Genomic DNA, 55,149 nt, shown 5'->3' with positions numbered 1-55,149 from the left:
TGTCTACTTTTTTGCTTAATTCCATTAATGGTTTTGATATTTTTCTGGCGAATATTATTGATATTATTATCGATATTATTAATATTATTATCGAGGTTATTATCAACACTATTTTTATCTTTTCTGATGCTAGAAATGCTTCTTTTGTCGATACTTCTGATATAAATGCCCATTTTATTTCTTTGTATTTAAATGGCGCATATGCCACTATTACTTTTTCACCTTTGTAATTTTTCCCTATTTCCCATCCTGTTTCCCCTGATAATGCCTTTTCTACATAATCTGTTTCTACTTTTTGTTTTAATATCGTTTCTTCTCCTGGTAGATTGTTTTTCATTATTTTATCTTCACTTACTATATATGTCTTTCCTGTTTCTCCCATTCCACTTTTGTCAAGAAGAATCTTATTTATTTTATCTATAGGAATTCGGAATATGAGATATCCATATAATCCGAAATCTTTATCTTCTACTTTTACGCCGGCAAAAAGGCCAATTCCACCTAAATATTTTCCTATTTCAGAAAAATGTACATTATTATCATTTTTTTCTTTTAATAATTTATAAAGTCTGGATAATATAGTGTTTTCATTATTTAGATCTGTAGCAAAATCATTATACTTACTAACAGAATATACAACAATTCCTTTTGGAGATATGAGTAACATATCTGCATAATCTTTTATGTGTATAAACTCTCTGAAATCCATTTGCAACTCTGAATGCAAAACACTATAATCATAAAATATACTCATTATATTATCTTCAAAATTTTCTTTTTTGAAATTTTCATCATAGTAATAATCATATAATTGTGATTTGTCTTTATAAGGGTTATTATCAATATAAATTTTTCTTAATGTTGTTAGTATAGTATTCATATTCATAGAAGATTGGAAATCTTCCATTAAATTGGAGGAGGTAAAGAAAGCGTCCTTTATTTTTTCAAAGTTTTTGATATAAGTTAGATCTGATTCAGTTTCTTTTAATAAATTATAAATAAAATTCATCTTCAAATTTCTTGCTACGATTAGTTTTTCTAAAAAACTTGTTTTTAATGAATTCTGAGAATTTGATATGCTAATTGTGAAAAAAGACATTAATACAATCAATAATGTCACTACAAATAAAAGAAGAATCTTTCCTTTCAATTTCATTTTTTTACCTCCAGTATTTTTTTTCAAATTATTATATCACATGATATATTAATTTTCAAAAAAATGATTATATTGATTTTAATAATTTAAAAGAGGATTTTTGCTATATTAAAGTATTTTTAGAGAATACAGCCTATATGATATAATATATATAAGTATAAGTATATGAAAATCAGGTGGAATTATGAAAATAAAACATATTTTTAAGGATCCGATAAATAAACTACTTTTATTAATTTTTATTTTCTTGCTCATTATAGGATTGCTATTATATATATCAGAATTTGGGAAAAATCCTGATATTAATTCCTTATTTGATGCATTCTGGTGGTTAATTGTAACTATAGCAACAGTTGGATATGGAGATATAGTCCCAAGAACAATTATAGGAAAAATTATAGGAATAATAATTATAATGCTTGGAGTTACACTATTCTCGCTTATTTCCGGTAGTATAGCATCATTGTTGGTTGAATGGCGAATAAAAGAAAGGAAGGGGTTGGGAAAAGTGAAATTTAAAAATCATATTGTTATACTGGGATGGAATAATCATCTTGAAAAAACACTTGAGGCTATGAATAAATTCATAAATTTGGAAGATTATCATATAGTTCTGGTAAATCAAGCTGATGAAGAAGATTACGAAAATTTTAGATCCAGATTTGCTGACTTAAATATAAAATTTATACATGGTGATTTTACTAAAGAAAATGTTTTAAAAAGGGCAAATATTTCACAGGCAAAACATATTATTATATTATCAGATACTTATGGTGGAAAAAGTCTAGAAGAATGTGATGAAAGAACATTAATAAGTATCTTATTAATAAGAACACTTAATGATACTGCAAAAATATATGCAGAAGTTGTAAAGGAAGAGAAAGCCAAGTATGTTTTAAGAGCAGGAGCTGATGATATAATTTTAGGAAGTGAATTTAATTCTGTATTATTGTCTTCAGCATTATTATCTCCTGCTTATCATATGTTATTAAGGGAAATAGCATCATTAGAAAATATGAGAGTAAAATTAATTTCTATTCCAAAAATATTTATAGGCAAAAATTTTAAAGAATTTTTTGATTATATAAAAAAAGAAGAACATGCTATAACTATAGGATTGGTGAGTATGAAAAAAGAATTTACTATAAATGATTTTTTATCTTCAGATAGTTCTATAGACAATTTTATAAGGCAGAAATTTGAAGAAGCCGAAGAAGATTTTTTTGATGAAGAAAAGAAAAATGATTATGATTTAAAGTTAAACCCTGATGATTCATATATAATTTCTGAAAATGATACTTATGCATTTATAATAAAGTAGGTGAAAAAATGGAAGAATTTTTGAAAAATATATCTTTATTTAAGGAATTAACCGATGAACAATTAAATGAAATTTCTAAAATTTTAAAACCTATTAATTTTAAAGCAGGGGAAGTTATAATTTCCGAGGGTGAAAAAGGAGATACCATGTATATTTTCAAAAAAGGTAAGGTTCAAATCACTCATCAATTAACCCTAAAAATTGGTTCTCACCATTGGGAAGAGAGTGAAAAATCTATGGCTATTTTAGATGATGAAAAAATCAGTTTTTTTGGAGAAATGTCGCTTGTAACTGGTTCTCTTCGTTCTGCTACAATCAAGGCTATTAGTGAATGTGAATTATATGAAATATCAAAAAAGGATTTTGAAAATCTGGCGGAAAAAAGACCAGATATTGGATATAAAATAATGAAAAAAATAGCATCTACACTAAGCTATAGAATAGAAAATTTAAATGAAAATATATTAAAATTAACAACTGCTTTGAGTATAGCTTTATCAAAAAAGAAGAAATAAAAACCAAGATGTTAAAATAGTAGTTCTATTTTAACATCTTTCTGAAAATATAATTAACTACAACCTGAATAGCTTTTTCATTGAATCCTCCTTCTGGAATAATAATATCCGCATACTTTTTTGTTGGTTCAACGTATGCGTCATGCATGGGTTTTACAGTATTTGTATATTGATTTATTATAGAATCTAGATTTCTTCCTCTTTCTTTTATATCTCTCTCAAGTCGCCTTATAAATCTTATATCATTTTCTGTATCAACATATATAGCAAGATCATAAAGATTTCTCAATTCTTCGTAATATAAAGCAAAAATACCCTCAACGATTATTATCGGTTTTGGTTCAAAGCTCATTGTACCAACCCTGGTAAATTGTGAAAAATCATACTCTGGTAAATCAATAATTTTACCATTTTTTAAATCATTAATATGCTTAAACATCAATTCATTTTCAATCATATTTGGATGATCATAATTATGTAATTTTCTTTGTTCAAGAGTTTCATGGCTTAAATCTCTATAATAATTATCCATTGGCAATATTTCACAATTTTGTGTTCCCAGAGTTTCTCTTATTTTATATGCAACAGTTGTTTTTCCCGATCCTGTGCCGCCAGCAATGCCAATAACATACATAAATAACACTCCCTACTTATTTAGATTTTTTGAAATTAAATTTAAATCCTAAAATTATATATATAATTGAAAAAACAATTATTGTTATTAATTCAATATCACTAATATTTGTATTATGTTTTAATAAAGTGTTTTCTCCAATTTTTAGTGAAAGCGAATATTCTAAAGCGTATAAAGTAAAAAATCCGGCAATAGCTGAAGAAATAAGTATTGTCAAAATAGATACAACGTTATCGAAACTTTTAGTAATTAGTATTGATACTATTATTCCAAATATTACAACAAAAATCCAGGGTATATATACTTTATCTATGTTTTTTAAAATGTTTAAATTTTCAAAAAATCCAGGATAAAAATTTGAAATAACGCCATAGATTTCTATTCCAACAATACCGCCTAATATAAAACCTGCAATTTGTGCAGAAGATTTAAAGAAAGTATAAGTTAAAATACCAATTATAACAGAGAAAATCAAAAAAGAAATTTCCTGTTTTACTTTTATCTGATTCAACAATTTATTAACAAAATCGAATTGTTGTAAGTATGGAATTATAAACACATAACTGCTTAAAAAACCAAGAATAAAAAAAATGACTTTTGAAACTTTTTTCGCAAAAAGCACAGAAATTAAAGATACTGGAAGAATTATATACCAGGAATTTGAATATGAATATAAAATCTGTAAAGATTCTGTACTTTGTTGGACAATGGTTGATAGAGTTGACGCTAAAGTTTCTTCCATATTTATCACCTCTTCAAAAATATCCATTTTTGATAATAACAATATTATAGGCTGTCTAAAAAGTCTCAAATGAAATGAAGACTCGAAGATTGCCCTTAAAATTATGAATGAAAGCCGTCAAAATTACATGGACGTAATTTTGAGCGAAACAATACACGATGTATTGTTTGAGCGACGGCTGAGAATGAATAATTTTAAGGATTAGCAATTGAGCTGTCTGAGTGAATTTGACTTTTTAGACAATATAAATATTAAACAATCTATTATATATTATACCATATTAAAAATATTATAAAAAAGTGCTATAATATTTATAGTAGTAAAGATATAAAAAAGTTATATTTTTAAGGAGGTTATAAAATGGAAAACCCTTTAATCGCAGCAATGATTCAATTCGCTATTTTAGGTACAGCTGGTGAGATAGTTGCAAAGTTGCTAACAAAAAACAAAATTTCAGTTTTTAAAGTCATTTATTCAGCTATAGTTTGGGCGATTTTGGGAGTAATTATAAAATTTGCATTCACAGGATTTAACGGATTTGTCAAGGAATTGGTTGAACACAATTATTTGCCGTCAGAAAAAATATATCAGGCTTTTTTTAAATCATTATTTACAAATGCTTTTTTTGGACCGTGGTTAATAATAATTCATAGATTTCTGGATAATCTTCCAAAATTCAAAATCCCAAAAGATGGATTAAAAGGTGCTTTATTTACATTATTATGGTTCTGGGTGCCTGCTCATACAGTAACTTTTTCTTTGCCTGTAGAATGGCAAATTACATTAGCTGCCGTTTGGAGTTTTGTTCTTGGATTAATTTTGGGTATTTTTGCAAATTTAAAAAAACCAAAGGAAGCTGAAAATGTTTAAAATTTTGATAATTGAAGATGATAAAATTTTAAATAAGACAATGTGTGATTTTTTAAGTAAATTCGATTATAAAACAATATGCGCAATGAGGGGATTGGAAGGCCTTGATATGGCTAAATCGGAAATCCCTGATTTAATTATTTTAGATCTATTTTTACCAGATATAAATGGAATGGATTTGATTGATAGACTGAAAAAATATACCGAAGAAATAATAGTAATTACTGCTCATGGCGATATTGGAGATGCTGTAAAAGCCATGAAATTAGGAGTATATAATTTTCTTGAAAAACCGGTAGATTTAAAAGTTTTAATTAATGAAGTTAATAGAGCATTAGAGACTATTAAATTAAAAAAAGAAATTAAGGAGTTAAAAGATAGATTAAATGAATATCCTGAATTAATAGGAAAATCAAGATTTATCGAGCAAATAAAAAATAAAATAAATTTAATTGCGGAAAAAAATATTCCTGTGTTAATAACAGGTGAAAGTGGTACTGGTAAAGATATTATAGCCCAAATAATACACAAAACCAGTAACAGAAAAAAATTTGTTGCGGTAAATTGTGGTGCAATTCCACCTGAATTATTTGAAAGCGAATTGTTTGGATATGAAAAAGGTGCTTTTACAGGGGCTGAACAGGAAAAACCTGGAAAATTCGAGCTGGCACATAATGGAACATTATTTCTTGATGAAATTGGCGAATTACCTAAAAACATGCAAGTAAAATTGTTAAGAGTTCTTGAAAATAAAGAAGTAGAAAGAATTGGAGCTACAAAATCTAAAAAGATTAATGTTAGAATCATAGCCGCTACTAATAGTAATCTTAAAAAGATGGTTGAGAATGGTGAATTCAGAGAAGATTTATACTTTAGATTGTCAGTTTTTCAAATTGAAGTAGAACCTCTTAGAAATCATAAAGAGGATATACCTCTTTTGGTAAATTATTTTATACATAAAGCCAATGAAGAATTTGGAACTAAAATAAAGGGTATAAATCCAGATGCATTGGAAATTTTAAAAAAACATATATGGGTAGGAAATGTTCGCGAACTTAAAAATGTTATTTATTCAATGGTTGCAGTGGCAACAAAAGATATATTGGATAAATCATTTATTCCAGAAAATATAAAAAACAGTGAAGATATTGAATATGTGAAAATTCCTATTGGACTAAGACTTGAAGAAGTAGAGAAAAGGTATATACAAAAAACTCTGGAATTTACAAATAATAATAAAACACAGGCTGCTAATATCCTTGGGATATCAAAAATGACATTATTTTCTAAATTAAAGAAAATGAAAAATTAAGGGGGGATTTTATGTCTGAAGAAAAAGAAAAAAAAGAAGAAAATTTGGATTTAAATGATTTATTAAATGATGTTGATGAAATCAATGATTTAATGGATTTAGAAAATTTAGAAAGTAATACGGAATCATCAAATCTGGAAAATAAAAAAATTGAAGAAGATGTTGAAAATTTGGAAGATCTGAAATTATTAGATAATATTGATGTTTCGACAGTTGAAAAAATGGGTGAAAACCTGGATAAAAGCCTGGAAGATATAACTAAAGAAGAAGTAATTCCTGATGAATTACATCAGGAGAAAGATATTTCTGAACCTACTATAACAGAAAGCGCAGAAATACCACCTATGGCAGAAGAAGAGGACATTCCTGAATTGGAATTAGAAGGAAATAGTGAAAAAGCTTCCGAAACACCACTTGAGGAAGTAGCGCATATTGCAGAAACACCTAAACAAGAGGAAGTTTCCGAATCCACTGTAATAGAAAACCCTGAAATAACACCTTCGGCAGAAGAAGGAAACATCCCTGAGTTGGAATTAGAAGGAAATGTTGAAAATATTTCTGAAACACCACTTGAGGAAGTAGCGCATATTGCAGAAACACCTAAACAAGAGGGAGTTTCCGAATCCACTGTAATAGAAAACCCTAAAATAACACCTTCGGCAGAAGAAGAAAACATCCCTGAGTTGGAATTAGATGAAAGTGTCGAAAATGTTTCCGAAACACCACTTGAGGAAGTAGCACATATTGCAGAAACACCTAAGCAAGAGAAAGTTTCTGAACCTACTATAACGGAAAACCCTGAAATAACGACTTCAGCAGAAGAAGAAAATATCCCTGAATTAGAAATTGATGAAAATTCTGAAATCACACCTCAAAATATCGAGGAGGGAAATACATCTCAAGTTATACCTGAATCAACACAACCAATCAATGAAAATGAAGCCACACAAAAAACAGAAGATGAATTAATTATGCCTGATATTAAAACCAAAGATTTAGCTTTAGATGAAAAATTAAAAATGTTCGAATCAAGATTAAATAACAAACTAAGTGAATATGGAAAAGTCATAGAAAATTTAAAAGAAGAAAATAACGAATTAAAAAATAAATTAAAATTATATAATTCAAAATTCGAAGCAATGGAAAGAGCTTTTATTTCTTTATTAAAAAATATGGTATCTATCGCTTTTGGAGATACCTCAGAATTGTTAAAGGCTTTAATAGAAATAAAAAATCAATTGAATTTATCCAGAAAAAATATTACGTTTTTAATTACATTAACTGAAAGCTTAAAGAAGAAAATTCCTGAACAAAACCATTATGTGATATATCATATTCTGGGAAATTTGTATACAGAAGTTGAAAACTATAGTGAAGCTGAAAAAGCATATCTCAGAGCGCTGGATTTTTGCGAAAATAATAAATCTATTGACATGCAATTTAATACATCTGTTATTCAAAATAATCTGGGTACTATGTATGCGGAATTGAAGAAAAATGATTTAGCAAAAAAATACCTTGAATTATCTTTAAATATAAGACGTAATTTAAAAGAAAAGGTTAATGGGAAATATGATATACATCTATTTTATTCTTTAAATAACCTTGGAAGTTTAGAAATGCGCTTAGGAAATTTAGAAAGCGCTGAAATTCATTTGAATGAAGCTTTTTCACTGTTAAATGATAAAATACCTTCAGAAGATAAAGCTATGCTTTTATTTAATTTAGGAATATTATATCAGGAAAAAGTAGAAGCTGAAAAAGCTAGAAAATATTTTGAAGATGCTTTAAAATTATATGAAAAATTATATGAAGATAACTCTATAAAATATATGAAAAACTTGAAAAAGACTATAGAGAAATTGTCATCATACATTCCAGAGATTAAACAAAAATATCAATGGGTATTTACGGAGTGATTACGTTGTCTGGACTAACTATTAGAATTAATGAAATGTTTATAAATGGAATAATTAATAAATTAATTGGAGATAACGTACATAGAATAAAGAAGTTAAATATAAAAATGATAGATACAAAAATTCATTTTCAGTTTATAGCTAACCTTTTTAACAAAGATGGATTATTTGAATTTTTAATAGAGATAAAAGAAATTCCCTACACTTTAACCAAAGGAAATTTAAAATTTTCAATTTCTGGAGACGATGGAATTAAACGTATAATTGAAGGAATTATATATGTTTTTTCAAGATTTATAAATGGAATAGCCATTACTAATAACGAAATAAGTATAGATTTATCAAAAATGGAATACAACGAAAAATTAAAATTGTTATTAGAATCACTTAAGTTAGATAGTTTTGAAATCAAAAATAGCGAACTTTTATTAAAATTAAAATATATAGAATAGATAAAATCTGAAAATATAAGTATGAAGGTGCAAAAATGCTGGAAATAAAAATAGATAAAAAAATGATAATGGATTTATTAAATAAATTTATAAAATATACTTCATCAGATTTTATAAGAAAAATTTTTAATGCGTCCACAAAAATAAGTTTTAAAGAGAATTCTATAGAAATTAAAGTATTTCTTCTTAAATATTATATAAAAATTCATAAAATACCTTTTACCCTTTCAGGCGTTTATGAATTCGAGCATAATTTACCCATATATTTGATAAATAAAAATAAATTACCTCAAAATATATTAATAGACAAAAATAAAATATATATTTTATATTAAAGGAAACTTTTTTACCCAAAACACTTATATAGATACATTTGTATTCGATAATGATAAAGTAATAATAAAATTAAAATAAGACTGTCTAAAAAGTCAAATTCACTCAGACAGCCTAGAATTAAAATTATAATTTCAGGAGGGGAATAATGACAAAAACAGAAAAAAGCTGGGTTATGTATGATTGGGCGAATTCTGCCTATTCTCTTGTTATTACTACTGCTATCTTACCTATTTTCTTTAAAGAAGTAGCTGCAAAAGGGGTTGAAAATTATTTGTCAACTGCTTATTGGGGATATGGAAATACTTTTGCTACAATAATTGTAGCATTATTGGCACCTATTCTTGGAACAATTGCCGATTACAAAAATTTCAAAAAAAGATTTCTTACGTTTTTCTGGTTAATTGGAATAATATCAACAATTTCCTTGATGACCGTCAATGAAGGTGACTGGCTGAAATGTATAATTATATATGTTTTTTCGGCTATTGGGTTTGCTGGTGCCAACATATTTTATGATTCTTTTCTGGTTGATGTAACTACAAACGAAAGAATGGATTGGATTTCTTCAAGTGGATTTGCATGGGGATATATTGGTAGCACAATTCCATTTATTATAAGTATGGCTATTATAATGAAACCTGATATTATAGGAATATCAAACACATTAACAGCAACGAAACTCGCATTTTTAATTACAGGATTATGGTGGGGAGTATTTACATTACCTTTACTAAAAAATGTGAAACAAATTCACTATATTGAACCGTCTAAAACACCAATAAAAGATAGTTTTAATAGAATCTGGAAAACATTTAAAGAAATAAAAAATTATAAAAACATATTTTTATTTTTAATAGCTTATTTCTTTTATATTGATGGTGTAGGAACTATTATAAAAATGGCAACGGTATATGGGAAAGATGTTGGAATAAGTAGTACTCAGCTATTACTTGCACTATTCGCAACTCAGGTTGTCGCTTTTCCTTTTGCATTAATTTACGGTAAACTGGCTCAAAAATTCAATGTAAAGATTATGCTATTTGTAGGAATAATTGTCTATTTTATAATTACAATATATGGCTATTTTTTAGATTCAGCATTTGACTTTTGGGTGCTTGCAATGTTGGTGGCTACTTCACAAGGAGGGCTTCAAGCATTGAGCAGATCCATGTATGGTAAATTAATACCTAAAGAAAAATCGGCAGAATTTTTCGGTTTTTATAATATATTTGGAAAATTTGCGGCAATAATAGGTCCATTTTTGGTTGGGTTTTTTTCTCAAATTACAAAGAGTTCAAGATTTGGCGTATTGAGTATTTCCATATTATTTATAATTGGTGCACTGATTTTAATAAGAGTAAAAGAAGAAAATTATATATAAAAATGAGACGCATAGCGTCTCATTTTTTTAAAACTACTTAAAAAACATAAAATTAATTGATTATAACTATTTATACTTAATTGTTTTGAGTATGCTCATTTATATATAAGTATGTTTGAGTATGCGTATTTGACTATATGAAAAAAATTTCATAAAATTACTATGTATAAAATTACAACTTTAAAAAAAGAACATGAAAAAAAGGAATCTTTTTTGTTATGAAAATCACAACAAATTTAATATTTTTTAAAGGAGGCGTTACTATGTATAGAGTAGCATTATGGGGATTTGGAGCAATGGGAAGTGGGATAGCAAGAAATATAATGTCAAAATATGAATTAGAACTGGTTGGAGTTCATGATACAAGATATGTTGGTAAAGATGTTGGTGAATTATTAGAAATTGGGGAAATAGGTTTGAAAGTTTATGACTCTCCAGAAAAAATGCTTGATGAAACAAATCCTGATTTGGTTATTATTGCAACAAATTCTTTTGTTGAAGTTGTAAAAGAACAAATTATCTTGGCTGTAAAAAAACATATTAATGTAATTACAATTGCTGAAGAAATGGCATATCCGTTTTATACTCATCCAGACGAAGCAGAAGAAATGGATAGTTTAGCCAGGAGATATGGTGTTTCAATTTTAGGAACAGGTATTAATCCAGGATTTGTATTGGATACATTAATTTTGGCTTTATCTGGTGCTGCACTCAATGTAGAACAAATAAAGGCAGCAAGAATTAATGATTTATCTCCATTTGGTCCAACTGTTATGGAAACACAAGGAGTCGGAACAACTGTTGAAGAATTTGAAGAAGGAATTAAAACAGGGAAAATCGTGGGACATATTGGTTTTGAACAATCAATATATATGATAGCAGATGCTTTAGGATGGAATATCGATAAAATTGAACAAACAAGAGAACCAATAGTATCGAATGTATTAAGAGAAACTAAATATGTCAAAGTGGAACCAGGAATGGTTGCAGGATGTAATCATATAGCCAGAGCATATATGAACGGAAAATTAGTTATAGAATTAAAACATCCTCAACAGGTAAGACCAGAATTGGAAAATGTTGATACTGGAGATTATATAGAAATCATAGGAGATCCAAATTTGAATCTATCAATAAAACCTGAAATTCCTGGAGGAAAAGGAACAATTGCTGTTGCAACAAATATGATTCCATCTGTAATAGAAGCAGAATCTGGATTATTATCAATGGCAGATTTGCCTGTACCAAGAGCATTAATAGGTGATTTAACATTATAGGAGTGATGAGATGATTGCTAAAAAAAATGATTGGGTTCAAATATATTTTATTGGGTTATCTCCAGAAGAGCGAGCTAATAATCTTCCAGAGGATACCAAACGTGTTCCTCTGGAAATACGTATAAAAGGTTTTTTATTGGCAGATAAAGCAGAAATAGGAGACGAAGTTGAAATAGAAACTCCTGTTGGAAGAATTGTAAAAGGAAAACTTGAAGAGATTTATCCAAAATACAAACATAATTTTGGAAAACCGGTAATTGAATTACTACAAATTGGAAAACAATTAAGAGAAATGATCGAAGGTGATCAGGAATGAATGATATGAGTTATGATGCAGTAATGTTGAGAAAAAATGAAATAATGAAAAAATCTGTAGGTGTTGATTATACAAAATATGAAATAGAAGGAATTGCCTTTGATTATGAAACAATGATGAAAGATGCTGGATATACAATTGATGAAATAAAAAAAATACAGCTGGAAACAGGTGTAGGAAATACACCATTGGTAGAACTAAAGAATATAAATAAATTGATAAGAAAATTAGCGCCAAAGGGTAAAGGAGCAAGGATATTTGTAAAGGATGAAGCGACAAATCCTTCCGGATCTTTTAAAGATAGAAGAGCCTCGGTAAGTGCATATAGAGCAAAAATAATGGGATATAAAGGAATTATGGCAGCAACAAGTGGTAATTATGGTGCTGCTGTTGCTTCTCAAGCCTCAAAAAGAGGTTTAAAATCGATAATTGTTCAGGAATGTTATGACAGTAAAGGGATTGGACAACCAGAAATATTAGAAAAAGCAAGAGCCTGTGAAGCGTATGGAGCTGAAGTTGTTCAATTAAGTGTGGGTCCTGAGCTATTTTATTATTTTTTAGTATTACTGGAAGAAACAGGGTATTTTAATGCATCATTGTATACACCTTTTGGAATTGCAGGTGTTGAAACGCTTGGATATGAAATAGCTGAGCAATCAATAAAACAATTCGGAAAATATCCTGATGCTGTAGTTATCACACATGCTGGTGGTGGAAACTTAACAGGAACTGCAAGAGGGTTAAAAAAGGCCGGTGCTGAAAACACAAAAGTGATAGGCGCGAGTGTTGATTTACATGGATTGCATATGGCATCGGATAAAGACTTTAATAAAAAATCATTTACAACAGGCCATACAGGATTTGGAATTCCATTTGCAACGTTTCCGGATAGGTCAGATGTACCAAGAAATGCAGCTAGACCCTTAAGATATATGGATGAATACGTTTTAGTAACCCAGGGAGAAGTATTTTATATAACAGAAATGCTTGCAAATATTGAAGGTATGCAAAGAGGGCCAGCTGGAAACACTTCATTAGCTGCTGCATTCGCATTGGCGATGGAAATGGATGAAGATCAAATAATAGTAGTTAACGAAACCGAATATACAGGTGCTGGGAAATTGCCTTCAGCACAATTAACTTTTGCAAAGGAAAATGGAATTGAAATAAAGTTCGGCGATCCAATAAATGAAGATATTCCTGGTAAAAATATAGTATTGCCTGATCATCCATCAAAAATAAAGGTAATAAAATACCCATTAGAAAAATTAAGAAAGTCATATATAAAAGAATTAAAAAAACGTTATGGAAAAAAAGACTTCACAAACAATGAATTGAAGTTTATAGCAGAGGACCTTTCTATATCAATTGAAGAAGTTAAAAATCTCATTAAGGAGGTTATCTCATAATGGAGCCAAGAAAATCTGATTTTGAAGAAAGAGCAAAACGTCTTAAAAACATGACAGATGAAGAATTAGATAAATATTTCTGGGAATTAGTAGAAAAAGTTGTAGATCCTTTAATTGATTTAGCTTCTACACATACATCACCTTCTGTTGAAAGATCTGTATTACTCAGAATGGGTTTTAATAGCATGGAAGCGAAAGCTTTAGTTGATAAATTCTTCGAAAAGCATATTCTTGGTAAAGGTGCAGGAAATATTGTGTATACAATTGCTAAAGAGCACAATATCGATTATATACAGGCTGGAAGAGAATTAATTGCTGGAAAATATTGGGAAGATGTTGAAAGAATTTTTGTTCATGGAGGCGATAAATAATGAAATTAGAGCCTAACAAAAAATTAAATGTAGAAGAAATATTAAAAGATTTAGATAAATATAGACCAAAAAGAAAAGGGTGGACATGGAGAAAAAAATTACCTCCAAGAACAAAAATTGGTAACTTTGAATATTATGAGATAAGCGAACCTTTAAAAAATTTTGTTGCATTACCAGCTGCTCATTACTTTAACAATATAGATCCTCAACCTCAAGAAGTTATAACATCAGAAATTGCATCTGGTAGATTTGAAGAAGACATTAGAAGAATGAGAATGGCTGCATGGCATGGTGCAGATCATATAATGGTTATCAGAACATTAGGCCAAAGCCATATGGATGGGTTAATAGAGGGAACACCAGAAGGAATAGGTGGAATTCCAATTACTAGAAAGCAATTAAGAGCTTCAAGAAAAGCCCTTGATTTAATAGAAGAAGAAGTAGGAAGACCTATTAATTTTCATAGTTATGTTTCTGGTGTTGCAGGTCCAGAAGTTGCAGTATTATTTGCTGAAGAAGGGGTAAATGGAGCGCATCAGGATCCTCAATATAATGTATTATATAGAGGAATAAATATGATTAGATCATTTGTCGATGCTGCAGTCGCTAAAAAAATAATGGCATCAGTAGATATGCTTCAAATTGATGGTGCTCATAATGCAAATGCATCAGCAAAATTCGCATGGAAAGTTATGCCAGAATTATTGGTGCAACATGCTATAAACTCATTATATTCTGTTAAAGCAGGAATGAAAAAAGAAAATATTGCACTATCTACTGTTCCCCCAATTGTTTCACCAACACCAGAATTTAGATTAAACTTTGTATATGCAATAACAATAAGAGAATTGTTTAAAGATTATAAATTTAGAGCTCAAATGAATACAAGATATATAGAATCTGATCTCTTTGACGCAACAAGAATACATGTGCTTGACACATTAATTTCTAGATTAACAAAAGCAGATATACAATCAACAATTACACCAGACGAAGGAAGAAATGTGCCATGGCATATTAATTCAATACGTGGTGTAGAAACTGCAAAACATACATTAATTGCTTTAGATGGAATTAAAGAAATGGTTCAGATAAATTGGGATAATGTAAGGGAAAAAGTTAGAGAATTAAAAATGAGAGCAATATTAATGTTAGAAGAAATAGTAGAAATGGGTGGATATTTCGAAGCAGTTGAAAATGGAATGTTTGTTGATAATGGTGAATATCCAGAAAGAATGGGTGATGGTATTGTTAGAAAGAAAGATGGTGGTATAGGAGCAGGTTCAGTTGTCCCAAGAGATAAAGACTATATGGCTCCAGTATGTCATCATTTTGGGTATAATAATCTTCCAGAAAATTTAGAAAAACCATGTGATTTAATAAATGGATGTACATTATGTAATCCAGACAAAATACAATATATCGATGAACTTGACGAAGAAGATAATGTATATAAGAGATTAAACAAAATAAAAGAATATAGAGAAAATAATTTAATAAAACCAGAAGTTGAATGGAGTTATGATGGATATATACAACTTGATATGACAATTCCTGAATCACCAGAATATGCAGAAGCAGCAGCTCTTGAAATATGTAAAAGAATGGGTTTAGAAGATGCTCAGGTAATTTCAAAAACAATACTTCATCCAACAGAGGCAACATATGTTGAGTTAAAAGCTAAAGTGCCATTTGCTATAAAGAAAGATGAATTAACATTACCTAAAAAAGCAGAAATAATGTCAGACGATGAATTATTCGAATTCTTTGCTAAAAATAAGGTTAAAGTTGTTGCGGGAACAGTTGGAAATGATGAACACAATGTTGGTATAAGGGAAATACTTGATATAAAACATGGCGGAATTGAAAAATACGGTATAAAATATGAATATCTTGGCACAAGTGTTCCACCAGAAAAGCTTATAGATGCTGCAATTGAATTTGGTGCTCAAGCGATTCTTGCTTCAATGATTGTTACACATAATGATGTCCATGTTGAGAATATGAAAAAATTACATCAACTTGCAATAGAAAAAGGTGTAAGAGATAAAATACTATTAATTGTTGGTGGTACTCAATTAAATGATGATTTAGCAAAAGAAAATGGAATGGATGCTGGATTTGGAAGGGGAACAAAAGGAGCACACGTTGCAACATTCATCGCTAAAAAATTGAAAGAAATGCTGGGAGATTAATATTAGACTCCTCTGCACATTGCAGAGGAGTTGTTTTTTGCAATTTGAACCATATACATCAAAATATGGTATAATTTATTATAATAACAAAATTAATAAAATTAAAAATACGATGTCCAAAAAGTAAAGTTGCTCAAACCTTGATTGTTAATCCTCAAAAATAGCTCATTCTCGCCGGTCGTATCAGACTCACATCCATGTTCGGCTTCACTCAATTTTGCATCCGTGCAAAATTGACCGGCTTTATTCACTATTTTTTCGGACAATCTGCGAGTTTTCGCTTGCTTTACTAATTGGACACCCTATTAAAAATAAAAAGGCAAATTATCCAGATTTGTTAAAAGCAGGAGGAATTTTCATGAAGTATATCGATAGAAAAAACACAGATTCTATAAAATGGGACTGGTATGAATGGAATAAACATCTTTTTATAGAAAAAGATGTTTTACCAATGTGGGTAGCTGATATGGATTTTGAAGCTCCTAAAGAAGTTATACATGCATTAAATGAAAGAATAGAACATGGGGTGTACGGGTATACTTTTGAGCCAGTTGATTTAAAAGATAATATAATAAATTGGTTAAAATATAAACATAATTGGGAAATAAAAAAAGATTGGCTATTATCCATGCATGGAGTTATTCCCGCTTTAAATTTCTCAATTCAATTATACACAAATCCTGGGGATAATATTTTAATTCAAACTCCAGTTTATCCACCATTTATGAGTTCAATAAAAAATAATAATAGAAAACTTTTAATTAATGAATTAAAATTAGAAAATAATCATTATGAAATAGATTTTGATGACTTTGAGAGAAAAACAAAAAATGCTAAAATGTTTATTTTATGTAGTCCTCATAATCCTATAGGAAGAGTGTGGAAAAAAGACGAATTAGAAAAAATGGCAGAGATTTGTCTAAAAAACGATGTCTTAATTGTATCTGACGAAATACATGCTGATTTAACTTTTAAAAATTTTAAGCATATACCAATTGCTTCTATTTCAGAAGAAGTTTCAAATAACACAATAATCTTAATGGCACCAAGTAAAACTTTTAATATAGCAGGATTTCATTATGCTTTTGCTGTAATAAAAAATATAAAATTAAAAAATAAATTTAAAAACTGGATTAAACAAAGCGGATTATTTTTACATAATATAGCTGGTTTAGTTGCAGCAAATGCTGCTTACAAATACGGAAAAAATTGGTTAATAGAAACTATGGAATATATCGAAGAAAATTATAAATTTGTTAGAGAATATTTTGAAAAAAATATACCTGAAGTAAGAGTAATAAAATCAGAAGGAACATTTTTAGTTTGGTTAGACTTTAGAAAATTAAATTTATCTCAGGATGAATTAAAAGATTTACTTGAAAAAAAAGCTAAAATTGGTTTAAATAATGGAATTACTTTTGGAACTAACGGAGAAGGCTTTATGAGAATGAATATTGCAACTTCAAGAGACAATATAATAGAAGCGTGCAGAAGAATTGAAAAGGCTATTAAAGGAGAATAAGTATGTCTGAAATAACAAAAAAAGCTTTAGCAAATTCATTAAAAAAATTAATGAAAGAAAAACCTTTGTCAAAAATAACCGTTAATGATGTAGTAAAAGATTGTGGGCTAAATAGAAGAACATTATATTATTATTTTCATGATATTTATGATTTATTAGAATGGATTTTCATCACAGACATATTAGAAGCTGTTGGAGAAAATAAACATTATGAGAACTGGCAAAAAGGATTTTTAAATCTTTTATATTATTTAAAAAATAACAAAAAAATTGTTTTAAATGCATATCATTCAATAGATAGAGATCGTTTGGAATTACATTTGTATGATACAGTTGCTAAATTTATTTATGATGTTGTTGAAGAATTATCGAAAGGATTAAATGTTTCAATTGAGGATAAAAATTATGTTGTGAAATTTTATGAAATAGCCCTTACTGGGATGATTATAGATTGGATAAAAAATAAAATGGATGAGGACCCGGAAATATTAACTTACAAATTAAATAAAATTATTGAAGGTGACATTAAAAGAGCATTAAAGAAATTTGAAAAAAGTAGAAGGTGAAGATGGAAAAGTATATACAGAAACGCAAATAGGAGGAAGAAAGAAATGGAATAAAATTACATATATGTTTTATAAAAACAAATTTTGAAAATCCGTTAATGATAAAACAATAAACCGAGGGTTTTACCTCGGTTTATTGTTTTATTTACCTCAATCTATATTACATTAAATCTTCAAGTGATGTATCTTTTAAAAGCTTTTTTACAAAAAATTCTCCAGGTAAAGGTTTTCCACTATATAGAGTTTTAGTTGCATTTATTACATGTCTGATATCATATTTACTTGGATAAATTTCAGGAACTTTCTTATCGAGATTTAATAATTTATAAACAGCTATAATAGCAGAACGCACAGAATATTCTACAGTAAATACACAATCATTTTCTATTTCTACAAATTGTCCTAAGAATGCCAAATTAACGCTTCCTTCTGGTACAACTTCTGGTCTATCTCCTTTTACACGTGGCATAAATTGACTCGTAATATGTGGCATCATTGCTGGAATTACAATTGCACTATCCACAATTTCTTCCATTAAATCTCCTTCTACACCAAGATGATATAATAATTCTCTTAATAATTCTTCGCCAGTACATTCGCTCATCTTTTTCTTTATATAATTACCTTCATTGTCTGGGAATAAACCATATGCCCATAATACCAAGACATTATCTGGCTGGTTTGCAAAATGTGGCTGTCTACTACATGTAACACTCATTAACCAATTTGAATCTTTTATTGTTACAATACCTCCTGTTACAACTCTTCCAGAATATGGATCTCTTCCTGTAAGATCTCTAAGAACATCTGCCATTTTTGAATCTTTAAATGTCATTGTAAATGATTCCCATTTTGTTTTGTCAATGTTTTCATAAAAAACTTCCGGCCTTCCAAATGCAGGATCTTTTGCAGCTATATTTTTCCACAAGCTCCATACAGGGCCTAATTCTGTATTTAATTCAGGAGCTTTATCCATGCTACCTAATGTCGAATTTTCTGTCATTGACCCGTTTATTACAAATACTAAATCATCCCTTGTTGTTTTTATATATTTCTTTTCTCCATTTTGAATTAGATGTATCCCAGTTACAACTTTTTCTTTTTCTGTTATATCTATATCAAGATCTATAACCTGTGTGTTATTTACAAAATTAACTCCATGTTTTTCTAACCATCTTATTAATGGTATTACAAAAGAATCATATTGATTATATTTTGAGAATAAAATATCTCTTAATTCTGTCATACCAGGTAATAGATGAATAAATCTTTCCATATATCTTTTCATTTCTACTACACTATGCCAATTTTGAAATGCAAACATACTTCTCCATAATAACCACATATCTGTTTCTAAAAATGATGGATCAAAAAATTCTTCAACAGTCATTGCTCCTAAATCTTTTTCTTTCATTAAAAATAGTTTTGTTAATTGTTTTATATGCTTTTCTTCTAACCCTAGTGTTTTAACGGGTACTCTTTCACCACCACTTTTAATTACCCTTTGGGCTGATACGTTGGGATCCCAGTCATTTATTTCTTTCATTTCATCCAGTACTGTTTTGTTTGGATCTTCAAGTGATGGAATATCTGCAAACATATCCCAGGTGCATTCATAATGTTCTTCCATTTCTCTACCGCCACGAATGATATAACCATTTTCTGGATCACCAATACCATCTAATGCACCACCATTTATATCTTTTCTTTCGAAAATTGTAATATTTTTTCCATCTATATGACCGTCTCTTATTAAATAAAATGCTGCTGCTAAAGATGCTATACCTGAACCTACAAGATAGGCTTTTTTATTTTCGATTCCTTTTGGTTTTTTTGGATTGTATTCTCTTTGATAAACGCTCATCCTTCATAACCTCCTTCAAATTTTTCTGACATGATTAAGTATAAACCTTTTTTTTATGTTTGTAAATAAACAAAATTGCCAATATGTGCAAATTTGCAACATATTTGGCAATTTGTGAAAATATAAATTCTCTAAAAAATATAGCGACACAAAGTCGCTATATTTTTATTTTCATGCAATTATTTAATATAATATTTTTAAAACTTTCGGAAGTTCTTTGCCAATCAATGAGATCAACTCTAAAAGGCAAATTAGAATCCTGGAAATCTTCTTCAATTTCAAACAAAGTTATTAAATCTAACTTTTTTCCACAATCAATAGCAATATCAAGATCTGAAGCTTCATTTGATTTACCAGTAATTCTGGAACCAAAAATTATTATTGTACAACTCTGTATATGTTTTTTTAGAATTTTTATAATTAAATTAAAATATTCCTCTTTAATATCAAAAGTCATTTTTTTCCTTAAGCCTCTCTAATAAAAATTTAGCATCATTTATAAATTCTTTTGATACTTCAAAAACTTCTTCTGCAATTTCAATATTATATGTGTGAGACGTTAAATTCCTATATTTATGGTATTTAAACCATTTTTGAACATTATCTATAAGTTTATTTTCATAACTTAATCTAAAGAGTTCTTTTCTTGGTATGCCATCTACATAAATTTTCCCTATATTTTCTTCAAGCCATCTTTTCATAAATTTCCAACATAATTCATATGTAAATTCAAAGTTCTGTATAACTCCAGCTTTAATTCCATATCTAAATGTTACATCAAGAGATTCCATAAATTCATTATCATTTGTTTTTTGGATAAGCGTATCCAGAGAATTTATAGCTTTTTCAAGACTGCTAATATCTAATGCCATAAAAATCTCTCCTATTCATTACCTGCAATATCTATTTCAGAAACAATAACAGATGGCGAAATTGCGCCTCCAAATGAAATCCACATATCATTTCCAATAGCTTCAATATTTTTTAAAATGTTGAGAAAATTACCTGAAACTGTGATTTGTTCAACACCACCAACAATTTCTCCATTTTCTACTTTTAATCCCTGTGCTCCTAATGAGAATTCCCCTGAAATTGGGTTAGCTCCAGAATGCAATCCTTCTAATGATGTAATAATTATTCCATTATCTAATTTTTTTATTAATTCATTAAAGTTTAGTTCTCCTGGTTCAACTAACAAATTAATTGGAGCAATTCCTCTTCCTGATGCATTGCCAGTTGATTCCTTTCCATCTTTTTTTGCTGTCTTTAAATTATATAAAAATGTTTTAAATTTCCCATTTTCTATGATATTTTTTTCTTTTGTAGGAACACCTTCATTATCAAATGCGGCATTTGATAATGATCCTTCATAATATGGCACATCTTTTATTTTTAATATATCACTACCTATTTTTTCTCCTATTTTTTCTTTTAAAGGTGACATATTTTTTTGTGCGTTTTCTGCAGAAATCATAGGTATTAACATAGTAGATATTAGTGATGCAAACTCATCTTTTCTAAAAATTACTCTATATTTTCCGCTTTTAACAGATTTAGCCCCGATTTTTGCTTTAGCTTCTTCAACTGCTTTTTGACTTATTTCTTCAACATTTAAATTTTCCGGTTTTGTTGTAAGACCATACCAAAATCCTGATCTCGGAGATTTATCTTTTGCCACTACTGAAATATATGCATATCCACCGTCACCTTTATATGATTTTTCAAGGCCTAAAGTGTTAGCCATTGAAACCTCCGTAACCTGATGGCCTAATACAGTTATAGGAACCATCATTATACTTTCATCTTTTGAAGCTATTTCATGCATTTTATTTAATTTTTCCATTTTTTCTTTTACACTTAATTTTTCAAATTCTCCATAATATGATTTTATATCAGGATATTCGCCTTTACCATCATAAAAAAAGTTTTCCTCTTCTGAATCAATTATTTCATAATTTGTTATTGCTTCTTCCAACAATCTTTCGGGAGCATCAAAAATTGTAGTTGAAGCGGATCCAATTTTCCCATTTTTCAATACTTTTAAAGAGATTGAACTATTATTTGCATCTTTGTATTCATCCATATTTCCATTGGCCAGTCTTATTGAAAATTCGTAATTTTTAGAATATGTTATTTGAGCTTCAAAACCTTTTTCTTTTGCTAATTTAAATACTTTATCTTTAAATTCATTATATGTCATTTATTTCGCCCCCCAACAATTATTTCAGAAACCCTTATAGTAGGTTGTCCAACATCCGCTGGAATACTACCAGAAATAGATCCACACATTCCCTGACCTCTGGCTATATCATTTCCAACCATATCTATTTTTTGTATTATTTCATATCCTTTTCCTATTAATGTTGCACCTCTAACTGGTTTTGTTATTTTTCCATTTTCTATTAAATAACCTTCATTTACAGCAAAATTAAATTCTCCTGTTGAAGGATTTACAGATCCTCCACCCATTCTTTTTGCATATAATCCGTATTCTGTGTTAGCAATAATTTCTTCAGGATAATTATCTCCAGGCAAAATGAAAGTATTAGTCATTCTCGATGTTGGAGCAAATGTATAATTCTGCCTTCTTGCACTACCTGTTGGTTCCATATTCATTCGTCTTCCGCCTAATTTATCTATCATATATCCTTTTAATACGCCTTTTTCTATTAACAAATTTCTTCTTGTCGGTGTTCCTTCATCATCTATATTTGTTGAACCCCATGCATTTGGTATTGTTCCATCATCAACAGCAGAAACGCATTCTGCAGCTACTTTTTGTCCTAATTTACCAGCAAAAACAGATGCACCTTTTGCAACAGAGGTTGCTTCAAGTGCATGGCCAACAGCTTCGTGGAAAATAACTCCTCCAAATTCATTTGCAATTACAACTGGCAATTTCCCTGCAGGTGCAGGTTCTGCTTTTACCATTTTCACTGCAGTTCTTGCTGCTAACTTACCTACTTCCTCTACATCTATTCTATCGAAAAATTCAAACCCCATGCCTGCTCCTGGACCATAAAATCCCGTTTCCATTACTCCATTATCTTCAGCTACTGCTGAAATCATTAACCTTGTTCTAACTCTATTATCTTCTGCAAAAACACCTTCTGAATTTGCAACCAAAATATTTTGATTATATTCCCAATATCTAACAACTACTTGTTTTATCAAATCAGAATAGTTTTTCGCTGAACTATATGATCTTTTCATAACATCAACTTTTTTCTTTTTTGTTATATCTTCAGGATATAATAATACTACATGCTTATTGTCAAATTTCTTTTCTGTTAGATTTAAAGTTAAATCCTTTATTTTTATTTCGCCAAGAGCTTCTCCAACTCTTTTTGCTACATTTAATAAACTTTCCCTACTTAAATCATTTGTGTATGCATATACTGCTTGAGTATTTAAAAATCCTCTTATACCAACACCAAAAGTATTGCCAGATGATGCATTTTCTAAGTCTCCATTTTTCATTTCAAATGTGTTGGTATATCTTTTTTCTACAAATACTTCAGCAAAATCTCCACCGTATTTTAATACGGTCCTGATTACTTCATTTACTAATTCCTTGCTTAACACTATTTCACCCCCGAAATTGTCAGTTTAATAATATTATATCACATTATCATATAATTAGCAAAGCTAATTATATGATAATTATATATATTCAAATCATAAAGGATTGATGTGCAAATTAGCGAAGCTAATTATATGATTAAATATATAGATATATTTAAGTTTTAATATATTTATTAATAGAAAGAGTGTCTTATTAATAAAGCTAATTAATAATTCTCAAAAAACTTTTCAAATGTATTTATTATATAATTAATCATTTCATTTGTAATACCAGGATATACACCTATAAAAAACGTATTATTCATTATTATATCGGTATTTATTAGCTCTTTATGAATTTTATATTTCACATCTTCATATGCCGGTTGTCTTGTTAAATTTCCTCCAAATAACATTCTTGTCATTATTTTATTTTCTTCTAAATAAGTTACTATATCCCATCGTGAAAATTTGTCATTATCTTTTACAGTTATTGGAAACCCAAACCATGATGGATCACTTTTTGGTGTTGGTTCTGGTAATATAAGATATTCTTCATATTTTTTAAGTCCTTCTTTCAGCAATCTAAAATTTCGTTTTCTTTTTTCTATGAACTCTGGTAATTTTTTTAATTGTGCAACTCCTACCGCAGCTTGCATATCTGTTAATTTTAAATTATATCCTATATGTGAATATACATATTTGTGATCATATCCAAAAGGTAATGTTCCATGTTGTTGTTTAAATCTCATTCCACATGTATTACTGAACCCTGGTTCGCAATAACAGTCTCTTCCCCAATCTCTAAATGATTTTACCAGTCTTTCTAATTGTAGGTTGTTTGTCAGTATTGCTCCGCCTTCACCCATTGTGATGTGATGTGCAGGATAAAAACTTACTGTTGCTATATCTCCAAAAGTTCCTACTAATTTCCCGTTAAATGTTGAACCAACTGCATCACATATATCTTCTATTACCCATAAATTGTATTTTTTAGCTACTCTCATTACTTCATATAAATTAAAAGGATTCCCTAATGTATGAGCTATCATTATAGCTTTTGTTTTTTCTGTAATAGCAGATTCTATTTCTTCTGCTTTTATGTTATATGTTGGTATATCAACATCTATAAAAACTGGTATTGCTCCATTTTGTATTATGGGATTTACTGTAGTTGGAAATCCAGCCGCTACTGTTATTACTTCATCGCCAGGCTTTATTCTTCTTTCTCCAAGTTTTTTTGATGTTAATGCAGATAATGCTAACAAGTTTGCGGAGGAGCCAGAATTTACCAACGTTACACTTTTTACTCCAAAAAATTTTGCAAATTCATATTCGAATTTTTCTGCAAATCTTCCTGTTGTAAGCCATCCATCAAGTGATGCTTCAACAAGATTTATATATTCTCCTTCATCAAATACTCTTCCAGCAAATGGTATTACTGTTTTTCCAGGTATAAATTCTTTTTTTATTTTATTTTTTGCATATTTTTTTGTAAGTTCTATTATTTCTTTTCTTATTTCTTCCATTTTTAATCCTCCAACCACTTTATTTTATTCTCGAAATATTCTATTTGATTTATACATAAATCAAATACATCATTTTTCTTATAATTTTTATACCATTCCACAGTTAGTTTTATTGTTTCATCTATATTTAATGTTGGTTCCCAATTAAGATAAAACTTAGCTTTACTAATATCTAAATTCAATAATTTTGCTTCATGTGGATGATTTTTATTTGATAAATCTTTCCATCTACCTTTTCCATAGTATTTTATAACTTTTTCTACTATTTTTTTTACTGTTACTATTGAATTTAAATGTGGGCCAAAATTCCATGGGCCACTATATTTTTCCGGGTTTTCCATTAACTTTGTACCTAAAAGTAAATATCCACTTAACGGTTCAAGTACATGTTGCCAAGGTCTAATTGCATGAGGACTTCTAATTTCTATTGGTTTATTTTCTTCTAATGCTTTTATACAATCAGGAATTATTCTATCTTTTGCCCAGTCTCCGCCACCTATTACATTTCCTGCTCTTACTGTGGCTATGACCTTATTATGTTTTTCAAATTCTTTAGGATTAAAAAATGATCTTAAATATGCACTTGAAACTATTTCACTTGCTCCTTTGCTTGCACTATATGGATCGTATCCACCCATTGGATCATTTTCTCTATATCCCCATATCCATTCTTGATTTTCATAACATTTATCTGATGTAATGTTAATTAATATTTTGGATTCGCTTGTATTTCTAAACGCTTCTAATACATTTACTGTTCCCATTACATTTGTTTCTATTGTTTCTCGTGGAGTTTCATATGATAATCTAACCAATGGTTGCGCTGCTAAATGAAAAATAATTTCTGGCTTATATTCTTCAAAAACTTGTTTCAATTTATTATAATCTCTTATATCCCCACGTATATCTATTATTTTTTTTGAAATATTTGATAATACAAAGTTATCTCTTTGAGTATAAGGATCTAAAGCATAACCTATTACTTTTGCTCCCATTTTTAATAACCACAATGAAAGCCATGAACCTTTAAATCCTGTGTGTCCTGTTATTAATATTTTTTTGTTTTTATAGAATTGATTCATATTATCACTCCACGATCTTAAGTAATTCATTAAATTTATTTATAACAACAGTACAATTATTAAAATTTGATTTGTTTTGGCAAAAACCATAAGAAACACATATCATGTCAATGTTATTATATTTTGCCGCATCAATATCACTTTTTGTATCTCCAATCATCACACTACTATTTGAAGATATTTCAAGTTCTGTAATTAATTTTTTCAATCTATTTTTTTTTGGTAAAACATTACCTTCTAAAGGAACTCCGACAACTTTTTTGAAATATTTATCCATCTTAAACTTTTTTAGTATTTTGTTGGCAAAAATTTCTGGTTTTGACGTTATAATATACATATTATTATTTTTATTGTATAATTCTTCTAATGTTTCCAGTACATATGGGTATAAATTTAACATATATACCCCTTTTTCTGCATATAACTCTCTAAAATCTTTTCTAATTTTAAACTTTAAAGGGTTATCCTCAATTCCAAAGATTATATCCATAATCTCATCTAACGTTGGACCTATAAGTTTTAGTATTTCGTCTCTTGATAAAGGTTCTAAGTTATTTTTTTTAAATGCTTCTTGCATAGAAAATATAATACCTTCTGATGTGTCAAATAAAGTACCGTCCATATCAAAAAATAAATGCTTATATTTCATAATATCCCTCTTTTTCTGACATGATATTATTAAATTCTTCTCTATCCAAATACGGCCACAGATCTTCCATAGGGAGAGTTATTATTTTCCCATTTTCTATTTTTGATTTTGTTCTTGGAATAGTTGTATAAATTTCAGGAATTTTAACATTACAAATTACAGGTCCCTCATAATCAAGTATTTCGTCTATTTTATTAATTAAGTCTTTATTATTTCTTAATTCATAAAATTTCAAACTATATGCATGCGCTATTTTTTTCATATCAGGTAAAGTTAATCCACTACTTTCATTACTGCCCACATAATTTCCATTAAAATAGTTATTTTGTGTATTTACAATAGAACCGTATCCTTTATTGTCAAGAATAAAACATTTTAAAGGTATATTCAATCTTCTTAACGTTTCTAATTCCTGTATATTCATTTGAATTCCGCCATCTCCTGTAATACATATGGTTCTTCTGTTTAATGCAATAGCTCCTGCAATTGAAGCAGGTAATCCAAATCCCATAGCTCCAAATCCTTCATTATTATAGACTCTTTGTCCTTTTTTTACTTTAAATGATTGCATAGTAATTTCGCTACATAATCCTGAACTTCCTGGAATAATTGCATCATTCTTGCTTAATTTTTTTGACAAAATATCTATTAATACATATGGATTTACAAAATCTTTCATTTTATAATATTCATCTTTTATAATAGGATATTTGTTTTTTAATGATTTACAGAAACTTAACCATTTATCTTTTCTCTTAAATTCTATTTTTCTTATTTTTCTATTTAATATATCTAAAAATCTATATGCATCACTTACAATTTTTAACTCTATATCCATTTCTAATTTATCTATTTCATTTTTATCCACATCTACTATGACTTTTTTTGCATATGGTGCAAAATTTTTATGATTATATGCTGTTTGCCCTGTATCTAATCTTGCACCAATAGAAATAAAAAGATCGGACTTTTGTTGTATAAAATTGGCATATCTTGAGGCGATAGCTCCAGGTCTTCCAAAATTTAATGGATCATTTTCATCAAGAAAATCTATAGCTTTCCAAGTTAATAATATTGGAATATTTAATTTTTCAATAACTGAATAAAATAATTTTTCCGCTTTTGCTAATCTTATGCCATTTCCAGCAAGTATTACTGGCTTTTTTGATTCTTTTATCATTTCAATTAATAACTCAATTTTTTTATCTATATCATCATCAAAATTTGATTTTGGTGGAATATAACCTTTTAATTTTTTTTCATCTATAATCGCAGCCTGTATATCCAATGGAATATCGATCCATACTGGTCCTGGTCGTCCTGTAGTTGCAAGATAAACAGCTTTTTCAAGATGGTATCTAATGTCTTCTGCATCTGTTATCGTTACTGCATACTTTGTAATTGGTTTTACTAAAGATATTATATCAATTTCTTGAAAACCTTTTTGCCTTAATTTTGAATCTTTAATCATATCCTTAGTTTTAACCTGTCCGGAAATTATTAACATAGGAGTTGAATCAACCCATCCAGCAGCAACTCCAGTTATTGCGTTTGTTCCTCCAGGTCCAGTGGTTACTAAGCCCACCCCTATATTATTTGTAGCCTGAGCATATGACTCAACGCTAATAGAAACTGCTTGCTCATTTAAATTGGTTATATATTTTAATCTTTTATTTTTTCCCAGTGAGTCTACAAGATGCATGCAACCTCCACCTGGAAGCATAAACACATGTTTTACCCCTAAATTTGCAATAAAATTAAAAACATAATCGGAAAGTTTCATCATTTTAATCCCTCTTTTCTATAAAAATCTATAGTTTTTATTATTGCATCTTTTAAAGATGTATACTCTCTCACTCCAAGTTCTTCTTTTATTTTTTTCGTTGACGGTATATATTTATCTACTTTTTTTGAAATTTCCTTTTTTTGAATTATAATTTCCATTTTTTTATTAGATACGGAATTGATTAATTCAGCTACTTCTTTTATTGATACAATATTTTCTGATCCAACATTATATATTGATCTATTTTTTGAATTTATCAATATCTTAAAAAACCATATTATTGCGTCTGCTGCATATAAATATGATCTTAATGCTTTCCCATCTCCCTTTATTACTATTGGACCTCCTTTCAAGGCGTCTCTAATAAAATTTCCAATAGCATAATGCAAATTCAATTGCAAATAAGGTCCTACAAAAGCAAATCCCCTGGCTATTTTTACTGGAATATTATAGTTTTTCGAATATTCTAAAGTTAAAAATTCAGCCATCTTTTTCCCGATTGATAATGCCGCATTCGGATCTTCAAAACATAAATTTCCACAATAGTATTCAGGAATTTTTTCGTAAATATCAGAATGAGTTCCGTAAACCTTACCGGAACTCATATATAAAAAACCTTTTATTTTGTTTTTCTTTGCAAATTCTAAAATTCTTTTTGTGCCAGCAGTTATAGTTTCAATTCTGATAATTTGATTTTCACCTTTGAACCATCCTTCTGCAGAAGCGCTGGCTCCATGTATAATATATGAAAATTTTTCATTTGGAAAATCAAAATTTCTAATATCTCCTTTATAAAAATTTACATATTTTTCATTACTTAAGTACGGAAAATTTTTCTTAAATTTTTCTGGATTTCTTGACAATACACCAATTTTTATATTTGTATTCAATTTCTCATTAGCTCTTAATATACTTCCTAAAAACCATTTACCAAAAAATCCTGTTCCACCTGTAATAAAAATTTTTTCATTTTTTATTTTTTTAAATTCTTCTTTTAATTCTTTCAAAATAAAATCAAGGTCTTCTTCAAATCTTTGATTTAGTTTCATCTTATTTCCTCCATCTTAAATACCCATTTTTTGTTTTCTCTGTTTTGAGTTTTTCTTCATCTTTTATGTAGTCGTTCTCATCAAAAACTTTAAACCACGGTACTGGTAATGGTTTATTCCCATATATTCTTTTCGAATCGTATTCTTCTATAAAGTGTTTGTCTTCTGCAATTAAGCATGTATCAACATATTTTCCGAACCATTTTATCTTTAATCCTCTTTCAATGATATCTTTTAATGGTTCTTCAAACACATTTCCTAACGATGCATGTATATATGGACATGGCATAACATCGCCATATTGAGTAACTGATATCATTCTTTTTACTGCAATGCATCCAAGATCCAAACCATATCCAGGAGTTAAATGTGTAAATACATTATATTTCTTTTCAAGTTCTCTAACATAATCCATATCCTTTTTAGTTACTAATACATCATAGTTTCCTTCCCAGTTTCCTACAGGTTTTGCATAAGTTACAAAAACACCTACATCTTTGCTGTTTAAAAATTTCAAAAATTCTTCAAACTCTTCAGAATAAACCCTTTGTTTGGTAACTACTGTTTGAATTATAATGTTTAACCCTGCTTTTTTTGCAGCATCTATAGCTCTTAATGCTCTTGCATGAGAACCTTTTTTCTTTCTAAATTCATCATGCTCTATTTCATTTAAACTATCAAGACTTAATTGTATTTTGTCAACTCCCAATTCTTTCAAATGAAAAGCTTTTTCTTCATCAAAATACCATCCATTTGTATCAAGGGATATATAAAATTTCTGTGGATCTATGGCTTTTATTACCTCATCTAAATCTGGAAAAACCAATGGTTCTCCACCAGTTATAACAAAATGGGCTAAACCCATTTCATCAGCTTGTCTAGATAATTCCTTGACATCTTCTGGTGTAAAACTCCTTGCACCGGGTTTTCTTAGTTGCGAAATACCACAGTGAACACAATTAAAATTACATGCATAATTATACTGAAATTGTATTATAGCAATGCTTTCTCCACGCTTTACTTTTTCTTCAAATTTTAAAATTTTTTCATAAACATAAGGTTTTTTCTCTTTTAATTCATTCCTTTTTAAATCTTCGCTCTCTTGAACTTTATAATCAATTTTTTTCTTCATCATCTTACCTCCGTTATATTATTTTCAATTTATTCTTTTCTAAAATCGCTATTTTTATTTCAGGATATTCTTCTAATAATTTTTGTTTTATTTCATGGGAATAACTTCCCGCCATTATAATAATCGCCTTAACAGGGTTTTCTCTTAAATAGTTAGGGGATACTATTTTAATATGCGTTGCTGGAGTATATTTATTTTGCTTAAATTTTGCAGAATCTATAACATATCTACATTTATCTCCTAAATTCAAAGCAGCCATTACAAATAATGCTTGATGCCCAGCTCCCCAAATTGCAAAATCTGGATATTTGTTAATAAAATCATAAATATTTTTCTTCAATGTTTCCTGAAATGCCTGAAATCCAGAGAAATTTAATTTCTTTCTTTTTTTTACTATTGCTGATATTATATAGTCATTCCATATTTCATTTATTTCAATTATCTCAAATCCACTTATTCTTAAAGTTATTTCAAACGTTTCTTTTGTAAAATAAGATAGATGATCTATGGTAAATTCTGAAATCATTTTTTCTTTTTTTATCATGTTAAAATTTGGAACCTCTATTATACCAATTCCGTTATCATTTAAATTATTTGATAAACCTCTTAAAAAGGTTACTGGCTCTGGCACATGTTCTAAAAAATTAAACATAAAAAAGGCATCATATGGTTTATCTGGTAATTCATATTTTTCAGTATCTATATATCCTTGAATAGCTTTTAAGCCTTTTTCTTTTATATATTTTATATTCTCACTAGAATATTCAAAACCATATACATTTTTGCTAATTTCTGCTAATATACTTAAATAATCACCATTTCCACTTCCTATTTCTATACACTTTTTATTATATAAATCATATTTCTCAAAAAACTGTTTTAATTGTTTTAATCTGAATTTTTTCATTTCACTTGATACAGATGTAGCCCTAATTACTGTTTTATAATATGAAACGGGCTCATTAATCAATTGTATGAGCCCGCATGATGTACATTGAGCAATATTTAAAGATATACTTTTATCTTTTCTTAAACTATGTTCATCAGGGAAAAATTGGGATTTTGCTGGTAAATTTTCAATACTATATAGTGTTTCAACTTCTCCACCACACACACGACATTTATTCATTTTTTATCTCCACCTTTAATAAATTATCAATATAATCAGAATAATATAAAGGATTAAAATATCTATGTAATCCATATTTTTGACACGTTTTGCATAAAGGGTGGTTTTCTCTTAATTTAATTACTTCTTCAAATGTTATATCAAGATAATTATCTGCTAATTTTCTATATGTGTAATTACAACACTGCATTACAGATAAATCCCAATTTATTACAGGCACAATTCTTTTTAAAAGGCAATTCTTATCTTTTTCTTTCTTCGCATTTTTAAGCATATCATCAAGTGATACTAACATTATATCCGCACCTTTTTGAGCATTAGTTGGTAATTTTCCAGTTTGAATATATCCCATTTTGCATTTTTATGGGTTATTTCATAATGTTCCGAACCATATCCTGAAACTGAAACTCTTATTTGTGGAGGTTTTGATTTTATAATTTCTTCAATATTATTTCCATAATTTAGATTAGTCGATATACCACCAGCAATTCCATATTTATTATTTATTTTTATAATTTCGGGGAGTTTAGGGTGTAAAAAAGGATCTCCCCAAACATATAAATCTACCAAGTATAAAAAAGGCATCTCGGCAATCAGTTTTTTTATTACTCTTTCATAATCTGTTATATTCATAAACCCAGTCTTTTTAAACCTGTTTTTAAAATCCCCTCTTGGACAGCTAATGCAACTTAAATTACAAGAACCGGAAATTTCAATTACTGGATAATATGGTGTAAACCTTTGGATGTTTATAAAATCTTTACCTTTCTCTAATCCATATTTTTCACATATTTTAAACATTTCTTTATTTTTTTTATCTACACTTGCCGTAAGTATAAAAGCATTGTTTAATTTATTTTTGTCTTCAAAAATTTCTTTCGGATCTAAAATAGGTATCCCTTCATAATACTCTCCAATAAGTTTTGGAGAACTATCTAAAAAAGCTTCTATTTTAAAACCGTTTCTTTCCAACGCTTTTAAAAAACCTCTCCCTCGTATAATTAGTATAGAATAATTATTAATAATTATATTATTATTATTATTATTATGCTCTTTGAAAAGTGAATATATTATATTGGTTTAAGTATCTTTAGCTATATATTTTAATATTAATAGTTTTTTGTTGAGAATTTTTTATTGTTTATTATTTACTTGATGTATTATTTACTTGTTTTTAAATTTTACCTCTGGTAAAATAGTTTTAGGTGCCACTCCCTTATATATTCTATAAGGTATTATTCCTTTCTTTATTTTCATATTTCCTTGCGGACAAAATACGCAATTTAAATTACATATCCCCGATATTTCCACAACAGCTTCTGGGCGTCTAATATTTATATAAGTTATATAATCAATCTTCTTTTTTAATCCAAATTCTTTACATATTTGTTCCATCTCATGTTTATATTGTGCTGCAGCCAAAATTAAAACAGCCTTTTTTTTCTTTGCCAATTCAATCGCTTTATTTGAAGAATAAACTCTTTTATCTTCAATTATGGTTCCCACTTTTTTTGTATCTGAATCACAAAATCCTTTTATATGTATTTTATTTTTCAAGATTCTTTTTTATAACTCTCCCTAATTTCCCAACACCCCATATAAATACGTCTTTTTCATTTATAAAATTTTTTAAATCTTTTATACTCATTCCTTGAATAGTTTTTAACGGTTTGAAATCGTTCATTTATTCACTCCTAGCGTATAATACAGTTTCACTTATATATACAGTATAATTTCTTAAATAAAATTTATAATCAGGATTTAATTTATTTAGCATTAATGGAAATTCCCATATATGTTCCGCACTATGATAAACACAAATAGCTAAATCAGGTTTATACGTAGAGATCAATATGGAACCACCTTTTATTGCTTCTATTTCAGCTCCTTCTATATCCATCTGAATAAATGTTGGAGAATAATTAATCAACGCATCATCTAATTTTACTGTTTGTATAAGATCTTTTCCATTAGCTGATATTTTACTGTTGGTATTATTTCCTGATGAAAAGAAAATTTGTGTTGTTTTAGAATATACTCCACATGGATATGCGAAAATTGCATCCGCTATATCTTTTTTATTGTTATTAATATATTTAATCAATTTACTATAATTAATTAAATCTGGTTCAAAACAAACTACAGACTCTTGCTTTCCTTTGTATTTTACAAGATTTCTTATAGTATCTCCATTATATGCACCACAATTAATAAACCTCGAGTAATTCATAATTATATCATCAGGAAAGTATTGCTTTTCCACACTTTCACAAGGTAATTCTTGAGGCATTTATATATTATGTGTTTTTAAATATTTTAAGTAAATATCTATACTTAATTTATCCGAAAATAATGTGAAAACTTTTAATATTTTATCCTTTTGCTTTTTATAATATGAAAAACTCATTTTCTCTATTTCATGACTTGTAAAATGAAGATGATATTCATATATTTGATTTGCTAAAATAATATTTTTAAAATTCTTTTGTTTAAGTATATTGAAAATTTCATTATAATATTCTTTCTTTCCAACAGTTATTATTACTACATAATTCTCAGTGTCATGTATATTTAAAGATTCTGGGTTAAATAAAGGAATATCTCTAAACTTTTCTCCATTTTCTGCTCTTTTATCGATAATTCCATCTATTTTTATATCATTATACCTATCTAATACTATTGAAAAAAAGGTTATACATCCACTTCCGCAACCATATAACAATATTTTTTTTCCTTTTACTAAATGATATAAAGAAAATTGTTCAGAATATGAAATATATTGTTTTTTTAATCAATCTTCTAATTCTTTAAATTTATCCATAATTCCACCTAATAAGATAACATATCTTCTGTTAAATAAATTTGTGTTTTTCTGTGTTTGTTAGATTGGATTTTTTTATCACTATAGAATGAATCATTTTTGAAATGTGTTGTTGAAATTTCTTCAATAACTGCACCTGTTTCACTATAAAAAGAGTGTTTTTTATTTCTTTCCACTATTATAATATCTCCGGTTTTATAAACTCTTTCTTGACTATCTATATTTATTATAAAATCTCCATATAATACATTAAATGTTTCTTCTTTTTGTTTATGATAATGTTCAGGGTGCTTTTGTCCAGGAAGTAATATAATTATTTTTTTGCAATATTCTCTATTTATTATGTCTATAATTGCTGCTCCAAAGTTTTTAAAATTATCCAATCCATAATGATGTGAAAGCTCACAGACACTATTTTCTGGAATTACAACATTACTTTTCCTAACAATATCGAGAATTTCTCTCACATATTCTTTTATCTGAGGATATAAATCTTTTATCTCAACATTGTTTTCAGAAATCGGTTCATATGCTTTAATATCCTTTTTGGCTACAAACTTTTTATATTTAGACATATCATTAGATGCATATTGCCCATTTTGTCTTGGTATGGCAAAAAAAACTTCATTCATAGTTATACATTGACCTTTTGAAATGTTTTTTAATGCAAATATACCTCTTCTTAGATTTTTTAAGGATGTAAGTTCTCCTTTTGAAAATGAATATCTTTTTCCTCGAACTCCGGACATTATATATGCTTTTTTTGCCGACTTTAACCATTTATAAACTTGTTCTGGATTAGCAGAATATGCATTTAATTTTATTTTATCTGTTTCAATTCCAACATGTTTTTCAAATATGGTAGCCCCTTTTGCAATAGCTATTTTTATAGCATCAAAATTATCTGGTTTTTCATGCGTTGAAAAACCTACATTAATGTCAGGAAATTCATTTTTCAACAAATCAATCTGATTTAATTCTAATTTTTCGTCTGTTGTAGGATATGCAGCAACACAATGCATAATATTAATATTTCTGCCTCTATGTTTAAAGAAATATATAACATTTCTTATTTCATTTAATGTTGCGCCAGCTATTGAAGCAATGATTGGCTTATCATATTTTGAAATTTCCTCTAACAATGGCCAATCAGTAAAAGATGCACTCGCTACTTTTATTATGTCATAATTATGCTTTATAACTTTTTTAACGGAATTCTCATCAAAGGGTGTACACATTGTTATAAATTCATTTTTTTCTAATTCATCTTTTAACTCTAAAAACTGAGATTCACTTAATTTTGTCTCCGAAAAACGTTTTATATATTTGTAAGAAAAATCATTTTTATAATCAGGGTGAATAAACGTATCTAAATCCCTATATTGGAATTTAAATGCAAAATCAAATATATCTTCAAATTCTTTAATAACTTTTTTTATTTCTCGAATAATTCTTTTTCCATGCTCAACATTTCCCTGATGGTTGTTTGCCATTTCAAAAACAAATAATGGTTTTTTAAACAATTCAATCATAGTAGTTCCTCCTTATTCCCATAATTTCCATGGAGCTTTTCCGGTGTTCCATAATCTTTCAAGCTCATGCTTATCTCTTAAAGTATCCATTGGCTTCCAAAATCCATCATGATGAAAAGCCATTAAGTTACTCTCTTTTGCCAATTTTTCAAGCGGCCCATCTTCCCACGCAGTATTATCATCGACTATATAATCAATAACTTGTGGTTCTAAAACAAAAAAACCCGCATTAATTCTCGAATTTTCACTTTTTGGTTTCTCTATAAATGATTTAACGGAATTATCTTTATCTATATTCAAAACACCAAATCTTCCTATTGGTTGAACAACTGTAATAGTTGCCAATTTATTATGTTTTTCATGAAATTCAACAAGTTTTTTAATGTTTACATTTCCAACCCCATCACCATAAGTAAGCATAAATCTTTCATTATTTAAATATTTTTTTATTTTCTTTATTCTCCCGCCAGTCATTGTATTTAATCCCGTATCAACCAATGTAACCTTCCATTTCTCAGAGTAACTATTATGTATTTCTATATCTCCTGTAGATAAATCTACTGTCATATCACTCATATGATTATAATAATTGGTAAAATATTCCTTTATAACATATCCTTTATAACCAAGACAAATTATAAAATCATCAAAACCATAGTAAGAGTATATTTTCATAATATGCCATAGTATCGGTTTTCCACCTATTTCAACCATAGGTTTAGGGATTCTTATTGTTTCTTCTTCCAACCGTGTTCCATAACCGCCTGCCAAAATTACAACTTTCATCTTATTCCCCCTTATAAAATACCAGAAAATTTAAGTATTCTTTTAAAAACACTTTCTTCATTATAAAATTTCAACGCTTCTTTAGTATAATTTCTTAAATCTTCTCCCAAAGTTCTTAAATATCTTTTGGGATTCTCTAGATCTAATATGCTTTTTACTATATCATAATATGTATTATAACTATAAAAATCAAAATATGGATCTTCAAGATTAAAGTCCTTCCCTAATATTCCTCTTGGATTAATATATCCTGTATATTGAGAGACGAAATTAAACCACAGTGTAGTATCTGCAAAAATCGTTGGAATTCCAAGATATGATGTTTCGCTTGCAGAAACCCCTGTATTTACTGCAAGATCATGTATTGCTACAAATCTAAAATCAATTTTTTCAAGTGGAATTATTTTTATATACTTTTCAACATTATGAAATTTTATAATTTCTTTTATAGTATTACTGAATCCACCAACACCTACTATATTCACATAAAACTCATAACCATTATTAATAAGTTTTGCCATATCTTCCACTGCATTTAATACAAAGGATTTTGTATAGGTAAAACGTGGATACATTATAATTCGAATTTTACTATCAAAATTATTATTTAATCTTATATTTTTTAATTTATCAATTGTAAAATAAGGAACTCCTACGTAATTATATTCATTAAGATTAAAATTATTAACTTTTAATCTTAATTCAAGATACTCTTTTGTTAATGCGTCTATATGCAATATGTTATTTATGGATTCTTTATAAAATTTGATGTTTTGGGATATATCTCCAATAAGGAAATTAACTATAGTAATCAAATAATGTTTCACATTTAATTTTAAAACCTTATTTGCTTCCTCTAACCACATACTTGCAGTTACTGGATGTCCTATTACTAAATCTGGCGGATATTTATCTTTTATAGAAGATAATTCTTCAATAAAATTTCTAATTTTAATAAAATCTCTGGGATATTCTGTTAAAGGTGTATTTATAATCAATATTTCTCCTTCAAATCCAAGATCTTTTAAAATATCCAAAGATTTTTTTGTATAATTATTTGAAATAAAAATAAGTTTATATCCATATTTTTTAGCCTCTTTTGAAAAAGATACTAAAACTCTTTCACCACCGCCATATTGAAATCTTCCAAATTCATTCATTAAATACCATATATATTTATTTTCTGATGTTTTTGAATAATTAAATCTTAAAATTCTATTATTATTTAGTATATAATTTTCTGAGTTATTTAAGTCTTTTTCAAAACTATCAAGTAATTTCTCAATTTCAAACAATTGTTTTTCTATAGGATATTTATCTTCTACAAAAAGTCTATAATTTTCTGAGTTATATTCTTGGTTTAATATAATATCTAAAAACTCCTCAATGTTTCTAAAAATATTTTTTTCTGGCCATATTTCTTTACTTTCTTTCCAAGCATGTATTACAGGTTTTATTCCCATAGCCATAGCTTCTCCAATTGTATAATGAAAAGACTCTTCTATTGAAGATGATATAATATAATCTATATCTTTTAACCACATAGATAAGTTTTCAACTCTTGGAACAAACTTTATATATTTTTTTAGATTTAATTCTTCAATCATTGTTTCTATAGCTATTTTATAACGTATATCTTGAAAATCTCCTCTAATAAATAATCTATATTCGTCATCTTTTTTTATTAATTCATAAAAAGCCCATAATAAGATTTCAAAACCCTTTCTATAATTAATATTTCCTATTATTGCAAGTTTTTTTCCGGGAGTTTTTTTATTAAGATATTGAAACTTACTTAAATCAATTCCATTTCTTAAAATACTTGTTTTTTTAATATTTATTTTCTCACCGAATCTTTTAAAAAATATTTCTCTTTTGTGCCTTGCAACAAAAAAAAGATGATCAATAGCATTCCAATTTATTTGGTCTGGAATATTTGTGAAAACTTCATATCCATGTAATCTACATACAACTTTTTTCTCTTTTAAATCGATGTTATTTGTAACAAAGTTAGCTACTTCATTAGCCCATTCTAACCATATAACATCTGCCCATTTGACAGCATTTTTCAATTCTTCACTATTATTTGATATTACAAGTTTAGACGGATATAAAAATGATATATATTCATAAATGGGTTTTATGAAAGTATCAAGACCAGGTAAGCATAAAAAAGCTATTTTTATATTTTTAAAAAAAGTTTTCTTAGCAAGATCATATTTTTCTTTCATAGACATATCTTTTGTTAGAGTTGACGCAATATAATAATTTTTAATACCAGCAGCTTTACTTCTATTGTTTATTTCTATATCTCCTAACAAATCGTGCGTTGCCCAATCTTTATTTTTTATTCTCATTAAATATCTCCAAGAATCTAAATCTTTATTCATTAATTTCAGTATATACGCATAATTAAACAAAACGTCATCATTCTTAGGATCAACTTTTAAAGCTTTTTCAAAAAAGTTTTTTGCTTTCTGAATTTCACCTTTATTGAAATATAACAATCCATTTAAATTATTTTTTTGAACTATATCATTTATATTTTCAATTAATGTTTCAGCTTCATCAAATTTTTTTTGGTTAATTAAGTTTAAAATTAATTCCTTTTTTTTCATATAAAAATCTCCTTTTAGTAAAATTTATATATACATAATAATTATAACATATTTTTAATTAACACATTACCTACACATAATGTTCTAAAATAATTCAAACTCTCAAATTAAATAATAGAGATATGATATAATTTAAGAAATGATATAATCGAAAGGATGATATGTATAATGAAAAAAAGCAAAAAAGAAATAAAAAAAATACTGGAAATATTAGAAAAAACATATCCTAATTCCACTACAGCACTAAAATATAAAAACACATTTGAATTATTAATTGCTGTAATATTATCGGCTCAAACTACAGATAATCAAGTAAACAAAGTAACTCCAACATTGTTTTCGAAATTTAAAACACCAGAAGATTTTGCTAAATTAAAACCAGAAGAACTGGAAAAGTATATAAAGGGTGTGGGATTATATAAAACAAAAAGTAAGAATATAATAAATACGTGTAAGATGTTATTAGAAAAATATAATGGAAAAATACCAGAAACAAGAGAAGAACTAATAAAATTACCTGGAGTTGGAAGAAAGACCGCAAATGTAATGTTAAGCGTTGCGTTTGGGAAAGATGCTATTGCTGTGGATACACATGTTTTTAGAGTTGCAAATAGAATAGGTTTGGCAAATGGAAAAAATGTAAAAAAAACAGAAGAAGATTTGATGAAAAACATTCCACAAGAGTTATGGGGAAAAGCTCATCATTGGTTAATATATCATGGAAGAAATATTTGTAAAGCAAGAAAACCAGAATGTGAAATTTGTCCTATAAAAACTTTTTGCAATTATTACCAGGATAAAAAGTGATTAAAATAATTATATTTCATTCTTAAATAAAAAAACAAAGTTTAATCATAATTTCTTATATAAAAACATATAATTTAATAAAAGTGACTCCATAAGGAGTCACTAAAACATATATTATCATTTTTATAAATAAGCTTCCTCACCAAATTCGTTTTTATCCAATCCTTCAATTTCAGCTTCACCGCTAACTCTAACTTGTGTGATTCTATTTATAAGCCATAATGCGATATATGTAAAAATAAAAGCATAAATTGAAACTAAATTTACTGCTATAAATTCTTTCCAGAAAAACCCTGCATTTCCGTATAACAAACCATTAGCCCCATTGCTATTAACACTTTTCGTAGCAAATAATCCTAATAGAACTATGCCGAGATATCCACCTACACCATGTACTCCCCATACATCTAAAGCATCATCCCAGCCTTTTTTGTTTTTATATAATACAGCAGCATAGCTAACAATAGAAGCGATTATTCCTATTAACATTGAGGTTTGAACTGTTACATAACCAGCAGCTGGTGTAATTGTTGCCAAACCGGCAACAGCTCCTGTAAGCATACCAAGTATTTTAGGTTTTCTTTCAAAAATTATAGCTAAAATCAACCATGTAATAGCAGCAAATGAGGCCGCAACATCAGTATTTAAAAAAGCATTTGCAGTTACAGCATCTACCCTTAACTCACTACCAGCATTAAAACCATACCATCCAAACCATAATAATCCGGTTCCTAATGCAACAAGTGGAATACTATGTGGTTTTACATTCTTTTGTTTTCTTTTACCTACAAAAAATACCGAAGCTAATGCAGCTGCACCAGCACTTGCATGAACCACAATACCTCCTGCGAAATCTAAAACTCCCCACTTTTGAAACAATCCTCCTCCCCAAACCATATGAACAAGAGGAAAATAAACAAAAATAAGCCAAACAGTTAAAAAAATCATATAAGCTTTGAACTTTACTCTGTCTGCAAATGCACCTGTTATTAAAGCCGGTGTGATTATAGCAAACATCATCTGATATGCAACGAATACAATCATTGGTATTCCTGTATTTGCACCAAATGGTGTATTTATAGAAATACCATGAAGAAATAAATATTTTGAATCTCCAATTATCCCTAAAATATCATTACCAAAGCTCATAGTAAATCCAAAAGTTACCCATAAAATAGTAGTCCATCCCATAGAAACAAAACTCTGCATCATAATAGTTAGAACATTTTTTCTACCAACTAATCCACCATAAAAGAAAGCAAGTCCAGGTGTCATAAGCATAACAAGACTTGTTGCAAGAAGCATAAATGCTGTGTTTCCGGTATCAAACATTTTTTCACCCCTTCAATTTAATTACCCATTCCCCCAAGATGTTAAAAATTATAACTCTATCAAAAAAAAATATCAAATTTGAAAATAAAAGAATTTTAGATTCTATCTATTATAAATAATTTGTATCACATACAAACAACTGAAATATACATATTATCAAATAATAATTTAATACAAATATTATATATAAAACATTAAATATAATGACATATTTCATTATAAAAATAGTGTTATCAAGAGGAATATTATAAATAAACAAGATAATCAACCATATTTCAAATTCTAATTGATAAAATAGTGTTAATGAGAATTGTACAAGTTTTTAATTTTAAAATAAAAGTTATATAATTTTATAAAGTTTATGCAGGGAGGGATAAATTTGACAACATTAGAATTAGCAGAAAAATACCGTGAAGACATTGTTAAGTTTATGAGCAAATTGATAAAAGCAAGGAGTTACTCTGGAGAAGAAAAAGAAGTTATACAGGTTATTAAAGAAGAAATGGAAAGGGTAGGATTTGATGAAGTGAAAATTGATGGATTAGGCAATATACTTGGAAGAATAGGAAATGGTAAAACAGTTATTGCAATGGATGCACATATTGATACTGTTGAAGTTGGTAACCCGGATTTATGGGATAAAGACCCATTTAGTGGCGATTGGGATGATGAATGGGTATATGGAAGAGGAGCATCTGACCAAAAAGCAGGTATGTGTTCCATGGTATACGGAATGAAAATTTTAAAAGAATTAAATTTATTAGATGACTTTACCATTTATGTAACCGGGACAGTTATGGAAGAAGATTGTGACGGATTATGCTGGCGATACATTGTCGAAGAAGATAAAATAAAACCGGATTTTGTAGTTATTACAGAGCCAACAAGTTTGAATGTGTATAGAGGGCATAGAGGAAGAATAGAATTCAGGATAAAAACTGTAGGTCTTTCTGCACACGCAAGTGCTCCAGAAAGAGGAGATAATGCTATTTATAAAATGGCAAAAATTATAAATGAAATAGAAAAATTAAATGAAAAACTTCATTATGATCCATTTCTTGGAAAAGGGACTATAGTTGTTTCTCAAATATTCTTTAAATCACCTTCACACAATGCTGTTCCAGATGAGTGTGTAATTCACATTGATAGAAGACTTACAGCTGGCGAAACAAAGGAAAGTGCATTTGAAGAAATAAGAGAAATATTTAAAAAAACAGGAATTGATGCAGAAATAGTAGAATTGACATATTCAAAACCAGCATATACCGGAATTGAATATCCTGTTGAAAAGTATTTTCCAACATGGGTACTTGAAGAAAATTCAGATGTTGTACAAGTAGCAAAAGAAGCATATGTTAAGACATTTAGCGAAGAACCATTAATAGATAAATGGACATTTAGCACAAATGGTATAGCTACAGCTGGTGTTTATAATATTCCAACAGTTGGTTTTGGTCCAGGCGATGAAAAATATGCACATGCTCCAAATGAAAAAGTAAAGATCGAACATCTTGTAAAAGCAGCAGCATTTTATGCTAATTTCCCAAAAACATTGGTGGAAAAAATAAAATAAATAATTATATACATAAAATTTTTAAATTCATAAAAATATATCAAGGGGGTAGACATTATGTCAGCATTTTTCAAAACAGAAAAAAGTAGACATTTCATAACAACACAGGATTTTACAAATGAAGAGATAGAAATGATGTTGGATCTCGCAAGAGATTTGAAAATTAAAATGGCTTCTAATATACCAACACCATATTTATTGTATAAGACATTATTTTTAATATTTTTCGATCAATCAACAAGAACAAGAAATTCAATGGAAGCAGGTATCGCACAATTAGGGGGGCATGCTAATTTCTTAAACCCAAGCATGATGCAACTTTCTCACGGTGAAACACCTGAAGATACAGCGAGAGTTCTTGCAAGAATGGGGCATGGTATTGCGGTTAGAGCCTGTGAATTTGGAAAAGGAAACAAATATTTAAGAGGTATGGCTTCTGTATCTCAGGTTCCTGTTATGAATTTACAGGATGATATTTATCATCCATTCCAGGTTTTAGCAGATGTTATGACAATGCAGGAAAGATTTGGAAAGAACTTAAGAGGTTTAAAAGTTGGAATTAGCTGGGCATATGCAGAAAGTCATTTAAAACCATTGTCTGTACCTCAATCACAGATATTATTATTTACAAGATTGGGTATGGATGTAACATTAGCATATCCTGAAAAGTTTGATTTAATGCCAGATATAGTAAAACAAGCACAGGAAAATGCGGAAAAATATGGAGGAAAATTGAATATTTCTCATAAAATGGAAGATGCTTTTGTAGATGCACATGTTGTTATCCCAAAAAATTGGGGAGGATTCTTTGTCTCAAACGATTCTGAAGAAATTAAAGCTGAAACAGCAAAACATAAAGACTGGATATGTGATGAAGAAAAAATGAAATTAACAAGACCTGATTCTGTATATATGCACGCCTTACCAGCAGATAGAGGTAAGGAAGTTGTTGACTCAGTTATTGATGGGCCACACTCTATAATCTTTGACGAGGCAGAAAACAGAATCCATACAGCAAAAGCTGTTATGACATTGTTAATGGGTGGAAGATAATTAGGAAGTGATCTTATATGTTTGATTTAGCCGTACTGGATGGAAAGATTTATATTGATAATGAATTTATAGAGGGAAATATATACATTAAAAATGGAAAAATAAAAGATATTTCCTCTTCATATCTAAAATCAAAAAAAGAATATAATGTTTCCGGGAAGTTTATACTTCCCGGTTTTATCGATCCTCATGTCCATTTTGAATTAACAGTTGGCAAATATACATCTGTTGACAATTTTAAAACCGGTTCAACGTCAGCTGCTTTTGGTGGAATTACATCTTATATAGACTTTCTTGATCCAATAAAAAACTTAGAAGAACTTGAAAAAGCATTTGAAAAAAGAAAAACTCTTGCTAAAAAGAGTTTGACAGATTACGCATTTCATGCTACAATTTCAAATCCAACTATTGAACCAGAGGACCTTATAGTAAAATGTAAAGAGTTGGGTATATCAAGTATAAAATTATTTACAACCTATGGTCCAAGAATGACAGGAGATAAATATATATCAAAACTTTTGAAATTATCAAAAGAATACGGAATTGTTGTAACAGTTCACGCTGAAAATAATGAATTAATAGAAGACTCAAAAGATATCCCGATGAAAGAACATTCTAAAGTTAGATCAACACTTTCCGAGGTAACTGAGGTGGTAAAGCTTGCAGAGATATCGGAATATTATAATGGGCAATTATATATAGTACATCTTTCAAGTGGATATTCTCTTGAAACATTAAAAAAAAGATTCAAAGATATTATAGGAAAAAATCTTGTGTTGGAAAGCTGTCCTCACTATTTCTATTTTAATGACGAAAAATTTGCACAAAAAAATGGATATTTATACTCAATGACGCCACCATTGAGGAGTGAAGAAGAAAGGAAAAAATTAATTGAAAATATAAAATTTTTACAAACGATTGGTACCGATCATTGCCCCTTTAATTCATTAGAAAAGAAAAAAGAATACACAAATATTATGCCTATGGGCATTGGTGGGGTTGAATTTTCATTCTCGTTAATGTACACGTTGTTTGGAAATGAAGTAATTGATAAATTCACAAAGAATGTTGCAAAGTATTATGGGTTATATCCACAAAAAGGAACATTGTTACCAGGAGCTGATGGAGATATTGTAATATTTGATCCAGAAAAGGAATGGGTTATAGAATCGCATCATTCAAATGCAGATTATACAGTATATGAGAATATAAAGATTAAAGGAAAAGTTATAACAACTATTTCAAGAGGAAGGTTTGTTATAAAGGATGAAAATCTTGTAGGAAGCAGAATTAGAGGACGTTTTTTAAGAAGGGAAGAGGTAAGATGGTAAAGACCATTATTAATTGTAATATCTTTGATTATGAAACATATAAAAAAAATCAGTATATCAGATTTGATAAAGAAATATTAGAAGTAGGTTCAATGGAAAATTTTGAGAAAAAAGATAATGAAGAGATTATAGATTTTAAAGGAAAACTCATAATGCCAGGATTTGTTAACGGTCATACTCATATATATTCAACATTTGCTCGAGGAATGAGCGTAGAATTTAACCCAAAAAGTTTTTCTGATATATTAAAACAATTATGGTGGAAAATGGATTCGAAAATAGACTTAGAAATAACATATTATAGCTCTTTAATCAGTGGCATTGAGCTTATAAAAAATGGAATTACTTCTGTAATAGATCATCACTCCAGTGGAATATCAATAAAAGGCACATTAAATAAATTAAAAAAAGGATTAAGCGATGAAATAGGAATAAGAGGGATTTTTTGTTTTGAAACAAGTGATAGATTTGATGTAGATGAATGTATACAAGAAAACAGTGAATTTCTAAAAAATTCTTCAGAAAAATATGCAGGTATGTTTGGACTTCATGCATCACTTTCATTATCAAACGAAACATTAAAAAAAGTATCGGAAAATTTAAATGGCGCACCTATACATATTCATGTAGCTGAAAGTATAGAAGATGAGGAAGATTCTATAAATAAATACGGAAAAAGAGTAGTTGAAAGATTGGAAGAATTTAATTTACTAACAAAAAATTCTATATTATCTCATTGTGTACATATTGATAAAAAAGAAGCTGAGATAATGTCTAAATATGGTATATATGTGGCTTTAAATCCAACATCAAATATGAATAATGCTGTGGGATTACCAAATTATAAATTATTAAAAGAAAAAGGAATAAATACTATTGTGGGTAATGATGGTTTAGGATATAACATTACAAGAGAGTATTTAAATCTATATTTTACCCAAAAATATAGATATAATGATCCATTATTCTTTAATTTTGAGGATTTGAAAAGAAATATAGATAATGTTTATAATCTTGTTGGTGAAATGCTTGGAATAAAACTCGGAAGAATAAAAGAAGGATACAAGGCTGATATGATATCTTTTGAGTATAAACCATTTACACCTATTGATGAAAGTAATATTTTAGGGCATGTATTTTTTGGGATATGGGATAATCTGGATGTTGCTGATACTATTGTTAATGGTGAATTTTTAATGAAAGATAGAGAAGTAAAATTTGAAGTTGAAAAAATTTATAATGAAGCAAAAAAAATTGCCGAAAACTTGTGGAGGAAATTATGATAATAGGGGGGAGATTATGGATTTAAGTACAGAATTTGCAGGGATAAAATTGAAGAATCCTTTAATGCCAGCATCTGGTCCGTTAGTTGGTGATGATGAAAAGATGCTATACCTTGCAAGGCTTGGCGTTGGAGGAATGGTTACCAAAACTATATCAACTAAGGCTGCAGAAGTTCCAAGGCCTTGTATATACGGCACTAATAATTATATTGTAAATGCAGAATTATGGTCTGAATTACCACCGGAAAAGTGGATAAATGAAATATTACCAAAATTAAAACAAGAACTTGATTTACCTTTAATAGTCAGCGCAGGTTACACCAAAGAAGATATGGAAATTTTGATTCCACAGCTGGATAAATTTGCAGATGCATTTGAAATTTCCACGCATTATGTTGGAAAAAATTTAGATACAATTGCAGAAACAGTTAGAACAATAAGGTCTCACACAGATAAGCCGATATTCATGAAAATGAGCCCGCATATTCCAGATCCTATAGCGTTTGCTAAAATGGTTCTCGAAAATGGGGGAACAGGTATTGTTGCAATAAATTCATTAGGTCCAACTATGCTTGTAGATTTAAAAAACCGAACAAATCTAATAGGTAATGACAAAGGGCAGGTGTGGATTTCAGGCCCTGTAATTAAAAACCTTGGACTTGCACTTGTAAATACAATAAAAGAAGCTGTTCCTGAAATTACAGTAATAGGTGTAGGTGGAATTGCATCTGCTGATGATGTTTTAGAATACTTATTGGCTGGAGCAGATGCTGTTCAAATGCTATCAGCAGCATTGATCAGAGGAAAACAGCTATACAAAACTATAGTTGATCAATTACCTAAAGCTCTTGAAAAATATGGGTTTAGTAGTATAGAAGAGGTAAAAAAGGTTGGATTAAAGAAAAAGGAAGTTATATTTGAACCAAAATATCCACAAATAGATCTTAACAAATGTACTTTCTGTAAATTATGTGAAATGGTATGTCCATACTGGGCAATTACTGTAGACAAAGAAAATAAACAAGTTATAGTTGATGAAAGCAAATGTTTTGGTTGTAGTTTATGCCAGAGTAGATGTCCTGTTAAAGCAATTAGTGGGGTTATATAATAAAAATATGGCGCATGCGCCATATTTTTATTTAATATATTCTAATCCTGCAATATTTAAGAAATTCCATGGTTTATTAAAGTGTGGTTGAAAAAAGAAATCTATGAACGCCAAATCCTTTATTGTCATTTTATTTTGAATAACAACAGACATTGTGTTTATAGATTGTGTTAAATCGGCTTTTGATACTATTTGAGCTCCCAATATTCTCTCTGTGTTTTTATCATATACAACTTTGAATGTTAAAGAATAATATTCTGGCATAAATTCTGGTCTGTTATTTTCTGTAATAATAATAGAATCAACATTCAAATTTTGCGATTTAGCCATACTTTCTGTTAAACCAGTTGCAGCAAAATTATTACCATATATTTTTATTCCTGATGTTCCTTGAGTTCCAGGATATTTTAATGTTGGTTTTGCTAAATTGTATGCTGCTATTGTCCCCATTCTTACAGCATTTGTTGCAAGAGGAATATATCTGTATTTGCCATCTGGATTATAATATACAGCACATGAATCTCCTGCAGCAAATACATCATTAACGCTTGTTCTCATATATTCATCTACAATAATTGCACCATTTTCAAGCATATCCAATTGACCTTTAAACAGGGCAGTGTTTGGGTTAAATCCCATAGCTAATACAACCATATCTGTTTTATATTCATTTTTAGTTGTAATTACCTTTCTTACTTTATTATCTTTACCTTCAAATTTAATAACTTTTTCTCCAATAGCTAATTTTACTCCATTTTCTAATAGAGCTTTTTCTGCAACATCTGTAAATTCTTTATCAAGATATCTGCTTAATATTCTATCTTCTATATCTATAAGCGTAACATTTTTTCCGTGTTCCCTGAAAGCTTCAACAAGTTCAACACCTATATATCCTGCTCCTATAACAATAATATTTTTAACTTGTTCTGTTTTTTTAATTATATCCTGCGCATGATAAAAGTTTTTTGATAACAAAATATTTTCCATATGTATTCCTTTAATATCTGGAACAATTGGCCATGAACCTGTTGTGATTATTAATTTGTCAAATGTATCGTCAAATTCTTCTTTTGTTTCAAGATTTTCTACAACAATTTTTTTATTTTTTAAATCAACATTTTTCACATTATAACGCATTTTTATATTTACACCAATATTTCTCAATTGCTCAGGAGATGAATAAAATAGTCCTTTTGGATCTTTTACCACACCTTGAACATGTAATGCAATACCACAGGACAAAAATGAAATATTATCATTCCTTTCATATACTGTGATTTCCGCATTTTTATATAATTTTGCTGAGTTAATAGCCACTGCTGTTCCTGCATGTGTACAACCTATAATTACTATTTTCATATATAAACGCCCCTCTCTGATTGTTATTTTTTTAACTTTTATATTTAAAGTACGCTTTTTTCAAAATTAATTGTACTACACATTTATAATAATTTCAATTAAGAGAATATTACAAAAACAAAAATATAAAGATTATAAAATACTAAACAGATAGGTTATTTGTTAATCTTTATAGAAAAATAACACGATAATATTATGAACTAAATTTTCAAATAGACGAAATAGGTGGTGGTATTCATGAAAAAAATAAATATATTAATTTTTCTGATAATTATATTTTTATTACAAAGTTGTATATTTAAGGATCAACCTCCTATTATAGAAAGTATGAATCCATCGAATGGTGAAAAAATTAATCCAGGTGGAGTTGCTTTCAGTTGGTCAGCTAAAGATCCTGAAAAAAAGATGTTGATATATAATTTTTATTTATATTCTAATGGCCAATTAAAATATAAAGCAGAAGATCTTGCCTCTAATAATTTGAAAGTAAATTTAGAAGAAAATACAAAATATGATTGGGTTTTAGAGGTAATAGATATAAGTGGTAATAGAACTAAAGGAGAAGTTTCTTTTGAAACTAATTATATAAATTCAGAGCCTATTAAATCTATACTCAGATATCCAGAAAATAATAATAAAGGGGTTAATCCTTATGATTTAAAATTTGAATGGTATAAAAGTATAGATTTTGATGGAGATCAGGTTTTTTATAACCTTTATTTATCAGAATCAACACCTTTAAACACACCAATTGCATCAGCTTTAACAAATACTGAATATACAATTAAAAAGTTAAAATTAGACACAACATATTTTTGGAAAATTGAATCTTACGATTCTTTTGGTGCATCAGAAGTATCAGAAACATGGACATTTAAAACATTAGATAATACTCCACCAATGATAGATTTTCCAAAAGAAGACTTCATTGTTAGTGAAGGAGAAGAATTTAACCTTGATTTAAAAAATTATGTATCTGATATGGAGGATAATTATTTCGAATATCAGATAAATACAAATAATGGTGCAATTATTCAGGGAAGTAAGTATATATTTAAACCTGATTATAATTTTGTAAGTCATCCGGCTTCTCAAAAGAAAATAGGTGAAATAATAATAGTTTCAGATACAAAAGAAAATGTTAGTGGAACATTGAATATTATTGTTAAAGATGTTAATAGAAATCCTGAAAAACCACAAATAGTATATCCAAAAAATAATTCTATTGTGCCAAAAAATTTTCAGATAGAATGGAATTGTATAGATTTAGATAATGATCAATTAAAGTTTGATATATATTTAGGGACACGATCAAAAAATTATACAAAGATTGCAACCTTAATTGAAAATAACAAATATGATGTATCTCTTAATGATGATACAGAATATTTCTTAAAAATAGTAGCAAAAGATAATTATGGTGGTATTAAATCAAGCGAAGAAATAGAGTTTAGAACAAAAAAAGAAGTGAATAATGTTCAATGGGTAAAAGATATTACCAATATCAAAGATATTTTTATGTATAATGATCAATTAATAGTTATAACAAATGAGAGTGTTTATAGATTAAATACAAATGGGACAATTGACAAAGTTATTGATTTGAATAACATAATAGGCAATAGCATAATTTACCAAGATAAGTTATATGTTGTAGAAACTAATGGAGATATTAGTATTATAGATTTAAATATTTTTGAATTAAAAAATACAATCAATATTGGTGGAAATGTTGTGGGGCTCACAGCAAATGAGGATTATAAAGGTGTAAAACAATTATACATAATAACTTCAGAAGGTATATTATATGTATATGATATAGATAATTTTATTTTAAAATGGCAAAAGAACTATGAAATAACACCATCATCATCTATTCTTATAATTGAAAATGGGTATATAGTTATTTTTGGGGAATATGGGAATTCTGGGAAGATTATAATTGCGAAACCTAAAGGGGAAATTTATAAAGAAATTAATTTGATTCAACCACTTTCATCATTTGTAATAAATGATGAAGAAAGCTATATATATTTTGCTATAGGGAACTTTATTTATAGTTATGATAAAAATGGAGTTAAACGTTGGGAATTAAGTGTGTCAGAAGAAATAAATGGTGAAATATTATATGATGGTGAATACTTTTATGCATCTGGAAACAATGCTATTTTCAAGATAAATAAATATGGAAATTTGGTAGATACTTATTCTTCAAATAATATATTTTCTAAAACAATGTTAATATCAAAAGATAAGAATATAATTGCTGTTAATAATATAGGATTAATAAAGGGAAATAATGAGATAAACATAGCCGCTTTTGAAGATATAAAAACATATGCTTTATTAAATGATGGGTTGTTATATTTTGCATCAGAAGCTAAATTGTACGCATTATCGATAGATGATGAGGAAACATTCAACAACGATTGGTATGTTTTTGGAAAAAATATAAATAAAAATAGAACATCTTATGTAAGAAATAATACACCACCAAAAAAACCAGAATTAATATATCCTCAAAATCAAAGTGTTGAAATACCAACTAAAATAAAATTAATGTGGCAGTGTGAAGATATGGAAGATGATGAATTAACCTATAGTATATATTTAGGTGAAGGAGATAATTTAGAATTAGTTGCAACTACACAATCAACTTCGTATGAAGTCAATTTAGAAAACGATAAAAAATATTATTGGAAAGTAATAGTTGGAGATGGTGAATTTTCAACAGAAAGTGATTTGTATAGTTTCACAGCAATCCCACCGCCGGCAGAAGAAAAATTTAAAGTAAAAGTGGAAGGAGCAACTATATATTCTCCGGCAATTTCAGAAGATAATATAATTTATTTTTCAACAAGTTCAGGAAATATATATTCATATAATACTTATGGAGATATAATATGGAAATATAATACAATTGGATTTATAAAATCATCAGTAGTTTTAAATCCATTAAATCAAGTGATTGTAGGAAATGAAAATGGAGAATTATATATAATAAATTCAAATGGAATGTTATCTAATAAAATTATTTTGGACGGGTCAATAAGTATTCCTGTATCATTAGGAAAAAATGGTGAAATATTTGTAATTACAGATATTGGAAATATATATAAACTATCATTTTTTGGAGAACAAATATGGAAAAAAGAATTAAGAGGCAATCCAACCACAAATATTGTGGTTGATAAAGATAATAACATATATTTCGGTATGGATAATCATCTATATAGTTTAGACGATCTGGGAAATATTAGATTTGAAAAGTCGTTTAATAATATTATTTCAACAGATTTGTCTATTGATGAATATGGAAATGTATATTTTGCTATAGGAAATAAAGTGTATTCAATTAATGAATTTGGAGATGTTGAATTTGAAAAAGATATAGGTGAAAAAGTGATAGGAACAATATTTATAGATAATGATAATGCCATAATTTTTGAAACTTTAGAAGGAAATTTGTATAGATATTATTATTTAGGAAAATCTCTTGAAAAAATACAATTGAATGAGAAACCATATACCTTAATATTAATGGATGGGATAAAATATATAACAACAAAAGATAAGTTTATAGTATATAATGGAGAATTAAGATGGTATGATGAATATAGAAAAGTAAGATATTCTCCTAATATTGATAATAATGGAGTAATAATTTTTGGAACTACAGAGGGCTTTTTGTATGGGATATATGGTGATACAAATAAATTAAGAAATTCAGCATGGCCAATTTATTTAGGTGATAAAAGACATACAGGGAATATAAACGGGGAAAACATAATTGTTCCAACAAATAGACCTCCGTTAAAACCATATAATCCATATCCAGCAGATAATAGTGATATTTCTGTGTCAACTATAACATTAACTTGGGAATCATCTGATCCAGATGGAGACAATGTTTATTATAACCTATATCTGGGAGATAATATAAATCAACAAAAAGTAGCAAGTGATATTTCACAAAATTCGTATAAAATTACAAATTTAATTCCAGGTACATATTATTGGTATGTTGAAGCATATGATAACTATGGAAATATTTCCAAAAGCGAATTGTGGAGTTTTACAGTAACAGAATCAGCTGCAGAAAACAATCCACCGTTAAAACCTGTGTTGTTAGAACCAGTAAATAATGCTAATAATGTATCAAATAATGCTGTTTTAAAATGGCAGTGTTCCGATCCGGATGGTGATTCTTTAACTTATGATATTTATATAAATTCAGAACCAATGTTATCTATCCCAGTGAAAACTAATTATAATGGAACAATATATTCTATTGTTTTAGATGAGAATAAAACATATTATTGGAAAATAGTTGCAAAAGATGGTAAAGGTGGTGAGACGTCAAGTGATATATATTCGTTTACAACGTCAGAGAAAGTAAATAATCCTCCGAATAAACCTATATTAATAGAGCCGTTAAATAATTCTACCAATATAGAACCAGATGTTACCTTAAGTTGGAGCGCAACAGATCCAGATGGAGATAGTTTAACCTACGATTTATACTTATCAAAAACGCCAGATTTAACATCACCATATAGAACAGGATTAACGTTAACTTCATTGTTCGTATCGAATTTAGAATTAGGAACAACGTATTATTGGAAAGTAGTAGCGAAAGATGGTAAAGGCGGTGAGAATTCAAGTGATGTCTATAAATTTACAGTAACAGAAGCAATAGATCCATTGACTCCAAAATTATATTTTAAAGATACAGTAATTCCTTCAGGGGATCAGGGTGATGTAATAATACATGGTCAAAAAATAGAAAATGTTATAGCCTTTGATATTGAAGTAAGTTATGACAAAACAAAACTAAGTGTTTCAGAAAATAGTGTTCAATTTATTGGGGAATTAAGCGGTAGAAGTCCTATTGTAAGTATAAAAAATGGGACATTAAAAATAACATTATTATCCTTTTCTTCATTTAATATTAATAATAGTGATATTATAAAAATAACTTTTACATCAATAGGACAATCTGGCAGCACAAAGTTAAGGTTTACAAATAACACACAAATTTTGAATCGTGATGGAAAAAAATTAAATATTGATATCTCAGATATTGGAATAATCACAATTCAATAGATTTAAATTATACATATATAATAGTCGATATATTTATAGAAAAATAAATGAAATGAAATTAAAAGAAATGAGGAATATATATATGAGATTACAATATTTATATATAATAATTGTTTTATTGCTACTAATAATATTAACAAGTTGTTTTAAAGCGGTACCAGTTGGTAAATTAAACACAGAAGATATTAGAGTAGATCTTTCAACGAATTATGATGTGTATTCTCAAGTGAATTCATCAGCAATAGAAATGGAATTTAATGCAAACATACCAAAAGATGCATTCATGTATGACAAAAGCAACTCATTGATATTGGTAAAAAATTATTCAAACAAGACAGTAGTAATATTTTCAAAAGCACAAA

Annotated in this window: 49 protein-coding genes; 23 read left to right on the top strand and 26 right to left on the bottom strand. The window is 28.3% G+C overall.

All coding sequences use genetic code 11. From position 1 onward, the window contains the following. A partial coding sequence (locus X275_RS05760; RefSeq protein ID WP_047267950.1) for a cache domain-containing protein occupies window positions 1-1,156 on the bottom strand: 1,156 nt, incomplete at its 3' end. Between the two features lie 184 nt (window positions 1,157-1,340). Between X275_RS05760 and X275_RS05755 the strand changes: the two genes are divergently transcribed. Together X275_RS05755 and X275_RS11075 are read left to right on the top strand one after the other, a co-directional pair. Continuing rightward, window positions 1,341-2,477 carry a potassium channel family protein gene (locus X275_RS05755; protein ID WP_047267949.1) on the top strand — a complete coding sequence of 379 codons (1,137 nt, stop codon included), beginning with the start codon at window positions 1,341-1,343 and terminating at the stop codon, window positions 2,475-2,477. A gap of 8 nt (window positions 2,478-2,485) precedes the next feature. Beyond that, window positions 2,486-2,992: a cyclic nucleotide-binding domain-containing protein gene (locus X275_RS11075; protein WP_052913682.1), complete on the top strand. Its 507-nt coding sequence runs from the start codon at window positions 2,486-2,488 to the stop codon at window positions 2,990-2,992. Between the two features lie 25 nt (window positions 2,993-3,017). Here the strand turns inward: X275_RS11075 and udk are convergent, their stop codons facing one another. Both udk and X275_RS05740 read right to left on the bottom strand, forming a co-directional pair. Next, the gene (gene udk / locus X275_RS05745) at window positions 3,018-3,626 is read right to left on the bottom strand and encodes a uridine kinase (RefSeq protein WP_047267948.1); all 609 of its coding nucleotides are present in this window, start codon (window positions 3,624-3,626) and stop codon (window positions 3,018-3,020) included. A gap of 16 nt (window positions 3,627-3,642) precedes the next feature. Next, window positions 3,643-4,368, bottom strand: coding sequence for a hypothetical protein (locus X275_RS05740; RefSeq protein WP_047267947.1), 726 nt, complete (start codon window positions 4,366-4,368; stop codon window positions 3,643-3,645). Between the two features lie 360 nt (window positions 4,369-4,728). Here X275_RS05740 and X275_RS05735 point away from each other — a divergent pair, with 360 nt between their 5' ends. The 13 genes from X275_RS05735 (at window position 4,729) to X275_RS05675 (ending at window position 18,294) form a co-directional block, all read left to right on the top strand. Beyond that, window positions 4,729-5,238: a hypothetical protein gene (locus X275_RS05735; RefSeq protein ID WP_047266631.1), complete on the top strand. Its 510-nt coding sequence runs from the start codon at window positions 4,729-4,731 to the stop codon at window positions 5,236-5,238. Further along, window positions 5,231-6,550, top strand: a complete 1,320-nt coding sequence (locus X275_RS05730; protein WP_047267946.1) for a sigma-54-dependent transcriptional regulator — start codon at window positions 5,231-5,233, stop codon at window positions 6,548-6,550. The genes X275_RS05735 and X275_RS05730 overlap by 8 nt, the downstream gene beginning before the upstream one ends. An 11-nt stretch (window positions 6,551-6,561) precedes the next feature. After that, window positions 6,562-8,469: a tetratricopeptide repeat protein gene (locus tag X275_RS05725; protein WP_047267945.1), complete on the top strand. Its 1,908-nt coding sequence runs from the start codon at window positions 6,562-6,564 to the stop codon at window positions 8,467-8,469. A gap of 5 nt (window positions 8,470-8,474) precedes the next feature. Continuing rightward, a complete protein-coding gene (locus X275_RS05720; protein ID WP_047267944.1) occupies window positions 8,475-8,921 on the top strand; it encodes a hypothetical protein in 447 nt (148 codons plus the stop codon). A gap of 35 nt (window positions 8,922-8,956) precedes the next feature. Next, window positions 8,957-9,256 (top strand): hypothetical protein, encoded by a 300-nt coding sequence (locus tag X275_RS05715; RefSeq protein ID WP_047267943.1) that lies wholly within the window; start codon window positions 8,957-8,959, stop codon window positions 9,254-9,256. Window positions 9,257-9,402: 146 nt separating this feature from the next. Then, window positions 9,403-10,638, top strand: coding sequence for an MFS transporter (locus tag X275_RS05710; protein ID WP_047267942.1), 1,236 nt, complete (start codon window positions 9,403-9,405; stop codon window positions 10,636-10,638). A 263-nt stretch (window positions 10,639-10,901) separates the two neighbouring features. Beyond that, window positions 10,902-11,915: a 2,4-diaminopentanoate dehydrogenase gene (gene ord / locus X275_RS05705; RefSeq protein WP_047267941.1), complete on the top strand. Its 1,014-nt coding sequence runs from the start codon at window positions 10,902-10,904 to the stop codon at window positions 11,913-11,915. A gap of 10 nt (window positions 11,916-11,925) precedes the next feature. Continuing rightward, entirely contained in the window at window positions 11,926-12,231 is a 306-nt protein-coding gene (ortA, locus tag X275_RS05700) for a 2-amino-4-oxopentanoate thiolase subunit OrtA (RefSeq protein ID WP_047267940.1), read from the top strand. Next, complete coding sequence (gene ortB / locus X275_RS05695) at window positions 12,228-13,640, top strand: 2-amino-4-oxopentanoate thiolase subunit OrtB (protein ID WP_047267939.1); 1,413 nt, start codon at window positions 12,228-12,230, stop codon at window positions 13,638-13,640. Before ortA ends, ortB begins: the two co-directional genes overlap by 4 nt. Beyond that, complete coding sequence (locus X275_RS05690) at window positions 13,640-14,011, top strand: ornithine aminomutase subunit alpha (protein WP_047267938.1); 372 nt, start codon at window positions 13,640-13,642, stop codon at window positions 14,009-14,011. Before ortB ends, X275_RS05690 begins: the two co-directional genes overlap by 1 nt. Beyond that, window positions 14,011-16,206 (top strand): D-ornithine 4,5-aminomutase subunit OraE, encoded by a 2,196-nt coding sequence (gene oraE, locus X275_RS05685; RefSeq protein WP_047267937.1) that lies wholly within the window; start codon window positions 14,011-14,013, stop codon window positions 16,204-16,206. The genes X275_RS05690 and oraE overlap by 1 nt, the downstream gene beginning before the upstream one ends. Before the next feature lie 358 nt (window positions 16,207-16,564). Further along, window positions 16,565-17,728: a MalY/PatB family protein gene (locus X275_RS05680; RefSeq protein ID WP_047267936.1), complete on the top strand. Its 1,164-nt coding sequence runs from the start codon at window positions 16,565-16,567 to the stop codon at window positions 17,726-17,728. Between the two features lie 2 nt (window positions 17,729-17,730). Then, entirely contained in the window at window positions 17,731-18,294 is a 564-nt protein-coding gene (locus X275_RS05675) for a TetR/AcrR family transcriptional regulator C-terminal domain-containing protein (protein WP_047266619.1), read from the top strand. A gap of 160 nt (window positions 18,295-18,454) precedes the next feature. On the opposite strand, the gene X275_RS05670 is transcribed toward X275_RS05675, so the two are convergent. The 21 genes from X275_RS05670 to X275_RS11070 all read right to left on the bottom strand — a co-directional run bounded on the left by X275_RS05670 (window position 18,455) and on the right by X275_RS11070 (window position 39,835). Continuing rightward, window positions 18,455-20,158 carry an oleate hydratase gene (locus X275_RS05670; protein WP_047267935.1) on the bottom strand — a complete coding sequence of 568 codons (1,704 nt, stop codon included), beginning with the start codon at window positions 20,156-20,158 and terminating at the stop codon, window positions 18,455-18,457. A 157-nt stretch (window positions 20,159-20,315) separates the two neighbouring features. Beyond that, a complete protein-coding gene (locus X275_RS05665) occupies window positions 20,316-20,615 on the bottom strand; it encodes a nucleotidyltransferase family protein (RefSeq protein WP_047267934.1) in 300 nt (99 codons plus the stop codon). Then, window positions 20,605-21,030 (bottom strand): nucleotidyltransferase substrate binding protein, encoded by a 426-nt coding sequence (locus X275_RS05660; protein WP_047266616.1) that lies wholly within the window; start codon window positions 21,028-21,030, stop codon window positions 20,605-20,607. The genes X275_RS05665 and X275_RS05660 overlap by 11 nt, the downstream gene beginning before the upstream one ends. Before the next feature lie 11 nt (window positions 21,031-21,041). Next, window positions 21,042-22,358 (bottom strand): TldD/PmbA family protein, encoded by a 1,317-nt coding sequence (locus X275_RS05655; RefSeq protein WP_047267933.1) that lies wholly within the window; start codon window positions 22,356-22,358, stop codon window positions 21,042-21,044. Next, window positions 22,355-23,743, bottom strand: coding sequence for a TldD/PmbA family protein (locus X275_RS05650; protein ID WP_047267932.1), 1,389 nt, complete (start codon window positions 23,741-23,743; stop codon window positions 22,355-22,357). The genes X275_RS05655 and X275_RS05650 overlap by 4 nt, the downstream gene beginning before the upstream one ends. A 206-nt stretch (window positions 23,744-23,949) precedes the next feature. Next, complete coding sequence (gene rfbH, locus X275_RS05645) at window positions 23,950-25,251, bottom strand: lipopolysaccharide biosynthesis protein RfbH (RefSeq protein ID WP_047267931.1); 1,302 nt, start codon at window positions 25,249-25,251, stop codon at window positions 23,950-23,952. Between the two features lie 2 nt (window positions 25,252-25,253). Next, window positions 25,254-26,333, bottom strand: a complete 1,080-nt coding sequence (gene rfbG / locus X275_RS05640) for a CDP-glucose 4,6-dehydratase (protein ID WP_197072606.1) — start codon at window positions 26,331-26,333, stop codon at window positions 25,254-25,256. Window positions 26,334-26,337: 4 nt separating this feature from the next. Beyond that, the gene (locus tag X275_RS05635) at window positions 26,338-26,982 is read right to left on the bottom strand and encodes an HAD family hydrolase (protein WP_047267929.1); all 645 of its coding nucleotides are present in this window, start codon (window positions 26,980-26,982) and stop codon (window positions 26,338-26,340) included. Beyond that, window positions 26,972-28,768 (bottom strand): thiamine pyrophosphate-binding protein, encoded by a 1,797-nt coding sequence (locus X275_RS05630; RefSeq protein WP_047267928.1) that lies wholly within the window; start codon window positions 28,766-28,768, stop codon window positions 26,972-26,974. Before X275_RS05630 ends, X275_RS05635 begins: the two co-directional genes overlap by 11 nt. Then, window positions 28,765-29,817 carry an NAD-dependent epimerase/dehydratase family protein gene (locus tag X275_RS05625; RefSeq protein WP_047267927.1) on the bottom strand — a complete coding sequence of 351 codons (1,053 nt, stop codon included), beginning with the start codon at window positions 29,815-29,817 and terminating at the stop codon, window positions 28,765-28,767. Before X275_RS05625 ends, X275_RS05630 begins: the two co-directional genes overlap by 4 nt. 1 nt (window position 29,818) lies before the next feature. Further along, window positions 29,819-30,949, bottom strand: a complete 1,131-nt coding sequence (locus X275_RS05620) for a radical SAM/SPASM domain-containing protein (RefSeq protein ID WP_052913679.1) — start codon at window positions 30,947-30,949, stop codon at window positions 29,819-29,821. A 13-nt stretch (window positions 30,950-30,962) separates the two neighbouring features. Further along, window positions 30,963-32,078 carry a class I SAM-dependent methyltransferase gene (locus tag X275_RS05615; protein WP_047267925.1) on the bottom strand — a complete coding sequence of 372 codons (1,116 nt, stop codon included), beginning with the start codon at window positions 32,076-32,078 and terminating at the stop codon, window positions 30,963-30,965. After that, entirely contained in the window at window positions 32,071-32,373 is a 303-nt protein-coding gene (locus tag X275_RS05610) for a hypothetical protein (RefSeq protein WP_047267924.1), read from the bottom strand. The genes X275_RS05615 and X275_RS05610 overlap by 8 nt, the downstream gene beginning before the upstream one ends. Beyond that, window positions 32,373-33,050: a radical SAM protein gene (locus X275_RS05605; RefSeq protein WP_047267923.1), complete on the bottom strand. Its 678-nt coding sequence runs from the start codon at window positions 33,048-33,050 to the stop codon at window positions 32,373-32,375. The genes X275_RS05610 and X275_RS05605 overlap by 1 nt, the downstream gene beginning before the upstream one ends. A gap of 192 nt (window positions 33,051-33,242) precedes the next feature. After that, on the bottom strand, window positions 33,243-33,635 hold the full coding sequence (locus X275_RS05600) for a nucleoside-diphosphate sugar epimerase/dehydratase (protein WP_047267922.1): 393 nt from the start codon (window positions 33,633-33,635) through the stop codon (window positions 33,243-33,245). Further along, window positions 33,625-33,762 (bottom strand): hypothetical protein, encoded by a 138-nt coding sequence (locus X275_RS11510; RefSeq protein ID WP_156168704.1) that lies wholly within the window; start codon window positions 33,760-33,762, stop codon window positions 33,625-33,627. The genes X275_RS05600 and X275_RS11510 overlap by 11 nt, the downstream gene beginning before the upstream one ends. Further along, window positions 33,763-34,368 (bottom strand): FkbM family methyltransferase, encoded by a 606-nt coding sequence (locus X275_RS05595; protein ID WP_052913676.1) that lies wholly within the window; start codon window positions 34,366-34,368, stop codon window positions 33,763-33,765. Further along, window positions 34,369-34,800 carry a hypothetical protein gene (locus X275_RS05590; RefSeq protein WP_047267921.1) on the bottom strand — a complete coding sequence of 144 codons (432 nt, stop codon included), beginning with the start codon at window positions 34,798-34,800 and terminating at the stop codon, window positions 34,369-34,371. It abuts the gene before it with no gap. 107 nt (window positions 34,801-34,907) lie between these two features. Next, window positions 34,908-36,431, bottom strand: a complete 1,524-nt coding sequence (locus tag X275_RS05585) for an N-acetylneuraminate synthase family protein (RefSeq protein ID WP_047267920.1) — start codon at window positions 36,429-36,431, stop codon at window positions 34,908-34,910. A gap of 12 nt (window positions 36,432-36,443) precedes the next feature. Beyond that, on the bottom strand, window positions 36,444-37,217 hold the full coding sequence (gene rfbF, locus X275_RS05580; protein WP_047267919.1) for a glucose-1-phosphate cytidylyltransferase: 774 nt from the start codon (window positions 37,215-37,217) through the stop codon (window positions 36,444-36,446). Window positions 37,218-37,228: 11 nt separating this feature from the next. Then, window positions 37,229-39,835 carry a glycosyltransferase gene (locus X275_RS11070; protein WP_052913673.1) on the bottom strand — a complete coding sequence of 869 codons (2,607 nt, stop codon included), beginning with the start codon at window positions 39,833-39,835 and terminating at the stop codon, window positions 37,229-37,231. Window positions 39,836-40,003: 168 nt separating this feature from the next. Between X275_RS11070 and nth the strand changes: the two genes are divergently transcribed. After that, window positions 40,004-40,642 (top strand): endonuclease III, encoded by a 639-nt coding sequence (gene nth / locus X275_RS05570; protein WP_047267918.1) that lies wholly within the window; start codon window positions 40,004-40,006, stop codon window positions 40,640-40,642. 123 nt (window positions 40,643-40,765) lie between these two features. On the opposite strand, the gene X275_RS05565 is transcribed toward nth, so the two are convergent. Then, window positions 40,766-41,974, bottom strand: a complete 1,209-nt coding sequence (locus X275_RS05565) for an ammonium transporter (RefSeq protein ID WP_047267917.1) — start codon at window positions 41,972-41,974, stop codon at window positions 40,766-40,768. Between the two features lie 361 nt (window positions 41,975-42,335). Here X275_RS05565 and X275_RS05560 point away from each other — a divergent pair, with 361 nt between their 5' ends. Genes X275_RS05560 through X275_RS05540 form a run of 5 tightly spaced genes read left to right on the top strand, consistent with a single transcriptional unit; the run spans window position 42,336 to window position 48,322 of the window. Beyond that, window positions 42,336-43,547, top strand: a complete 1,212-nt coding sequence (locus X275_RS05560) for a YgeY family selenium metabolism-linked hydrolase (RefSeq protein ID WP_047267916.1) — start codon at window positions 42,336-42,338, stop codon at window positions 43,545-43,547. A 57-nt stretch (window positions 43,548-43,604) separates the two neighbouring features. Then, the gene (locus X275_RS05555) at window positions 43,605-44,600 is read left to right on the top strand and encodes an ornithine carbamoyltransferase (RefSeq protein WP_047267915.1); all 996 of its coding nucleotides are present in this window, start codon (window positions 43,605-43,607) and stop codon (window positions 44,598-44,600) included. Between the two features lie 17 nt (window positions 44,601-44,617). After that, window positions 44,618-45,931 carry an amidohydrolase family protein gene (locus X275_RS05550; protein WP_047267914.1) on the top strand — a complete coding sequence of 438 codons (1,314 nt, stop codon included), beginning with the start codon at window positions 44,618-44,620 and terminating at the stop codon, window positions 45,929-45,931. After that, window positions 45,925-47,214, top strand: coding sequence for an amidohydrolase family protein (locus X275_RS05545; protein ID WP_047267913.1), 1,290 nt, complete (start codon window positions 45,925-45,927; stop codon window positions 47,212-47,214). The genes X275_RS05550 and X275_RS05545 overlap by 7 nt, the downstream gene beginning before the upstream one ends. 16 nt (window positions 47,215-47,230) lie before the next feature. Beyond that, window positions 47,231-48,322, top strand: coding sequence for a 4Fe-4S binding protein (locus tag X275_RS05540; protein WP_047267912.1), 1,092 nt, complete (start codon window positions 47,231-47,233; stop codon window positions 48,320-48,322). 27 nt (window positions 48,323-48,349) lie between these two features. Here X275_RS05540 and X275_RS05535 read toward each other — a convergent pair whose 3' ends face one another. Continuing rightward, window positions 48,350-49,681 carry an FAD-dependent oxidoreductase gene (locus tag X275_RS05535; protein WP_047267911.1) on the bottom strand — a complete coding sequence of 444 codons (1,332 nt, stop codon included), beginning with the start codon at window positions 49,679-49,681 and terminating at the stop codon, window positions 48,350-48,352. Between the two features lie 237 nt (window positions 49,682-49,918). Here X275_RS05535 and X275_RS05530 point away from each other — a divergent pair, with 237 nt between their 5' ends. Together X275_RS05530 and X275_RS05525 are read left to right on the top strand one after the other, a co-directional pair. Next, complete coding sequence (locus tag X275_RS05530) at window positions 49,919-54,787, top strand: hypothetical protein (RefSeq protein ID WP_047267910.1); 4,869 nt, start codon at window positions 49,919-49,921, stop codon at window positions 54,785-54,787. Between the two features lie 82 nt (window positions 54,788-54,869). Beyond that, window positions 54,870-55,149 (top strand): hypothetical protein (locus X275_RS05525; RefSeq protein ID WP_047267909.1); only part of this gene is annotated, 280 nt, incomplete at its 3' end.

Source organism: Marinitoga sp. 1197 (genome assembly GCF_001021165.1).
Lineage (GTDB): Bacteria > Thermotogota > Thermotogae > Petrotogales > Petrotogaceae > Marinitoga.
This window is presented reverse-complemented; position numbering and strand designations above follow the sequence as displayed.

Excerpts from the sequence above, each read along its gene's own strand:
- X275_RS05755 (WP_047267949.1), top strand. The coding sequence starts at position 1,341 with ATGAAAATAAAACATATTTTTAAGGATCCGATAAATAAACTACTTTTA.
- X275_RS11075 (WP_052913682.1), top strand. The coding sequence starts at position 2,486 with ATGGAAGAATTTTTGAAAAATATATCTTTATTTAAGGAATTAACCGAT.
- udk (WP_047267948.1), bottom strand. The coding sequence starts at position 3,626 with ATGTATGTTATTGGCATTGCTGGCGGCACAGGATCGGGAAAAACAACT.
- X275_RS05740 (WP_047267947.1), bottom strand. The coding sequence starts at position 4,368 with ATGGAAGAAACTTTAGCGTCAACTCTATCAACCATTGTCCAACAAAGT.
- X275_RS05735 (WP_047266631.1), top strand. The coding sequence starts at position 4,729 with ATGGAAAACCCTTTAATCGCAGCAATGATTCAATTCGCTATTTTAGGT.
- X275_RS05730 (WP_047267946.1), top strand. The coding sequence starts at position 5,231 with ATGTTTAAAATTTTGATAATTGAAGATGATAAAATTTTAAATAAGACA.
- X275_RS05725 (WP_047267945.1), top strand. The coding sequence starts at position 6,562 with ATGTCTGAAGAAAAAGAAAAAAAAGAAGAAAATTTGGATTTAAATGAT.
- X275_RS05715 (WP_047267943.1), top strand. The coding sequence starts at position 8,957 with ATGCTGGAAATAAAAATAGATAAAAAAATGATAATGGATTTATTAAAT.
- X275_RS05710 (WP_047267942.1), top strand. The coding sequence starts at position 9,403 with ATGACAAAAACAGAAAAAAGCTGGGTTATGTATGATTGGGCGAATTCT.
- ord (WP_047267941.1), top strand. The coding sequence starts at position 10,902 with ATGTATAGAGTAGCATTATGGGGATTTGGAGCAATGGGAAGTGGGATA.
- ortA (WP_047267940.1), top strand. The coding sequence starts at position 11,926 with ATGATTGCTAAAAAAAATGATTGGGTTCAAATATATTTTATTGGGTTA.
- ortB (WP_047267939.1), top strand. The coding sequence starts at position 12,228 with ATGAATGATATGAGTTATGATGCAGTAATGTTGAGAAAAAATGAAATA.
- X275_RS05690 (WP_047267938.1), top strand. The coding sequence starts at position 13,640 with ATGGAGCCAAGAAAATCTGATTTTGAAGAAAGAGCAAAACGTCTTAAA.
- oraE (WP_047267937.1), top strand. The coding sequence starts at position 14,011 with ATGAAATTAGAGCCTAACAAAAAATTAAATGTAGAAGAAATATTAAAA.
- X275_RS05680 (WP_047267936.1), top strand. The coding sequence starts at position 16,565 with ATGAAGTATATCGATAGAAAAAACACAGATTCTATAAAATGGGACTGG.
- X275_RS05675 (WP_047266619.1), top strand. The coding sequence starts at position 17,731 with ATGTCTGAAATAACAAAAAAAGCTTTAGCAAATTCATTAAAAAAATTA.
- X275_RS05670 (WP_047267935.1), bottom strand. The coding sequence starts at position 20,158 with ATGAGCGTTTATCAAAGAGAATACAATCCAAAAAAACCAAAAGGAATC.
- X275_RS05665 (WP_047267934.1), bottom strand. The coding sequence starts at position 20,615 with ATGACTTTTGATATTAAAGAGGAATATTTTAATTTAATTATAAAAATT.
- X275_RS05660 (WP_047266616.1), bottom strand. The coding sequence starts at position 21,030 with ATGGCATTAGATATTAGCAGTCTTGAAAAAGCTATAAATTCTCTGGAT.
- X275_RS05655 (WP_047267933.1), bottom strand. The coding sequence starts at position 22,358 with ATGACATATAATGAATTTAAAGATAAAGTATTTAAATTAGCAAAAGAA.
- rfbH (WP_047267931.1), bottom strand. The coding sequence starts at position 25,251 with ATGGAAGAAATAAGAAAAGAAATAATAGAACTTACAAAAAAATATGCA.
- rfbG (WP_197072606.1), bottom strand. The coding sequence starts at position 26,333 with ATGAATCAATTCTATAAAAACAAAAAAATATTAATAACAGGACACACA.
- X275_RS05635 (WP_047267929.1), bottom strand. The coding sequence starts at position 26,982 with ATGAAATATAAGCATTTATTTTTTGATATGGACGGTACTTTATTTGAC.
- X275_RS05630 (WP_047267928.1), bottom strand. The coding sequence starts at position 28,768 with ATGATGAAACTTTCCGATTATGTTTTTAATTTTATTGCAAATTTAGGG.
- X275_RS05625 (WP_047267927.1), bottom strand. The coding sequence starts at position 29,817 with ATGAAACTAAATCAAAGATTTGAAGAAGACCTTGATTTTATTTTGAAA.
- X275_RS05620 (WP_052913679.1), bottom strand. The coding sequence starts at position 30,949 with ATGAAGAAAAAAATTGATTATAAAGTTCAAGAGAGCGAAGATTTAAAA.
- X275_RS05615 (WP_047267925.1), bottom strand. The coding sequence starts at position 32,078 with ATGAATAAATGTCGTGTGTGTGGTGGAGAAGTTGAAACACTATATAGT.
- X275_RS05610 (WP_047267924.1), bottom strand. The coding sequence starts at position 32,373 with ATGTTAGTATCACTTGATGATATGCTTAAAAATGCGAAGAAAGAAAAA.
- X275_RS11510 (WP_156168704.1), bottom strand. The coding sequence starts at position 33,762 with ATGAACGATTTCAAACCGTTAAAAACTATTCAAGGAATGAGTATAAAA.
- X275_RS05595 (WP_052913676.1), bottom strand. The coding sequence starts at position 34,368 with ATGCCTCAAGAATTACCTTGTGAAAGTGTGGAAAAGCAATACTTTCCT.
- X275_RS05585 (WP_047267920.1), bottom strand. The coding sequence starts at position 36,431 with ATGATTGAATTGTTTAAAAAACCATTATTTGTTTTTGAAATGGCAAAC.
- rfbF (WP_047267919.1), bottom strand. The coding sequence starts at position 37,217 with ATGAAAGTTGTAATTTTGGCAGGCGGTTATGGAACACGGTTGGAAGAA.
- X275_RS11070 (WP_052913673.1), bottom strand. The coding sequence starts at position 39,835 with ATGAAAAAAAAGGAATTAATTTTAAACTTAATTAACCAAAAAAAATTT.
- nth (WP_047267918.1), top strand. The coding sequence starts at position 40,004 with ATGAAAAAAAGCAAAAAAGAAATAAAAAAAATACTGGAAATATTAGAA.
- X275_RS05565 (WP_047267917.1), bottom strand. The coding sequence starts at position 41,974 with ATGTTTGATACCGGAAACACAGCATTTATGCTTCTTGCAACAAGTCTT.
- X275_RS05560 (WP_047267916.1), top strand. The coding sequence starts at position 42,336 with ATGCAGGGAGGGATAAATTTGACAACATTAGAATTAGCAGAAAAATAC.
- X275_RS05555 (WP_047267915.1), top strand. The coding sequence starts at position 43,605 with ATGTCAGCATTTTTCAAAACAGAAAAAAGTAGACATTTCATAACAACA.
- X275_RS05550 (WP_047267914.1), top strand. The coding sequence starts at position 44,618 with ATGTTTGATTTAGCCGTACTGGATGGAAAGATTTATATTGATAATGAA.
- X275_RS05545 (WP_047267913.1), top strand. The coding sequence starts at position 45,925 with ATGGTAAAGACCATTATTAATTGTAATATCTTTGATTATGAAACATAT.
- X275_RS05540 (WP_047267912.1), top strand. The coding sequence starts at position 47,231 with ATGGATTTAAGTACAGAATTTGCAGGGATAAAATTGAAGAATCCTTTA.
- X275_RS05535 (WP_047267911.1), bottom strand. The coding sequence starts at position 49,681 with ATGAAAATAGTAATTATAGGTTGTACACATGCAGGAACAGCAGTGGCT.
- X275_RS05530 (WP_047267910.1), top strand. The coding sequence starts at position 49,919 with ATGAAAAAAATAAATATATTAATTTTTCTGATAATTATATTTTTATTA.